This is a genomic window from Mesobacillus persicus (genome assembly GCF_900109925.1).
In the GTDB taxonomy this organism is placed as follows: Bacteria; Bacillota; Bacilli; order Bacillales; family Cytobacillaceae; genus Mesobacillus_B; species Mesobacillus_B persicus.
The window spans coordinates 1-49,779 of record NZ_FOBW01000024.1 but is presented as its reverse complement, the minus strand read 5'-3'; the positions used below and the strand labels follow the sequence as shown (position 1 = coordinate 49,779).

At 40.5% G+C, this 49,779-nt stretch carries 41 protein-coding genes, 1 rRNA gene, 1 pseudogene and 1 riboswitch; of the genes and pseudogenes, 12 read left to right on the top strand and 31 right to left on the bottom strand.

Annotation, left to right across the window (positions count from 1 at the left end; all coding sequences use genetic code 11):
• Together BMX30_RS21575 and BMX30_RS21570 are read right to left on the bottom strand one after the other, a co-directional pair.
• A 16S ribosomal RNA gene (locus BMX30_RS21575) occupies positions 1-68 on the bottom strand; the annotation flags it as partial.
• Between the two features lie 291 nt (positions 69-359).
• On the bottom strand, positions 360-1,226 hold the full coding sequence (locus tag BMX30_RS21570; protein WP_090750244.1) for a nucleotidyltransferase-like protein: 867 nt from the start codon (positions 1,224-1,226) through the stop codon (positions 360-362).
• A 226-nt stretch (positions 1,227-1,452) separates the two neighbouring features.
• Between BMX30_RS21570 and BMX30_RS21565 the strand changes: the two genes are divergently transcribed.
• Positions 1,453-1,794, top strand: coding sequence for a YgzB family protein (locus BMX30_RS21565; protein ID WP_090750242.1), 342 nt, complete (start codon positions 1,453-1,455; stop codon positions 1,792-1,794).
• A gap of 93 nt (positions 1,795-1,887) precedes the next feature.
• Here BMX30_RS21565 and perR read toward each other — a convergent pair whose 3' ends face one another.
• The 3 genes from perR to BMX30_RS21550 form a co-directional block, all read right to left on the bottom strand.
• Positions 1,888-2,331, bottom strand: coding sequence for a peroxide-responsive transcriptional repressor PerR (gene perR, locus BMX30_RS21560; protein ID WP_090750240.1), 444 nt, complete (start codon positions 2,329-2,331; stop codon positions 1,888-1,890).
• A 512-nt stretch (positions 2,332-2,843) separates the two neighbouring features.
• A complete protein-coding gene (gene bcp / locus BMX30_RS21555; RefSeq protein WP_090750238.1) occupies positions 2,844-3,311 on the bottom strand; it encodes a thioredoxin-dependent thiol peroxidase in 468 nt (155 codons plus the stop codon).
• A gap of 75 nt (positions 3,312-3,386) precedes the next feature.
• Entirely contained in the window at positions 3,387-3,812 is a 426-nt protein-coding gene (locus BMX30_RS21550; RefSeq protein WP_090750236.1) for a potassium channel family protein, read from the bottom strand.
• Positions 3,813-3,989: 177 nt separating this feature from the next.
• On the opposite strand from BMX30_RS21550, the gene BMX30_RS21545 reads away from it, so the two are divergent.
• From BMX30_RS21545 to BMX30_RS21535, 3 genes are all read left to right on the top strand, one after another.
• Positions 3,990-5,285: a glutamate-1-semialdehyde 2,1-aminomutase gene (locus BMX30_RS21545; RefSeq protein ID WP_090750234.1), complete on the top strand. Its 1,296-nt coding sequence runs from the start codon at positions 3,990-3,992 to the stop codon at positions 5,283-5,285.
• Positions 5,286-5,643: 358 nt separating this feature from the next.
• Complete coding sequence (locus BMX30_RS21540) at positions 5,644-10,107, top strand: glutamate synthase-related protein (RefSeq protein ID WP_090750230.1); 4,464 nt, start codon at positions 5,644-5,646, stop codon at positions 10,105-10,107.
• A gap of 233 nt (positions 10,108-10,340) precedes the next feature.
• A complete protein-coding gene (locus BMX30_RS21535; protein WP_090750229.1) occupies positions 10,341-11,420 on the top strand; it encodes an aromatic acid exporter family protein in 1,080 nt (359 codons plus the stop codon).
• A gap of 498 nt (positions 11,421-11,918) precedes the next feature.
• Here the strand turns inward: BMX30_RS21535 and BMX30_RS21530 are convergent, their stop codons facing one another.
• The 5 genes from BMX30_RS21530 to fabL form a co-directional block, all read right to left on the bottom strand.
• A complete protein-coding gene (locus tag BMX30_RS21530) occupies positions 11,919-13,667 on the bottom strand; it encodes an ABC transporter ATP-binding protein (protein ID WP_090750227.1) in 1,749 nt (582 codons plus the stop codon).
• A 91-nt stretch (positions 13,668-13,758) separates the two neighbouring features.
• On the bottom strand, positions 13,759-14,289 hold the full coding sequence (gene ntdP / locus BMX30_RS21525) for a nucleoside tri-diphosphate phosphatase (protein WP_090750226.1): 531 nt from the start codon (positions 14,287-14,289) through the stop codon (positions 13,759-13,761).
• A gap of 192 nt (positions 14,290-14,481) precedes the next feature.
• Positions 14,482-14,736: a YgaB family protein gene (locus BMX30_RS21520; RefSeq protein WP_090750224.1), complete on the bottom strand. Its 255-nt coding sequence runs from the start codon at positions 14,734-14,736 to the stop codon at positions 14,482-14,484.
• Between the two features lie 245 nt (positions 14,737-14,981).
• A complete protein-coding gene (locus BMX30_RS21515) occupies positions 14,982-15,302 on the bottom strand; it encodes a gamma-type small acid-soluble spore protein (protein WP_090750222.1) in 321 nt (106 codons plus the stop codon).
• A gap of 99 nt (positions 15,303-15,401) precedes the next feature.
• Positions 15,402-16,151 carry an enoyl-[acyl-carrier-protein] reductase FabL gene (gene fabL, locus BMX30_RS21510; protein ID WP_090750220.1) on the bottom strand — a complete coding sequence of 250 codons (750 nt, stop codon included), beginning with the start codon at positions 16,149-16,151 and terminating at the stop codon, positions 15,402-15,404.
• 136 nt (positions 16,152-16,287) lie between these two features.
• Between fabL and BMX30_RS21505 the strand changes: the two genes are divergently transcribed.
• Positions 16,288-16,512, top strand: a complete 225-nt coding sequence (locus BMX30_RS21505; RefSeq protein ID WP_090750218.1) for a hypothetical protein — start codon at positions 16,288-16,290, stop codon at positions 16,510-16,512.
• A gap of 358 nt (positions 16,513-16,870) precedes the next feature.
• Here BMX30_RS21505 and mutY read toward each other — a convergent pair whose 3' ends face one another.
• Positions 16,871-17,935, bottom strand: coding sequence for an A/G-specific adenine glycosylase (gene mutY / locus BMX30_RS21500; RefSeq protein ID WP_244532692.1), 1,065 nt, complete (start codon positions 17,933-17,935; stop codon positions 16,871-16,873).
• Positions 17,936-18,126: 191 nt separating this feature from the next.
• Between mutY and BMX30_RS21495 the strand changes: the two genes are divergently transcribed.
• The gene (locus BMX30_RS21495; protein ID WP_090750213.1) at positions 18,127-19,107 is read left to right on the top strand and encodes a metal-dependent hydrolase; all 981 of its coding nucleotides are present in this window, start codon (positions 18,127-18,129) and stop codon (positions 19,105-19,107) included.
• Positions 19,108-19,162: 55 nt separating this feature from the next.
• On the opposite strand, the gene BMX30_RS21490 is transcribed toward BMX30_RS21495, so the two are convergent.
• Positions 19,163-19,432, bottom strand: coding sequence for a YfhJ family protein (locus tag BMX30_RS21490; protein WP_090750211.1), 270 nt, complete (start codon positions 19,430-19,432; stop codon positions 19,163-19,165).
• A gap of 108 nt (positions 19,433-19,540) precedes the next feature.
• Here BMX30_RS21490 and BMX30_RS21485 point away from each other — a divergent pair, with 108 nt between their 5' ends.
• Positions 19,541-19,717, top strand: a complete 177-nt coding sequence (locus tag BMX30_RS21485; protein WP_090750209.1) for a small, acid-soluble spore protein K — start codon at positions 19,541-19,543, stop codon at positions 19,715-19,717.
• A gap of 23 nt (positions 19,718-19,740) precedes the next feature.
• Here the strand turns inward: BMX30_RS21485 and BMX30_RS21480 are convergent, their stop codons facing one another.
• Positions 19,741-20,073 (bottom strand): YfhH family protein, encoded by a 333-nt coding sequence (locus tag BMX30_RS21480; RefSeq protein ID WP_090750207.1) that lies wholly within the window; start codon positions 20,071-20,073, stop codon positions 19,741-19,743.
• 89 nt (positions 20,074-20,162) lie between these two features.
• The gene (gene recX / locus BMX30_RS21475; RefSeq protein ID WP_090750205.1) at positions 20,163-20,987 is read right to left on the bottom strand and encodes a recombination regulator RecX; all 825 of its coding nucleotides are present in this window, start codon (positions 20,985-20,987) and stop codon (positions 20,163-20,165) included.
• 98 nt (positions 20,988-21,085) lie between these two features.
• On the opposite strand from recX, the gene BMX30_RS21470 reads away from it, so the two are divergent.
• The 3 genes from BMX30_RS21470 (at position 21,086) to BMX30_RS21460 (ending at position 22,548) form a co-directional block, all read left to right on the top strand.
• Positions 21,086-21,991 (top strand): TIGR01777 family oxidoreductase, encoded by a 906-nt coding sequence (locus BMX30_RS21470; RefSeq protein ID WP_090750203.1) that lies wholly within the window; start codon positions 21,086-21,088, stop codon positions 21,989-21,991.
• A gap of 65 nt (positions 21,992-22,056) precedes the next feature.
• Positions 22,057-22,185: a YfhE family protein gene (locus BMX30_RS21465; protein ID WP_090750201.1), complete on the top strand. Its 129-nt coding sequence runs from the start codon at positions 22,057-22,059 to the stop codon at positions 22,183-22,185.
• A 171-nt stretch (positions 22,186-22,356) separates the two neighbouring features.
• Positions 22,357-22,548 carry a YfhD family protein gene (locus BMX30_RS21460; protein ID WP_090750199.1) on the top strand — a complete coding sequence of 64 codons (192 nt, stop codon included), beginning with the start codon at positions 22,357-22,359 and terminating at the stop codon, positions 22,546-22,548.
• Between the two features lie 813 nt (positions 22,549-23,361).
• On the opposite strand, the gene BMX30_RS21455 is transcribed toward BMX30_RS21460, so the two are convergent.
• From BMX30_RS21455 to nirB, 16 genes are all read right to left on the bottom strand, one after another.
• Positions 23,362-24,576 carry an MFS transporter gene (locus BMX30_RS21455; RefSeq protein WP_090750197.1) on the bottom strand — a complete coding sequence of 405 codons (1,215 nt, stop codon included), beginning with the start codon at positions 24,574-24,576 and terminating at the stop codon, positions 23,362-23,364.
• Positions 24,569-25,030 (bottom strand): MarR family winged helix-turn-helix transcriptional regulator, encoded by a 462-nt coding sequence (locus BMX30_RS21450; RefSeq protein ID WP_090750195.1) that lies wholly within the window; start codon positions 25,028-25,030, stop codon positions 24,569-24,571. Before BMX30_RS21450 ends, BMX30_RS21455 begins: the two co-directional genes overlap by 8 nt.
• Positions 25,031-25,361: 331 nt before the next feature.
• Positions 25,362-26,585 carry a homoserine dehydrogenase gene (locus BMX30_RS21445; RefSeq protein ID WP_090750193.1) on the bottom strand — a complete coding sequence of 408 codons (1,224 nt, stop codon included), beginning with the start codon at positions 26,583-26,585 and terminating at the stop codon, positions 25,362-25,364.
• An 85-nt stretch (positions 26,586-26,670) separates the two neighbouring features.
• A riboswitch (SAM riboswitch) is annotated at positions 26,671-26,785 on the bottom strand.
• 391 nt (positions 26,786-27,176) lie between these two features.
• On the bottom strand, positions 27,177-28,919 hold the full coding sequence (locus BMX30_RS21440; RefSeq protein WP_090750246.1) for an ABC transporter ATP-binding protein: 1,743 nt from the start codon (positions 28,917-28,919) through the stop codon (positions 27,177-27,179).
• 85 nt (positions 28,920-29,004) lie between these two features.
• A complete protein-coding gene (locus BMX30_RS21435) occupies positions 29,005-30,726 on the bottom strand; it encodes an ABC transporter ATP-binding protein (RefSeq protein WP_090750192.1) in 1,722 nt (573 codons plus the stop codon).
• Positions 30,727-30,930: 204 nt separating this feature from the next.
• Positions 30,931-31,419, bottom strand: coding sequence for a DinB family protein (locus BMX30_RS21430; protein WP_090750190.1), 489 nt, complete (start codon positions 31,417-31,419; stop codon positions 30,931-30,933).
• A 51-nt stretch (positions 31,420-31,470) separates the two neighbouring features.
• Positions 31,471-33,090: a long-chain fatty acid--CoA ligase gene (locus tag BMX30_RS21425; RefSeq protein ID WP_090750188.1), complete on the bottom strand. Its 1,620-nt coding sequence runs from the start codon at positions 33,088-33,090 to the stop codon at positions 31,471-31,473.
• Positions 33,091-33,200: 110 nt separating this feature from the next.
• Positions 33,201-34,298 carry a CaiB/BaiF CoA transferase family protein gene (locus tag BMX30_RS21420; protein ID WP_090750186.1) on the bottom strand — a complete coding sequence of 366 codons (1,098 nt, stop codon included), beginning with the start codon at positions 34,296-34,298 and terminating at the stop codon, positions 33,201-33,203.
• A gap of 82 nt (positions 34,299-34,380) precedes the next feature.
• A complete protein-coding gene (locus BMX30_RS21415) occupies positions 34,381-35,952 on the bottom strand; it encodes a fatty acid--CoA ligase (protein WP_090750184.1) in 1,572 nt (523 codons plus the stop codon).
• A gap of 144 nt (positions 35,953-36,096) precedes the next feature.
• The gene (locus BMX30_RS21410) at positions 36,097-37,251 is read right to left on the bottom strand and encodes a thiolase family protein (protein ID WP_090750183.1); all 1,155 of its coding nucleotides are present in this window, start codon (positions 37,249-37,251) and stop codon (positions 36,097-36,099) included.
• Between the two features lie 49 nt (positions 37,252-37,300).
• On the bottom strand, positions 37,301-38,446 hold the full coding sequence (locus BMX30_RS21405; protein WP_090750181.1) for an acyl-CoA dehydrogenase family protein: 1,146 nt from the start codon (positions 38,444-38,446) through the stop codon (positions 37,301-37,303).
• A 275-nt stretch (positions 38,447-38,721) separates the two neighbouring features.
• Complete coding sequence (locus BMX30_RS21400) at positions 38,722-39,489, bottom strand: 3-hydroxyacyl-CoA dehydrogenase (RefSeq protein WP_090750179.1); 768 nt, start codon at positions 39,487-39,489, stop codon at positions 38,722-38,724.
• A gap of 85 nt (positions 39,490-39,574) precedes the next feature.
• Positions 39,575-40,492: a DMT family transporter gene (locus BMX30_RS21395; RefSeq protein WP_280140001.1), complete on the bottom strand. Its 918-nt coding sequence runs from the start codon at positions 40,490-40,492 to the stop codon at positions 39,575-39,577.
• A gap of 165 nt (positions 40,493-40,657) precedes the next feature.
• Positions 40,658-42,103, bottom strand: coding sequence for a uroporphyrinogen-III C-methyltransferase (gene cobA, locus BMX30_RS21390; RefSeq protein WP_090750175.1), 1,446 nt, complete (start codon positions 42,101-42,103; stop codon positions 40,658-40,660).
• Between the two features lie 260 nt (positions 42,104-42,363).
• Complete coding sequence (nirD, locus tag BMX30_RS21385; RefSeq protein ID WP_090750173.1) at positions 42,364-42,678, bottom strand: nitrite reductase small subunit NirD; 315 nt, start codon at positions 42,676-42,678, stop codon at positions 42,364-42,366.
• Between the two features lie 13 nt (positions 42,679-42,691).
• The gene (gene nirB / locus BMX30_RS21380) at positions 42,692-45,121 is read right to left on the bottom strand and encodes a nitrite reductase large subunit NirB (RefSeq protein WP_090750171.1); all 2,430 of its coding nucleotides are present in this window, start codon (positions 45,119-45,121) and stop codon (positions 42,692-42,694) included.
• Positions 45,122-45,510: 389 nt separating this feature from the next.
• On the opposite strand from nirB, the gene BMX30_RS21375 reads away from it, so the two are divergent.
• Positions 45,511-47,883, top strand: coding sequence for a M14 family zinc carboxypeptidase (locus tag BMX30_RS21375; RefSeq protein WP_090750169.1), 2,373 nt, complete (start codon positions 45,511-45,513; stop codon positions 47,881-47,883).
• Positions 47,884-47,946: 63 nt separating this feature from the next.
• On the opposite strand, the gene BMX30_RS21370 is transcribed toward BMX30_RS21375, so the two are convergent.
• The gene (locus BMX30_RS21370) at positions 47,947-49,137 is read right to left on the bottom strand and encodes a M14 family metallopeptidase (RefSeq protein WP_090750167.1); all 1,191 of its coding nucleotides are present in this window, start codon (positions 49,135-49,137) and stop codon (positions 47,947-47,949) included.
• A 415-nt stretch (positions 49,138-49,552) separates the two neighbouring features.
• Between BMX30_RS21370 and BMX30_RS21365 the strand changes: the two are divergent.
• Positions 49,553-49,779, top strand: a pseudogene (locus BMX30_RS21365) (IS110 family transposase); the annotation flags it as partial.

The window sequence follows — 49,779 nt, the reverse complement described above, 5'->3', positions numbered from 1 at the left end:
CGCTCGACTTGCATGTATTAGGCACGCCGCCAGCGTTCGTCCTGAGCCAGGATCAAACTCTCCAATAAAGAGTGATTAGCTCATAAAATAAAACGTTGGCTCATGTTCTCTATACAATAGAAGAAACATGATAATATTGTTTGTTGACGCTTGTTTGTTTAGTTTTCAAGGAGCACTTTAAGCGCCGCTCAGAAGCGACTTTATTAATATAACACGAGGCGTATTTGTAAGTCAACACCTTTTTCAAAAAAGTTAAACCGTCAGCTACACAAGTTTTTTTCACTTAACTTGCAGCGACGGTTATTAATATACCAAGTATTTTTAAAAAGGTCAATAGGTATTTTGTTTTTTTACAATAGTTATTCTTGAGTTACTTTATAATACCTATGAAAGATACCGTGACCTTTCATTTTAGGAACCACCTCAATTAACTTTTTTTCTATTAAGTACTCCAATAATATACCCAAATCAACAGAATAAGCCTTAAGTTCCTCATGAGCGATTATCTCATTAAAAGACCACAACTCTTTTTCCTCCATTACCGAAAGGAAATGCGTTGTTCCCACTCGAGTTCTTGAATGAATTAAAAATTCACTTGCTAAAAATAGCAACTCAAGTCTCTTTTCCATCGTCTCCTCACTACACACAAGTTCCTCGTACAGTTTATATATTTCAGGATCAATATGTTTAACTTGATGCCAAACTGTTATTTCTGGGTGAAATCCATTTTCAATAATGGCCAGTCTCGCTAAATGGTGCAGAGAATGGATAATATGATTGTATGCATCTAAATAATGAAGATTTTCAAACAAAGACCTTCCATCACGATATCTCCGAATCAACCGAGCAAATTCGATCCCCATCTTTATCTTCCTACCATAGAACGGGAAATCCCTCAGCTCTTTTTTTAAGTCTACGATGTATTCATTTCTATCAAATATTATCTTTCCCTCATAAAGCCATTCGAAAATTTTACGATTACTCCCTAAAAGCATCCATTCCTTTAATTGGCTCTCTGTCACAACATGCATCGCTGCCTTTTTATCATTATAGGTATAGTGTTTAACTGAGACTGGTTGTTCCCCATCTTTCACAATAATCAGTAAGACTACATCAAATGTATCGGTTGCCGGAGAAGCTTTCTGCCTCTTTTCAATAATCATCACACCTATGGTGTTCGGTTGACTAGCCTTTTCCTGATATAGCGGACGAAGAAGATCCTCCATGGCAATTCCTCCATTTCCATATTAGCAATACATTTTCGACACCCCTTATAAAAATCCTGCAACTGGTAATCTACGTTTTCCTGTGAAAAACTTTTTTAAAGTGATATTATAAAGTGAACTTTTAAAAATAAAATTAATTCCGTTCATATCTAACACTAACGGTAATTACCTAAGGTAAGGGTTCGGGGATACAATCAAAACCGCATTCTCTAAGGAGGGAAAAAGCATGGGGAAATATTCAAGCAAGATCAATAAAATTCGCACGTTTGCTCTAAGCCTTATTTTCATCGGCTTCTTTGTTATGTATGGTGGGATCTTCTTTCGAAATAGTCCGATTGTCATGACCGTCTTCATGCTACTTGGATTACTTTTCATCATAGCAAGTACCATTGTTTACTTTTGGATTGGCATGTTATCCACGAAGACCGTTCAGGTCGTTTGCCCTGGGTGTGGGAAAACAACAAAAGTACTCGGACGAGTTGACATTTGTATGTATTGCAACGAACCCTTAACACTTGACGCTTCACTAGAAGGCAAAGAGTTCAGCGAAAGTTATAATAGAAAATAAATAAGACCTAATCATTAAACCATCCATAAACAAAATAAAACTCGACAAGTTTGTCGAGTTTTTTTATTTATTAGAACACAAAAATCTAATTACTTAATGCGTCTCTTTACTCGAGCAATCTGGGCATACGCCATAAATCTCAAGTCTATGATTCCCTACAGTAAAGCCCGTCACGTGTGATGCAAGTTGTTCGACCTCATCTAAACCTGGATAGTGAAAGTCAACAATCTTACCACAACTTTTACAAATAACATGATAATGATGCGTTGTCACAAAATCAAATCGACTCGAAGCATCACCATAGGTTAACTCTTTAACGAGACCTACCTCACGGAATACTCTTAGGTTGTTATATACAGTAGCCACACTCATATTCGGGAATTTCCCTTCAAGCGCTTTATAAATATCATCCGCAGTAGGGTGGGACATCGACTCAATTAGATATTCGAGTATCGCATGACGCTGAGGCGTAATACGAACCCCCGTATCCTTCAAGGCATCTAACGCTTCTTTTAATTGATTCTCAACCACAGCCATGCACCTCTCTTCTCTTTACAAATTATTACTTTATAATATTTATAATTAGTGTACTAGGTCTCAGGCCCTCTTGTCAATATAAGTCACTTCGATATATTCCAATCCTTGGTGTAAAGCTAACAATTTCAATCATCAATTATGAAAGCTATCAAAGAAAAGATAAATTGAGTATGTCTACCTCCTTTTTTGGTTTATTAACCTTACCAGGGGACCTATTTTTTTACATATGTATGCAGCTTTATAAAATTTATCATGGCTTTTGATCGATCCTCTTCACCTAGTTTATAGGGAGAGAAAAATAAAAATTTTCTAGAAACCTCTTCTATATAAATAGTTCCCTACAAAAAGAGCAAGATTCACTCTTTTCTATTAATAATTTCAAGGGGAAAATAAAAAAGTACCGAGCCAATTGGCTCGGTAAAGATTATTGAGGAGGTATGCCCTAATATAAACTATTCAAATCCCTCTGAAATGAATGGACAAATGCCTTTAATCTGTAAAATAGGCTATTACTAAAGGTTTTCCTTTATATACCCTAGCGCTTCTTCTACATGTCCTTTCACTTTTACCTTTCGGAATTCCTTGACCAATTTCCCTTCTTTATCAATGATAAAGGTTGAACGCTCAATTCCCATGTATTCCTTGCCGAAGTTTTTCTTTAACTTCCATACCCCAAATTCATTGGCCGCTTTATTATCTTCATCAGATAACAATAGAAACGGAAGTCCGTGTTTTTCGATAAATTTTCCATGTCGGGTAATTGGATCAGGACTCACACCAAGAATAACTGTATCCAACCCTTCGAAGCTTTCATGATGGTCACGAAAATCACAAGCCTCTGTTGTGCAACCAGGTGTCATGTCTTTGGGATAAAAATACAAAACAACATTCTTTCCCCGATAATCTGACAGTTTGACCTTTTCTCCGTTGCTAGCTTCTAATTCCATGTCAGGTGCAATTTCATTTAATTTTAACACCATTACTATTCCTCCTTGTAAGCTCTTTACGACAAGCCTACCTAAACAAGGAAGCAAATACAACGGATAGTATAGTGATTATTCCATTTTCCGGTCAAAAACAGTCCTAGCTACAAATGCTGTAGGAATGGTATATCCAACTAACGCCTCCAGAACCACAATAAACCTTCCTACCCCTACAGGCGCTAAATCCCCATACCCAACCGAAAAAAGGGTAACAGCACTAAAATAAATGCAGGTTTCAAGTTTCGCAATGGTACTAATAGCCGCATTCGTACTAGTACTTTTTGTATATTCCCCTTCTATTAAAACCGGATGCCCCTCCGATCCCAGTAAAAAGTAGATGAGTCCAAATCCAATCATTACCGTCGCATATATGATTGCCAGAATAAAAAAGTTTTCAACCGACATCTTTTTCCCTTTTATTTTATCAGGTATAAATAATTCCCTGAGACTAAGCACAATACACAGGATAATGATGATGATTGAAAAATAAAAACCCATATCCCTGCCCCATTTCCCCTGCTTCTCTCTTCATCTATACGCGCCCTCTCACCGTTCTATGCAGGCAAGTCCCAGCTTTCTACAAAAAGACTTTCACCTTGAAGATTAGCAATAAATTCTTGATTGGAGAAAGTATGCTAAAATGAAATCGGCATTTTAAGTTTAGGAGGTTTACAAATGGAGAGACCTAATTCAGAAAGACTGCATAAAGAAGCTCTAGAGCATATCGTAGGCGGCGTAAACAGCCCGTCCCGTTCTTATAAAGCTGTTGGTGGCGGATCACCTGTTGCCATGGAGCGAGCTCAAGGAGCTTATTTCTGGGATGTTGACGGAGCTCAGTACATAGATTACTTAGCCGCCTACGGACCAATTATTACTGGTCACGCTCATCCACATATCACAGCGGCAATAAAAAAAGCCGCGGAATCAGGAGTATTATTCGGAACCCCTACTGCTCATGAGGTTAAATTCGCAAAGATGCTAAAAGAAGCAATGCCAGCACTCGACAAAGTGAGATTCGTTAACTCGGGGACAGAAGCTGTCATGACTACGATTCGGGTAGCGCGCGCCTATACTGGAAGGGATAAAATCATCAAATTTGCCGGGTGTTATCACGGCCACTCTGACTTAGTCCTTGTCGCTGCCGGTAGTGGCCCATCTACACTCGGAACGCCTGACTCTGCTGGCGTACCTAAGAGTATCGCCCAAGAAGTAATCACAGTCCCCTTTAATGATATCGAGCCATTTAAGGAAGCTTTAGCTAAGTGGGGGGATGAGATTGCAGCCGTACTTGTTGAACCGATTGTCGGCAATTTCGGCATCGTTGAGCCGAAATCTGGTTTCCTCGAACAGATTAACGATTTAGCCCACCAAGCCGGGGCACTTGTTATCTACGATGAGGTGATCACAGCTTTCCGTTTTATGTATGGGGGGGCACAGGATTTACTAGATGTTAAGCCTGACCTCACGGCACTAGGAAAAATCATAGGTGGTGGCCTCCCAATAGGAGCATACGGAGGAAAAGCGGAAATTATGGAAAAAGTAGCTCCACTCGGTCCTGCCTATCAAGCAGGTACTATGGCAGGAAACCCAGCTTCAATTCTAGCTGGTATCGCTTGTCTCGAGGTGTTACAACAAGAGGGCGTCTATGAATATTTAGATCATTTGGGTGCAATGCTCGAGAAAGGTATTTCCGATGCCGCTCAAAAACATGGGGTATCCATTACCATCAACCGGTTAAAAGGCGCTTTAACTGTTTACTTCTCAAATGAGCAAGTTGAGAATTATGAACAAGCAGAGAATACGGATGGAGAGATGTTCGCTCGCTTCTTCAAACTTATGCTCAATCAGGGAATTAACCTTGCTCCTTCTAAATATGAGGCCTGGTTTTTAACCATTGCTCATACAGAAGAGGATATCGAGGCAACTCTGCACGCCGTTGACCATGCATTTTATTCACTAGCCAACGAATAAATATACAGTTTTTTATGCAAAACAGGAGCTCAAAAGGGCTCCTGTTTTTAATACCAATACGTTGGAAACGCTTACATATACAGGCTGTAAATATATTCCTCATTCTCAATCCCCCACATTTATTATCCAAATAATTGTATAATTAATTGATTTCTGAAAATTCGTATGATAAAATAAGATAAATTTTTCCGTAGGTTTAATTTGGGTTATTTCCGCTAGTACAAAGATAGGAACTCGTCATTTACTCATCTTATTTTAAACCTTATTCCCCGTTCACGTTCTTCATTTGGCAGGTAATCTTACAAGTAATTTTTCAGGAGGTGAAACGGCTACAGAATTATTTCTAAAGCCGACTTATATGACAGAAAATTGGAGTCCATCCTTATTCAAAGAGTTTAATCGACAGGAACACGATGCTTGCGGAGTTATCGCTAGTGTTGAAAAGAAAAAAAACCCTACACGGGAAAATATCTTTCACTGTATTGACGGGCTAGTTATGATGAACCATCGCGCTGGATTTATCAATGGTGAAGGGGACGGAGTAGGTATTCACATTGACATCCCTCGTGCCCTTTGGAAGGAAAAGTTAGCTGCTGTTAATGTTGATTCTTCTATAGTGGATAGAGAAAATTTCATCGTAGGACATGTATTTTTTAATCGCAGCAGTGATGCTGAGGCAATTAAAGCTGAACTTAAAGCAAAATTAGTTCAATACGATTTAGAGCTTATCTTTGATACAGACAATGTAACAGATCCCTCAGCCCTTGGTCCAATCGCGATACAGGAAAACCCTGTTTTCTGGCAGTTTGCCTCTCTTTCAAAGGAAACTGGCAACGAACTTTCAAAAAAATTATTTAATATAATTGTAGATTTCGAGAAAAATGACCAGGTTCACGTGGCTTCATTAAGCCAACACCATGCGGTTTATAAAGTAATGGGCGCTGGTGATATCCTACCGAAATACTACCATGATTTAGCGAACCCACTTGTCGCTTCGACGATGACTCTGGGACATAATCGTTATTCTACTAATACTCTTTCAAGCTTTTTCCGTGTGCAACCATTCAGCGTACTTGGACATAATGGAGAAATTAATACGATTGCTAAACTACGCGACGAAGCGAACATGGTTGATGTCCCCCTTGTTAAGGGTGGAAGTGATTCTCAAGATTTAAGCAGAACATTAGAAACGTTTATCTGCCGGGATGGCTATTCGCTTTTTGAGGCAATGGATTTACTGTTTCCACCAATCATCAATGAAATCAAAGCCTATCCAGAGAATCTTCAAGACCTATACACATATCTACGTGAAGGCTGGGGGCACTACGCGCAAGGACCAGCTGCGATTATTTCAAGATTTGGCGACGAAGCTGTTTTCAGTGTAGACGCACTGGGATTACGTCCATTATGGATGGTGGAAATTGAGGAATCGTATCTGTTTTCTTCAGAACCTGGAATTGTACCATCAAGCGATTATGTAGGGGAACCTAAACCACTCTCACCTGGAGAAAAAGTGGGTCTTAAGTGGAACGGTGATACTATTGAAGTTTATGAGCATCGCAGTTTCCAAGAAGAGGTCTTTTCACGCTTTTCAAAGCGTATTGATTTTACAAATGCACGTTCACGTCTTGAAGTACCTAGCATGGAAAAGAAAGTGACCATTAGCTATCCTGAAAAGATTCACAACGGGCAATACAAAGCGTTTGGCTGGGAACGCGATCATGTTCAGCTAGTTGAACAAATGGCCGAAAAGGGTGTTGAACCGATTCGTTCCTTAGGTCACGATTCTCCACTTGCAGCTCTAAATCCTGACAGAAGAAACATACCAGATTTTATAAAGGAAAGCGTTGCAGTCGTAACAAACCCAGCAATTGACCGCGATCGTGAAACAGAGCATTTCTCAACTAGAACGGTTGTTGGTAAAAGACCTGCATTATTTGCCAAAGAAGAGACGGGAAGTATCATCGAGCTATCAACTCCCCTCGTAATTGAAGGGAAGGCCGGGTTTGACTGCTCAGAATTAACAGGGCAACCTAGCGCAGACCAGGTTATTCATTACTTTCAGGAACAACAATTGGTTAGTTATATCGAAACAATTTTCCCGGAAACAGAGACGATTCCAGAAGCACTTGAAAGAATCAATGCTGAAGCGATTGCTGCAGTAAAGAACGGGAAAGCACTTATTATTTTAGATGATGCGAAAGCACACCAAGATGGTCTATGGCTTGATCCACACCTAGTCGTATCCGCAGTTGATCAAGCACTAGTAGAGGCTGGACTTAGAAGAGATTGCTCCCTATTCCTTCGCTCTGCAGCTATACGTTCCTTACACGATATCATTACAGCGCTTGGATTAGGCGCAGACGTTATTAGTCCTTATTATATGTTTATGACTGTTATGGGGGATTCTACTAAACCTCTTGTCAATTTATATAGCGCCTTAACAAAAGGGCTTGAAAAAGTCATTTCAACCATCGGTATTCACGAACTCCGAGGCTATGGGCGCCTATTCTCTGCAATCGGCTTAAATGAGGAACTTGCAAACTACCTTAACATTGTAAACTTCTTCGGTAGCAAAGAACTCAAATACGATTTCACGCTCATGAAAGAGGATTCTCTGGCTAGAGTAGTGGATTACCAGAACGAGAAGGAAAGGATCGGTAAAACTTTTAGTCTCTTCCCTCGTATTTGGAAAGCAATTGGTGAGGTTGCTGCTACGGGTGATTATAGTGCTTATCGAGAAAAGATTTCCGAGCAGGAAGAGAAAAATCCAACGACCATTCGTCACTTAACAGGTTTAAAACAAACAAACTCAGACCTTTCTGCAAATGATGTAAATATCAGTGTTGGTGAACATAGCTTGCCATTCGTCATTTCATCGATGTCGTTTGGATCCCAAAATGAGATTGCTTTCCGTGCCTATGCTGAAGGTGCAGACCGCCTGAATATGGTGTCACTGAACGGTGAGGGTGGCGAGATCAAAGATATGCTTGGTAAATATCCTCGGACACGTGGCCAACAGGTTGCCTCAGGACGTTTCGGTGTTAATGCAGAACTCTTGAACTCTTCTAATCTATTGGAGATTAAAATTGGGCAAGGAGCCAAGCCTGGAGAAGGTGGCCACTTACCAGGTTCAAAGGTTACAGCTAAAATTGCTGAAGCACGTAACGCAACAATTGGATCTGATTTGATTTCACCATCAAATAACCATGATATTTATTCAATTGAAGATTTAGCTCAAATGATTCATGAATTGAAAACTGGAAATGATAAAGCAAAGGTTGCGGTTAAAGTCCCTGTCGTTCCAAATATCGGGACAATTGCTGTAGGTATTGCAAAAGCTGGTGCCGACATTATTACTCTTAGTGGTTTTGATGGAGGAACAGGTGCAGCTAGGATCCATGCACTTCAGCATGTAGGTCTCCCTGTTGAAGTTGGGGTAAAAGCTGCTCATAACGCACTACTTGAAGCAGGACTACGTGATTCGGTAGAAATTTGGGCAGATGGTGGTATTAAGAGTGCTCTGGATGCACTAAAGGTTATGTTACTTGGAGCAAACCGTATTGGTTTCGGTACCCTTTCTATGTTAGCAATTGGCTGTACAACTTGCCGTGGCTGTCACCTAGATACATGTCATGTCGGTATTGCCACGCAAATTGAATCCGAAGCCCAAGCAAAAGAACATGGCTTACGTCGTTTTGTACCAAGACAACTTGATTTAGCGGTTCAAGGAATTATGAATTTATTCGGTGCTTTTGGAAGTGAATTGCAAGCTCTTGCTGCCTCTATTGGAATTAAAAATTTACAAGATGCAGTCGGTCGCTCCGATCTTCTTGAACAAGTAAAAGGTAATGACTTACTTGACTTAACGTATCTATTAAAACAACTTGAGATTAGTCAACTTTACTACCAGGAAGCAGCTGCTACCCTTGAAGAAAAACAACTACAGGTTGCTGCTGGTGCTGAATATCTGGATGCAATTGACGAAGAGCTTCATCGTTCACGTGAATTCGAAAGTGTCAATTCTAGCCAGAGAGTTCTTGCTAGTCGCGTAAGCTGTCATCGTGTTCGTGGCCGCCTAGATGGTTCTTACAAACAACTATCACCTGTTTCATTACGTTACAAGGGTTCTATCCTTGGTAATGGACTCGGAGCGTACAACACTGAGGGCATCAATATTGAAGTAAATGGCGGTGGCCAGGATGGCGTCGGTAAAACATCCTTTGGCGGTAATATTCTCATCTTAAAATCTAAGGGTAAAGACGGCCGGTTCTATAATGGCTCTGTCGGTAAAGGCTTCGGCTATGGCGCCCAAAAAGGCCTATTAGTAGCTCAAGGAAATGCCGATGCACGTGCGGGGATCCGACTTTCCGGAGCAGACATGATTATTGGGGGATTAGTTAGAAAACCAATTACTGAAAAAGAATACGGAAATATCGGTTCAAGTGCTAATATTAAAGGCTTTGCCTTTGAATATATGACGAATGGCCGAGGGTTGGTCCTCGGCGATCCAGGACCATGGATTTGTGCAGGTATGACGGGCGGAGTTGTTTACCTACGCCACCAACCAGAAATGGGATTAACCAAGGACGCAATTCAAAGAAGAATTGCCAAGGGCGCTAAGGTAAATGTTGAATCACTAAACGCTACAGGCCAAAAGGATATTAAGGAATTGCTAGGTAAGTATATTGACGCACTCGAAAGCAATGGCCAAGTAGAAGAGGCGAAAGAATTATCACTTCTTTTAGAAAATCCTGAAAAGAACTTTGTCCAAGTCGTTCCAGTTAAAGAACAAGCAGATCCATCTGTATCAACTGAATGATTATTTAAAAAAGAAAAGCAGTCTCTGACTGCTTTTCTTTTTTTCCTCCTTGAGTTATTTAATCTTTCCCTCCCATAAATTTCATAATATTTTTACTTGAACTTCCCAATAAACACATGTATAGTACAATGTTGTTTAGCTTTGCACAAATCCGTATAAAGAGTACATAAAGGGGATAGTATTCATAGGTGTCCTTGTCTTTTATCCGGAACTCAGAAAGGAATTATCTATTCATGAAACTCGGAGCCCGCATTTTAAAAACGGGAATAGCCATTATTTTATCATTATTTCTCGCCCATCTCTTGGAACTCCCCTCTCCTGTATTCGCAGGAATTGCTGCTATTTTTGCAGTACAGCCGACGATTTATCGATCCTACATCTCAGTCATGGAACAAGTTCAAGGAAATGTCATTGGAGCTGCAATAGCCGTAGTATTTGTATTGATGCTTGGTAACAATTTTATTATTATTGGTCTGGCTGCAATACTACTAATTACCCTAAACCTGAAGCTCAACCTTGAGAGTACCATTTCACTATCTCTAGTTACTTTGATATCTATTATGGTGACACCTGGGGATGACTTCATTGAGTTTGCACTCCTGCGGTTTTCTGCCATTATCATTGGTGTAATATCTGCATTTATAGTTAACCTTGTTTTCTTACCACCAAAGTATGAAAATAAGCTTTACCAAAAAAACGCAGGGCTTACAGAGGAAATCTCTAAGTGGATAAGAATTAGCACACGACACGCCTCTGAGCATCAGCTGCTAAAGGCGGATATTGAAAAGCTACGAGAAGGAATTATGAAGCTAGAACATCTTTATATGATGTATAAGGAAGAACGTGATTATTTTAAAAAAAATAGTTTAGCAAAATCAAGAAAACTCGTTGTTTATCGGCAAATGATTACCACGACAAAAAAAGCACTTGATACATTGAAACGACTTCACCGCTATGAGAATGAAATTCATCATATGCCAGAAACTTTCCAGGAAGCAATTCAGCACCAGTTAGACTGTGCAATTAACCATCATGAACAAGTGATGCTTAAGTACATTGGCAAAATTAAGACAGAAACGACTATTTACGAGGTTCATGAATGCCTAAATAAAAAAGAACTTTTCGAGCTATTCCTTTCACAACAAAAAGAGTTCACCGAATCCGATAACCAAGTGCTCTACCATATGATGCAACTTGTCTCAGTAATTATGGAATATGGCGAGCAAATCGAACACCTAGATACACTAATCACAAGCTTTCATTCGTACCACAAAAGTGATGAACTAGTAATCGTAGAACCCAACCAAGACTAAAAAACAGCAGCTAGTGGTAGTAACGGGTTCCATTAATATCGCAAACATTAAAAATGTAATACAAAAAGACCTTCAAATTGTATGGTAATTTGGAGGTCTATTTTTGTTGATATATAAGGGGTTTGTTCATAATCTTTTTGGGGATTTGTAGTGCGATTTGTAGCGAAATAGCAAGGGAATAACCCCTTGCTATTTATCATGTTTTTTAATTTTGGCTGTTTTCGTAAAGATTGTTGCTTTTGAATATTTATAGTGAATGGAGCGGAAGACACTTGACTCCTGCGGGATGTAGAGGAAAGGCTGAGACCCCACAGGCGAATCCGAGGAGGCTCAGCTTCCTCCCCGCGGAAAGCAAGTGTTTGGAGCGCAATGGAACGAACTAATTTTCACCTATTAATCAATTCAAGAACAACAAAAAATGTTAAAAAAGCCTTAATTTTAAACTAATACTGTGGTGATGATTCTCGCTCTAACTAACAGTAGACGCCGTAGTCAAAACTAGTTTTCAAGTTGCTGGACCTGGAACAACTTATGGTAGCCCCCTTCTAGCTTCATCAATTCCTCATGGGAACCGACCTCAACAATTCGACCGTGCTCAATTAAAACAATTCGGTCGGCATGGGTTATCGTTGAGAGACGATGAGCAACAAGAAAGGTTGTCCGATCCTTAGCTAGTTTTTCTAAGGCCTCTTGTATCAAATGCTCACTTTCTAAATCAAGAGCAGATGTGGCTTCATCAAGAATTAAGATTGGAGGATTCTTTAAAAAGACCCGGGCAATGGCTACACGCTGTCTCTGACCACCTGAAAGCTTGACGCCTCTCTCTCCCACCTTCGTATCATACCCTTCAGGTAGAGCCGTAATAAATTCATGGGCGTTCGCAGCCTTCGCAGCAGCTAAAACTTCCTCATCGCTAGCCTCTGGATTTCCAAGAAGAATATTTGTCTTAACCGATTCGCTAAATAAAATATTATCTTGAAGAACCATTCCGATTTTATCCCGTAAGGAATGAGTTTTAAATCTGCGTATATCCTGCCCATCCAACAGTATTCTTCCTTCTGTAGTATCGTAAAATCGTGGAATCAAACTGACAAACGAAGATTTCCCACCCCCACTCATTCCAACAAGAGCAATGGTTTCCCCTCTCTTTACCTCGAGGTTGATTTTTTTAAGGACCGTATCTCCGTTATCTTCATACGCAAAGCTAACGTTATCAAACTTAATATCTCCATTAACCTTTTTCAGCTCGACAGCATCTGGTGCGTCTTCAATATCATATTTTTCATCCATAAATTCAAATACCCGATCCATAGAGGCAATAGATTGCGTTAACGTTGTAGATGAGTTAACTAATCTTCGAAGTGGATTGTATAATTTATCGATATAAGCAATAAAGGCCATCATCGTACCAATCGTAATCGCACCGTTTACTGCCTGATAGCCCGCAAAGCCAATAACAATTAGTGGTGCCACATCCGTAATTGTATTTACGACGGCAAATGCCTTCGCATTCCAACTAGTATGGTTTAATGCTTTTTCTAAAAAGTTACTATTCTGCTTATCAAATTGTTTTTGCTCAAAGTCCTCTAAAGCAAAGCTCTTAACAAGCGAAATACCTGCAACACGCTCATGGAGATAACTCTGCACTTCCGCAAGTGCCTGTGAACGAACCTTTGTTAACTTTCGAAGATTACCGAAAAAGTAACGAATGGAAAAGGCATAGAGCGGAAATAAAACCAAGGAAACAAAGGTCAAAGCAACATCCATTGTAAACATAATACTTACCGCAATAATAATCGTTGCAACATCAAGCCACAGGTTCATCAGCCCCGTAATAACAAAGGTCTTAGTCTGTTCGACATCATTAATGACCCTTGAAATGACTTCCCCAGCCCTAGTATTCGAATAATACTTAAAGCTTAGCTTTTGAAGGTGGGTAAATAATTTATCGCGAATATCGTATAGAATTTTACTAGCTGTCCATTGAGCAAAGTACTGTCTGTAATATTCAATCGGTGGCCGTAAAATAACAAAAACGATGATCATGATGCCCATTACAGTTAAAAGTCGCTCTGATTTATCGGCATTTGTTAGCGCATCATTTTGGACAACATCATCTACTACGTATTTAATTAAGAGCGGAATTAGGAGGGGAATAGTAAACTTAAAAATTCCTATGATGACGGTTCCAACGATTTGCCAGCGGTAAGGTTTTACAAATTGCAAATATCTGTTCACACTGCCCAAGAAGATATTCCCCCTAAAAGTACGATAAAGTTCGTGTTTGTAACGATAACATTTAAAAACCTGTTGAAAGCTAATCAACAGGTTTTATCCATCAACGTCTGTAAGTCAAATACCGTTCATACCATATATCAATAAAATCAGGTGCAAACGGCCCTTTTCTCTGCCTAATCCAACGAATGAGCTTTTCAACATTAAACTTTAATATCTTGTCAATCACTTCGGGATACTGCATTTCTTGACGGTGACGTTCGTATTCATCTTCATCCAGTAAGTTAAACGTCATATCAGGGAACACCTTAATGTCAAGGTCATAATCAATGTATTTTAGTGCTTCCTCATCGTAAATAAAAGGTGAACTCAGATTGCAGTAATAGTACACACCATCCTCTCGAATCATCCCGATCACGTTAAACCAATGCTGAGAATGGAAATAACAAATAGCAGGTTCTCTCGTAATCCACGTTCTTCCATCGGATTCTGTTACAATGGTGCGATCATTGCCGCCAATAACAAGATTTTGTGTTCCCTTTAAGACAGTTGTTTCATCCCAGACTCTATGGATGTGCCCGCTGTGTTTATAGCTGTGTATTTGGACAGATTCACCTTCGGTGGGTACGCCCATATTTTCTCCCCTACTTTCCTTTCCTGGAGCTTTTGCAACCTAATCATTATATGTATTGATAAATAACCGACAAAAGGCAACAAAACAATTCCTTTTTGTTACTATTATAACGGTTCAGCGAAAAATTTAAAACAAAAGAGCCACCGTTTTTCAATTAGGAGGCCCATTAATTACATATAATCTACCTATTTATCACGGTATCATGATATTCATTTCTTGATAGGAACGAATAACCTCTTCTGTTTGCTCCTCAAAGATACGATGAATATCCCTCAATTCATCTTTCATCCGATCTATTTCTTCCCGAATTTCTACAAGCTCAGTATTCTGCCTTAAGGTGAAGAGCTGTTGTTCGATTTGCTGGCAGCGTTCAAGTTCGGACTGTAAGTATAAAAGCTTATCCATTGTTTTCATTTGCATAGACACCAATTCATTAAACTGCTCCACATCTGCCACCGCCTGTAATTATTTTTCTATCATATGATATTCGATATATGATTGAAACTTCCTTTGACAAGTTCTGTTGACCAGTAGGATTCTTTGTCGAAAACAGAAAAGCGCAAGCGCCTGGAGCTAGGCGCTTAAGCTCGATGCAGAGAACGCACAATTATCCACACCCCTAACTTTTATCATTTCTTCAACCAAAAAGGACACGCTCCCAAAAGAGAGCGTGTCCTAGTGTAAATGGGTGATTATTGATTTTGTCCGAATTGTCCAGCATTCTGTGATTTGTTAGCTTCAGCTTGCTGGTTTTGGCGTCTTACTTCTTGTGCATTTGTTTGGCTTTCAAGTCCAAATTCTGTAGAAAATTGTCCTTGACCAGCAGAAGTAGTAGCTTGTCTTCCACGTGAAGCCTGAGCGTTTTGCTCACGAACTTGTTGCGCATTCGTTTCGCTAGCGAACTCAGTGCCAAATTGACCTGCACCAGCTCCTTGAGAAGCTTGAGCATTTTGTTGTCTCACTTGCTGAATGTTTGTACCAGATTGAGTTTGATTTGGTCTGTTGTTTGCCATCATTATCACCTCCACGAATAATAATTTAACCAGGGAGGTGAGTTACTATCCTAAAAAAATAAAAAAAATAAATTGGATTATATTCCTTTGAAAGGGAACCTATACCAGCAACGAAATTCCACCATCCACAATAATTGTCTGGCCACGAATCATGTCGGAACCATCACCTAAAAGGAACATAACCGCATTAACGATATCGTCTATTTCTACCATTTTCCCTGCAGGGGTCTTCTCTCTTGCCTCCGCAAGCATCTCTTCCCTATTTGGAAAATGTGCTAGCGCTTCAGTATCAACAGCACCGCCGGAAACGGCATTAACCACAATATTTTTAGCAGAGAACTCCACCGCTAGATATCGGGTAAGGGCTTCTAAGGCTGCTTTAGAGACACCAACTGCTGTGTAATTTTCTAAATAACGAATAGAACCTAATGAACTGATACTAACAATTTTGCCTTTACCGGACTTCTCCATTAACTTCGCTGCTTGTTGGGCACAGAATAGCAATGCTTTACTATTGATGTTCATGGTCCAATCCCAATGCTTTTCTTCTAATTCCATTGCCGGCCGCTGTACCCCTGATGCCGCATTATTGACAAAAATGTCAAGTCTTCCGAACTCCTGCTCGATTTGTTCAAACATATGATTAATTTTATCTACATCCCCAACATTTGCCTTAACAACTAAAGCCCTTCTTCCTAAAGCTTCAATTTCTGCTGCAGTTTCAAGGGCGGCATTCTTGCTTCGAGCATAATTAATTACTAAATCGTACCCTTCTTTTGCAAGCCTCAAAGCAATCTCTTTTCCAATACCACGACTACTTCCAGTTACAAGCGCAACTTTATTGGTCATATTAATAAAATCCCCTTTTACTTTATATTGGTTTTTAACCTGGTGAAGTTTTACCTTATTTTATCGGTTACAGGTATATAAGACAATATTAGAACTCAAACTACCTTTAGTTCAGTAAAAAGAAAGGAAGAGGTATATGTACGTTGGCAGGGATATGACAGAATTGACCATGATGTCTAAAACGGACTGGAAAGATAGTGAGCTCGCCTTCTTCCATCATTCAATGCAACAAGTCGTACCGTATTTAAACGCCGAAGGACAATCCCTTCATCGACAGATCATTCAAGAAATCGAAAGGCGAGGTGGTCTGCATCGAAATGAGGCAGATTACACCCATGGAACAAGAGTAAGCTACGATTAAAACCTTAATTGAGTATCAGCTAAAGAAAAATAAGGGGAAATTTTGCCGTTAAATGAAAATTAGAGCTCGTTTCGAGGTAAATAGGGGGAGTTTTTCCCCCTATACAATGCAAAATTACCTATTTTCACGTTTTTCGACTTAAATAAGGGGAATCTCTCCCTCTATTTAGGTTATTTTCAGTGCCATCTGCTAATTAAGGGGAATTTTTCCCTTTATGTTATCAGACTAAAGTGGCAAACCTTATAACCTAACGATAAGCACGGTCCGAGATATCCTCTCTCATGACTGTTTTCTGAATACTAACACTTGAGAAAAAAATCCTAAAAAAAGAGGGGAATCTCCCCTCTTTAAATGGCTTCTATATTTTTCCTACTACTTCTTTAAGTATCTTTTGATGAGAAACTGGAAATGCGTATTGCTCTATTTCTTCAAGGGTGACCAATTTTAGTTTTGAACTTTCTTGAATGGGCCCTTTCAACTGTCCGGTAAATACATGGATATTCCAGATTAGATGAGAAAAGACATGCTCTATCCGACCGACCATGTCATCAAGGGTTGCTTCTACTTGATATTTCTCCTTGAAATAATCCTCAAATTGTTCCTTCTCACTCCTAAATTCAAGACCCACTTCAGTATTAGGAAACTCCCACAGATTAGCAAGTAACCCTGTTTCAGGACGCTTCCGAATAAGTAATTGATTTTTATCATTACGTAAAACAACCGCTACCATTTCAACTGACCGTTGCTTTTTCTTTTTAGACTTAACTGGTAACTCATTCTGCATTCCTGTATTAAATGCCTGACAATGTTCCCTGACAGGACACAACAAACAAGAAGGCGACGTTGGAGTACAAATCAAGGCACCTAACTCCATTAAGGCTTGATTAAAATAAGAAGGATTTTCATGAGAAATCAAGCTTCTTACTGCGGATTCAAAGGTTTTACGAGAGGATGTCTTAGCTATGTCCTCCCAAATTAGCAGAATTCTTGAAAGAACTCGCATAACATTCCCGTCAACGGCTGGCTCCGGCTTCCCATAGGCAATGCTTAAGATTGCTCCAGCTGTATATGGACCTACTCCCTTAAGGGAAGAGATGGCTTCTGGTTGGTCAGGAACTTTCCCATTATATTTTTCATGTACTTCCTTGACAGCAGATTGCAGATTACGGACACGAGAATAATAGCCAAGACCTTCCCATGCCTTTAGTACCTTGTCCTCATCAGCAGTCGCAAGCGCTTCAATTGTTGGAAATTTATCCAGAAATCTAGTAAAATAAGGTATAACCGTATCCACTCGTGTTTGTTGCAACATGATTTCAGAAACCCACACTTTATATGGATCTTGGTCTTTACGCCAAGGTAAATCTCGCATTTCATTTTCAAACCAGCCAATTAAATCTTCTCTAAAGGTTTGTCTATCCATTTCCTCTATTGTTTTTAAAATTTCATTCGTCAATTTGGGCCTCCACATGTTAAACATTCAATCTTTAAGGGAATATATTATAAATGGACGTGCTAGATAAATTTTTTTAACCTTATTAACGTAAACTATAAGTTGCAGCGTTACAAGCGATATATAAGAATAAATACTTTCCTTTGAAGGGGGTTTTTTCCTTGGACACAGGAACACATATTGTAATGGGGGTGGCACTAGGTGGAATTGCAACTCTTGATCCTGTCGTAACTGAAAGCTCTGTTACAGCAACCAGTGTTTTGATCGCCACCATTGTTGGTTCGCAAATTCCAGATATCGACACTGTATTAAAGCTTAAGAATAATGCCGTTTATATTCGAAATCACAGAGGAATTACCCATTCCATACCAGCAGTTATTCTCTGGCCAATGCTTATTGTCGGGACAATTTATCTATTTCAACCCGAAGTAAATTTAACTCACCTATGGATGTGGACTCAACTGGCTGTTTTCCTACATGTTTTCGTGGACATATTTAACGCCTATGGTACACAAGCCTTAAGGCCCTTTTCAAACAAGTGGATTGCTTTAGGGATTATTAATACATTTGACCCATTTATCTTTATCTTACATGTAATTGGAATCATCGTTTGGGTATTCGGTGCCGCACCTGGTTATACTTTTCTCGGAATGTACGCAGTGATAGTCGCCTACTATATCCATCGATTTATTTATAAACGCAAGCTTTTAAGCATCGTAAAAAATATGATTCCTGATGCTACAGATATTATCATTGCTCCAACAATGAGAAACAGCGAATGGCGAATCGCTGTCATGAATGAACACCAATTTTTCGTTGGAAGGTCAAAGAGGCTAGAGGTTAATATCCTTGATCAGTTTAATCGTATTCCTGTCCCTCAAACAGCAGTTTTAACTGCCGCTAAGAAGGATAGTAATCTTTCCGCATTTTTATCATTCTCCCCGGTTTATCGCTGGGAGATGGATGACTACGATGACCATTATGAAGTCCGGTTCATCGACCTTCGTTATCGAAGCAACGGCCATTATCCATTCGTAGCCGTTGTCAAATTGGATAATAAATTAAACATTCTTAGTTCATACACAGGTTGGATTTATAGCGAGGAAAAACTACGTAAAAAGCTCGAGATTATAACAAGCTAGGTCTAAATAAACTCTTGGACAGGCATAAAAAGCGATGCAAGGCTTGCATCGCTTTTTAGTGTAGCCTTTTATCTTCATCATTTAAAAAATCTTTATATTTAGGGTTCTTCGCAACAAAGGCGTGAAGCCTGTCGCCATAATTCTCTATCCATTGTCGAACGACCTTTTCGGTCACTTCGTTGCCTAAGTATTTTCTTCCTGCTTTTGCAGAGGTAGTTTCAAAATCTTCCCATAACAACTCAACCCATGTCAGGGCCTTCTGATGAGAGAGATGATGGTTTTTTTCTAATAATATTCGTGCAAGTCTGTCATGATAATCATTCATATGAAATCCCTCCTTATGTAAAATTAACCGCGGGTAAAGCCAGTTAAACAGTTGAATACTATAAGAGCGTGTTTAACACAACACGTAATTCCCTTCAAGGAGGCCATTATGCGAAACAAAGCGAAAAACTTCCCTAACATGAACCACAATCGTTTTGAAGGCGAACCACGTGCAAAAGCAGAATATGCTTCTAGAAGGGCTGACGGCACGATCAACACACATCCACAAGAAAGAATGCGTGCTTCAACCAATCGGGAAAGTGATTCCCCAGATTTTGATTTTTAATTTGGTTATCAGGCAATCAGGGTTTACCCCTGATTTTGCCTGATTTTCCCTAACATGCTAATCGGAAGAGCTTCTTCTTTATCTTCATGATTAATTCTGTGTCCCCATGCAAAGACACCATTCATGTAATTTATTTTAAAATAAGTCCCAGGATCCCCTTCAATTTCATATATATCTCCTGATTTATAATCACCCGGATTTAGTAAATAGGCTTTGGCCATCGTAACTTTACGCTCTAGTACCGCATATTCATTGACCATTCCTAATTGCTCCGCTTTTCTAGCTTTCTCCGAAAGAGTTGCGATTTCCTGATGAAGTTCATGTTCTGTTAGTTGGCTATATCTTTTTTCTTGCATCCATTTCACTCTCCTAATTGAGAATTACGCTGTTTCATCATAGCGAATTAAAGATAATAAATAAAGAAGAAGGATTGTTTATGACTCCTTTACCTATTGTCGGAATCCTCCTCTTTAAGTTCACTTAAGTACTGATCAATCAAATCAATGGAAAAGCCCTTAGTATATAAACCCTTTTTTATTTTCTGTTTCTGTTCATAGCCTTCCAGCTTAGAGAATTTACGCTGAAGTTTTGCTCCTTGATACTGTAGTGCTTCCATTTCTTCGTCGGTTTCCTTTTTAACACTGACTTCCTTCATAACAAGTTGGATGACACTAAACGGATAGCCTTTACGTAACAGAAATTGTTCTAGTTTTTGTTTTAAAATTACAGAAGAATCTTTGCTATTTTTCATTATAAATTTACTACCAAGCTGAACCGCTTTCTCCACTTGTCGTTCGTAAGGATACTCACCCATTACTTCATCAATGACAACCGCTTTAATGCCTTTTTCTCTTAAATCAATCTTAACAGCCCCTGGACCTTTATCCGTAGTATTCATTTGGGTCCGTACAAATGCTTTTCCAAATTCAACGTCATCTAAAAATTTATGGTGATAAAGACGATGGACTACTTCTTGTATGATTGACTCGGATACTTCCTTTTTACTTAGATGCTCCCTTACTTCCCCTTCAGAACGCATACGGTGCGATAAATATTGGAGTGCTGTATTATAGGCTTTCCGAATATCGTCCTGAAACAACACTTCTGATATCGATGTATCATCCAATTCCATTCCTTTTTTTAACTCGTACTTTATGAGCACATCTTCATCTACACTGAAGGCATATTCTTCCCCTTTGCCATCATCTGTGAAGATGCTATATCGATGTTTATTCTTTTTTTGAACCTTTATCTTTGTTATAACCGGCATTTTATCACCTCCATATTAATTTACCACATGATGATAGGATTTGCTGATGAATGCGAGTAAACTAAGAGGAAGAACTATTTTAAAGAGAGGTGACGAAATTGAAGATTGCGATTGCAGGTGGAACCGGTCTAGTCGGAAAAGCTCTTTCCAATTCCCTTTCTAAAAAAGGGCATACCGTGTTGGTCCTTACTAGATCAGATTCCAGAGGTTCAATTAGTGATAACACACGGTACGTTCCATGGCTGAATAAGGGAAATCAGCCTGAAAAAGAATTAGAAGACCTTGATGCCCTTGTAAATCTTGCTGGTTCAACCATTAATAGCCGCTGGACAGACAAAGGGAAAGAATTGATTGTTAATAGTCGCCTTAACACCGTTGATGAATTAGCGAAAATCATTCAAAACCTAAATATAAAACCAAAAGTATTCATCAACGCAAGTGCTATAGGTTTTTATGGTACATCTGAGAACCAGATCTACACGGAAGAATCAACAAAGCCCGGAACAGACTTTTTAGCTGATACAGTTGTGAAATGGGAGTCAGCTGTTAAACAAATAGAGGATCTGGGTTTAAGAACCGTCCTTTGCCGTTTTGGGGTGATACTTGATGCAAAAGAAGGTGCCTTGCCTCGAGTGGCCTTGCCTTATCGCTTTTTTATCGGTGGAACGATTGGAAATGGGCAGCAGTGGCTTTCATGGATCCATATCAATGACGTTGTTAGAGGGATTTTATTCGCAATAGAAAATAGCGAACTGACAGGTCCAGTCAACTTCACAGCACCGGAACCAATAAAAATGAAGGATTTCGGCAAGACTCTTTCTCACGTGATCCACCGTCCCCATTGGCTCCCTGTTCCTAGCTTTGCTCTCCGTCTCCTACTTGGGGAAATGAGTTTACTTGTCTTAGAAGGTCAAAAAGTCTTACCAAGCAAACTGCTTAATCATGGGTTTTCTTTTCAATATCCGCACCTAGATGCTGCACTTGAAGAAATATTTAATAAATGAAAATTGTTTAATCCTTCCTGTAATGGAAATACTGTTAAACGAAAACGACAGGAAGGGTGATAAGGATGGCTGACAAGAAGAGGAAAGAAAAACGCAGACATACACTGTCTAGTATGCAAGAGGTTACTTATAGTCATGAATTCAGAGCTGCTGACAGAGCAGGAGGATTTGCAAACAAGAAAAGAGACCAATAACATTTTTCTTGTCTGTGATCAGGGTTTTACACACCCAGAGAATCCAGCAAGCAAAACTTTAATTTCCACTTATAGCTCGAAGATAAAAGCAAATCATAAAAGTACGGTAAACTTCTGTTTTCCGTACTTTTTGTTTTTACAAATGCTTTTAAATCGAAAGGGGTTATGATAATGGGACGTTCACGTGGGCAAAGAAGTAGAGATAAGAATACAGCTAAGCTACCACAGGTACCAAAAAACATGAAATCAGATGGACTTGATGTTGAGTTTAACCGCGAATTAGCTGATCATGAAGACCTAGAAGCGATGGCTCGCTCTAAAGCCGCAGACGCACGTGCAAAAGGAAAAAAACAAAAGCATTAGTTTGGAAGGTACTAGATACAGGATAAATTTTATGCCTGCTAATATGGCTTAAGCATTTAAGGCATATTCCCCCCCCATAAAGGTTAGGTCTAATGGGGACCTTCCATCTAATGAGTAGATCTATACAACCAATACAAACCTAAAAGCAGGATCATCATTTGATCCTGCTTTTGGTAAGGGGTAGGGTTTGTTTATTTTTTTAAGGAGAGAAGAAAATTTGTGAAATACTTCACTAACTTTCTTAACCTAAATATACGTTAAAACCACTATAATGGCAATGTTTTTCACAAAGTGTTCATAAAAAGTTTTTTAGAAACCATTATCCACAACGGTTATCCACATTTTTATGGATATTGTGCATAAGTCAGACCGAGTCCTTATATAGTAACTCAAGGTGTTGTGGATATATTCTGTGGATAAAATATTGTCTACTTTGTGGATAATGTGGATAAACCTGTGGAACACTTATTTATTAACTACTTTCGGATGTGGATAATTATATTATCCACAGAAGAAAAAAACTCAATTAAAAAAGCGAACCAGGTAGCTAGTTCGCTTTCTTCGTATAGTAACTTGCAACTTCACAAGATGTATATGTTTCGTTTATAAACTGCCGCGGTACATTTTATTCCACTTGATGATTTTTAACCTAAACGACGTAAGCCCTACCTCTCTTACATCCTTACGGCTCCGAAGCCGATCCAGTGTGAATAAGTTTTCAAAATATATTTAAAAGCAGAACGCCATAAGTTTATTGACATATCTTGAATGTCCCTTTCGTGAAGCTGAAATTTCATTATAGTAAAGATAAGTTTAAATGTCAAGATATTGTTCTTTATGATTTTTATCTTTTTTTAAATAACGGCCCTGTAATAAATGATAGATCACCAATCCAATAAGAATATACACAGAGCTAAATAAATATAAAGTGCCTATACTAAGGTTTGCTGCCGCAAGACCAACAAGAAAAGAGCCTAGACCGATTCCAATATCGTAGATAGACAAGAAAGTTGCCGTCGCCACAGGCCGCCTCTTCGGATGAGCTACTGTAATCGCAATGGTTTGGAAGCTAGGAAAAAGTGTACCCCAACCAAGACCTGCAAACGCTGCAGCAACCAAGAATAACGTAGGAGAGTCAGCTATTCCCAATATAACCATACCAATCGCGAATAGAATGATTGCTGGATAAGCAATTGAATTCGCACCATATAAGTCAAACCACTTCCCTGTGAATGGTCTTGAAATTAACAAAACCACAGCGTAGACGACAAAGAAATAACTAGCAACATTGCCCGCACCTATTTCAACCGCATATACTGACACGAATGAAAGTATGGAGGAATAAACGATTGCAAAGAAGGCACCCGTAACGGCAATTGGGATGGCACTTATTTCAAAAAGCTCCTTGAAACGGAAGGACCCCTTGATACGATTATTTTTAACAGTAGCCATATCTCTTTTCGGAAGAGTAATAAATAAGCCCGCTACTAAACCAATCGTTGCAGAAATGACCCCTATGAACAACATCGTAGAGACTCCCAATTGTTGCATGATGGTCAATCCTAAAAATGGCCCGACTACCATCGCAAGATTTGAAGAAAGAACAAAATAGCCCATCCCTTCTCCCCTGCGTGAATCAGGGATAATCGCTGCAACAATTGAACCAGTTGCTGTAGTAGCCATTCCAAATCCAATACCGTGGATAAAACGAATCACCATTAATACTAGAATCGAATCAGCGTATAAGTACAATAAGGTTACTAATGAAAATAAAACCAGTGCGCTAAGAAGGATGCTCCGTGCCCCGAATTTCTCAATCCATCGACCAGCGATTGGCCGAATAATAATCGCAGATAATAAAAAGACAGTCGTAGCCAGACCAGCTTCCGATTCTTTTCCTTTAAGCTCATTAAGTACATACACAGGCATGGTCACTAATAAAAAGTAAAACGTCATAAACAGAAAGAAATTACTAACAGAAACACTTATAAAATTTTTAGTCCATAACCTAGGTTGATTCTCAATCATTAAAGATCGCTTCTTCCTCTACTGTTTTTACCTGTTGTTTGATTCCTATGAGCCACTCAGACAATATTGAATAAATTGCATCTTGAGAGCCCTTTGGTAGTGAAGTGATTAGAACCTGATTCGCCTCCAAAACAGCTTTTTCCCATTTTGGAAATTCAGACTCTGCTTTGCTTGTTAGATGGATAAACTTTTTCCGTTTGTCGAGACCCGTGCGCTGATCGATATAACCTTGTTTCATAAGCCGTTGAATCGTTCGTGTCATTGGTGGAGCCTCGACAGCTAGGTATTCACAAAGCTCCTTTTGAGTTAAGGCCCCATTTGCTTTCAGCACATACAGAACTGCCCACTGCGCATTATATAAGCCAAATGGTTCTAGAGCCTCATTCAATTGCTTTGTTAATTGTCTAGAAAGCTGGTGTACAGCATGAAATAAAGAATGACTGTTATTTAACATAGAACCGCCTTTATACTGTGTATTAGTAGGTAATGCAATAAAGTTAACTATACCATAAATTAGTTACCTAGGTAATTAGTTGTTACTTCTGTCTATCAAAAGCTTTGTTGAATAAGCATGATGATTTTATTTTAAGCGAACAGCGGAGATTCCAGGGTTCCTCCTCAGTGCTTGATGAAGATGAATCCGTGGAGGAAACCAGCCTTTAATCATCTTCATTAAATCTCTGTGGAAAGCACCCTGTAACCATCTTCATTAGCTGCTCCTGAAGGTCTACCCTACCGCAGTCCATAAAAAAAGCTGCTAAGGGGTTTATGTCCCCTTAGCAGCTTTATGAAGTAAGCCGTACTGAATCTTTATAATTCAACTCACCTAGCACCTCAAAGAAACTAGCCCAATGGTTTTCTTTACGTAGAGTCGAAATTGTTAGTTCATCTGCCTCCAGAAGAACATGATGATCTCTCTCACTGCCCATAAAAGTGCTTACACCCTTCAACTCAGCTTCCCCAGGTTGAATCATGAGCCAGCATTGTTTTATCTTTTTATCCTCTTCAGTACCCACAAATGATTTTTGATAAAGGTCATTTGTTTTCTTTCCCCCAACAAGCACGTGGATTAAATCTTCCACCATGGCACTTGCCGTTGGTAACATCCCAGCTCCCGGTCCCTGCAATGTAATTCGACCAACAATATCCCCTTCAATTGAGACAGAGTTCTCCACTCCTTCAATATTATATAGAGGGTGTTGCTCTGAAACGAGAGTTGGCCGAACCGAGCCAATGATTTCTCCCTCTACTAATTGAATAGAGGCGATCAGTTTAAACCTTAAACCAATCTTTTCGACCTCTTGAATTTGTTCAGCTGTAATAGCTGTAATTCCTTCTCGGGGTACATTCTCCCATTTAGGTTTCCCTCCAAAGGCGATCTCACTTAAGATCATCAATTTATAAAAAGCATCATAGCCTTCGATATCATTGGTCGGATTTGCTTCCGCGTATCCCTTTTCCTGGGCCGATTTCAATGCCTCATTAAAAGAAAGGTTTCTAGCTCTCATCTCGCTTAAAATATAATTGGAGGTACCATTTAGGATGCCCTCGATTTTTACAATGTGATTAATGTTAAGCAATTGTTGTAGGGTTTGAATGATTGGTACTCCACCTGCGACAGTAGCTTCAAAGCCAATCGAAACATTGTTTTCAGCAGCAAGCTTCTGAAGAAAGCGTCCGTGAATCGCGTACATTTCTTTGTTAGCCGTGATAATATGACAGCCTTTTTGGATGGCTCTTTGTATGTATGTAAAAGCTGGCTCTTGACCAACGATTGCCTCGACAACTACATCAATCTTCTTTAATTTGAGGATTTCATTGAAGTCATCTGTTACAAGCGTCTCTTTATCTATACCGCGATTTTTATACTTGTTTTTGATTAAAATGGCTGCGACTTCTACTTTTCTTCCTAACACAGCTTCTAGTTTTGCCTTATGGGTGTTGATCGTTTTATATACTCCTTCACCAACGGTTCCGAATCCTAATATAGCAACTTTTATTGAAGACATTCCTTCCACATCCTTCGTTATTTGTGAGGAAGAGGGCGACCAAATGAAACGGGGCCCTCTTCATAAGAAGAGGACCCCGCTCCTCCCCTCATCTTTCAGGCAGAAATCTGCCTGCAGGAATTAGCACCTTTTCAAGGATTTATTCCTTGAAGGTTGCCGGGCTTCATCGGGCCATGTCCCTCCGCCGCTCTCGATAAGAGTGTTTTATATAAATATTTTCGTATTTTTTGATAATTCAATTAGCACTGATTTTATAATATATCCATATTTGTGTCAATTATTTTTTACTATCTTATTAGCTGTAATAAACGCGGGTGTTGATTTCCGCTCCAGGCACTCGCGCACCTTAGGGCGTGCCGGGGAGCCTCCTCGGCGCCTCCAGCGCCTGTGGGGTTAAATGGCCCCTTACTTGGACCATTTCAACCTAGGTCTCCCCTGCCCCGTACTCCCGCAGGACACTGAAAAACTTCCTTGAATAGGCCCACGCACGAGAAAATGTGTAGTTCATTTTCGAGGAGTCGAGTGCCTTCCGCTCCAATCAACCTGTAGCAAAATCAACAATTCCTTTAACAGAGCCATTTTTATTATAAATCAAGGGATGGCTTTTGCCCGTACTTTCTTGATTTGGTTTTGAAAAAGATCATGATAGAAGCCGCGCTTTTTTAGCAAATTATCGTGTGAGCCGTTCTCAATAATTTGACCACTTTCAATCACAAGGATTTGGTCCGCCTGCTGAATCGTGTTCAGTCGGTGCGCAATGATAAATGAGGTCCTCCCCTTCATCAACCGCTTGAGCGCTTCTTGAATTTTTATTTCCGTAATCGTATCAATACTACTTGTCGCTTCGTCTAGGATCAAAATGGAAGGATCGGCAAGAATGGCGCGTGCAATTGATAACAGTTGCTTTTGTCCCTGTGAAATTCCTGCTCCGTCCTGACTCAACTCTGTATCGAAGCCATTGGGCATTCTTTTTATAAAAGAATAGGCATTTGCATCAATTGCAGCTTGCTCAACCTCTTCGTCGCTAGCATTTAGACGACCATATCGGATATTCTCCCTAATCGTTCCTTGAAACAAGAACGAGTCTTGGAGTACGAAAGCCATGTGGTTTCTTAAGCTATCTCTAGTGATCAGCTTACTATTCTGATCATCAAACATAATCGATCCATTAACTGGTTCGTAAAATCTGGTAATCAGATTAATTATCGTGGACTTGCCGGCTCCTGTTGGTCCAACAAGGGCAATACTTTCACCCGGAGAGGCACGAAAGTTTAGATGACTTACCGTATCTCCACCCTGTTCATAAGCAAAAGATACATCTTTGAACTCCACCTTTCCCCTTAGCTGAGTGATGGCCGTTGCCTGTTTTTCATTAGCGGCTTCCTCGTGTTCATCCAGAATATCAAATACACGTTCAGCCCCTGCAACAGCAGATAGCAAAGTATTGAATTGGTTTGATAAATCATTAAGAGGTCTCGTGAACTGACGTGCATATTCCGTGAAAATGACAATCGTTCCAATTGAAACCATGCCGTTTAAGGCGAAAATCCCACCAGTAGCGGCGACAAGCGTAAAGCTGAGATTATTCAAGACGTTCATTAACTTCGGTATAAATCCCGCATACACCTGAGCCCAATAACCTGCCTGTTTCAAATTCTGACTCTTTACTAGAAACTCCGAAATAACTTTCTGCTCTTGGGAAAAGGATTTAATGATTTTTTGACCAGAGATACTTTCTTCAATAAAACCATTCAAATCGCCAAGATGTTTTTGCTGCTCTTTATATAATTTTCCAGTTCGGTTTGTAATCCACTTCATGCCAAGAAACATAATCGGTACAATCGTCATTGTCACAAGCGTTAAAAGTGGACTAAGCCACAGCATGACGGAAAGTGTCCCAATCAGAGTAAGGATACTAGAGAAGATCTGAATTACTGAACTGTTTAAGGTTGAACTAACATTTTCAATATCATTCGTAACCCTGCTCATCAACTCACCGGATTGACGCTTATCAAAAAAACGAATAGGAAGTTTATGTAGCTTCGAGAAAAGCTGGGTCCTCATTCTAAACACACTTTCTTGAGCAATTCCAACCATCCAATAGCTTTGCAGCCATAGTGAGAGCGAATGAAACAGATATACAAGTGCCAAGCCGGCTAAAACGACCCCTAACCCGCTTGCATTTTGGACTGAAAGATGAGTATCAATTGTCCTCCCAATGATAAAAGGACCAAGTAGACCTAAGAAAGAGCTAGCCACAACCATTAGCAGAACACCGGACAAAAGTCCCTTATGCGCAGAGATGTACATCCATATTCTTTTTACCGTCTTCATAAAGCCGCCGCGAGTATTCTTAGTTGAATCCTCTGGATTTTTTTTCACCCGTTTCACCTCTCAACTTCTCCTGTTCATAGCCCAGCTAGCTTGATTCTGCCAATCCTAACTGTGATTGGTGAATCTTTTGATAAAGCCTTGACTGTTCCATCAATTGGTCGTGACTTCCTGTAGCAATGATTTCCCCGTCCTCAAGGAGAAGGATCTTATCTGCTTCTTTAGCAGTACTAATCTTTTGGGTAATAATTAAAGTCGTACATTTATACTGTTTTAGAGCCGCCAATAACGTTGCTTCTGTTTTTAAATCAAGGGCACTGGTACTATCATCGAGTAATAAAATTCTTGGCTTCTTAATCAGTGCTCTCGCAATGGATAACCGTTGCTTCTGACCTCCTGATAAATTCACTCCCTTTTGGCCAAGCATCGCCTCATAATTATTAGGGAGAGCTTCGATTGTTTCGTGAATTTGTGCATCGGTAGTCGCGTTGATCATTTCTTGAATAGTAGCATCTTCTTTTCCCCATGCAAGATTCTCTTTGACAGTCCCTGTAAAAAGCACTGCTTCTTGAGGGACATACCCGATTTGTTTTCGTAAATGGTCGAACTCTAGTGTACGAATGTCCACTCCATCTAACTCAACTTTACCCCGCGTAGGGTCATAGAGCCGAGGAATTAACTGAAAAAGTGATGATTTCCCAGAGCCTGTCGCCCCAAGTAAAGCGACCGTCTCGCCAGGATTCGCATGAAAACTAAGATCTCTTAACACATCCGTTTGGGTATCAGGATAGCGAAAGGAAACATCTTTAAACTCAATTCTTCCACCAGCGCTATCCTCACCTTTGAGTTTCGTATTCCCATCTTTTAAGTCGGCCTCGGTAATAAGGATTTCCTCGACTCTGCTCGTTGAAGCCATTGCTCTGGAATAAACCATAATGATCCACGAAAACATGGAAAAAGCGGTCGTAATCCTTGCTGAATAATTAACAACTGCCACCACTTGCCCTACAGTGACAGTTCCATTTTGAATCTCGATGTTTCCAAACCAAAGAACAGCAAGTACAGTCATATTCATGAAGAGGAGCAAAACTGGGATAACAACCTCCGTCACCCTAAGGGCATAGGCAGTACGGTTCATTAGTTCTTGATTTGAACCAAAAAAACGCTTTGCTTCATGAGCTCCTCTTGAAAAAGCGCGAATAAGTCTTATCCCCACAAGATTCTCTCGCATGACTCCATTGACTTGGTCTAGTCGCTCCTGAACGATTTTAAATAGTCTTGTTGATTTCTTCATAATCCAAACAAGAAAAACAAACAAGGGTGGAATAATTAAGATAAAGGCGAGCGCAAGTTTTACATTTACAGTCATCGCCAAAATGATACCACCAATGACGAGGAGTGGAGCCCTTAAAGCAATCCTTAAACTCATAAACAAAGTCATTTGCAATTGATTTACATCGTTCGTCATTCTTGTAATCAATGATGAGGTTGGATACTTATTAAAATTAGCAAATGAGAAGGACTGGACTTTTTCATATAGATTTTTCCGAATATCGAAACCAAAGTTCTGACTAGCATAAGCAGCAAAAAAGGAGTTAACAACGCCCGCTATTAGGGCAACGAGCGAAATACCTAACATAATCACACCATATTTTTTTACGGTATGTAGATCGTTCTTTACGATTCCTTCATCGATAATTTGTGCCATTAACAAAGGTTGCCAGAGCTCAACGGCAAGCTCAACCAGCATTAATGAAATCGCAATCGCCATTGGGATGCGATAGGGTTTTAATAAAGATAACACCTTCATTTTGGGAGCCTCCAGCATTGAACATGTATTTAGCCTAATTATTTCGTTAAGCGAAAGAAAGCTTTGGATTTTATTATACTATCATTCTTTAGAAAATTTTATCATTTTATGAACGATAAATAATAAAACTAAAAACAATCCACCTAGTTAACAGGCGGATTGTTTTTAATTTTATATACATCCACAACATTGCTTCTTCTTCATTTACCCGACAACTAACGTTTGTTTTATCTCTTGAATTTGTTTAACATGGCGTATTTCATGTGAAGCGATGAATTCGAGTGTTTGCTGCACACTTAGCTTACCAAACACTGGGTGGGAAAGTGCTTTCTCAGGAAGAAGGTCAAGGTTCGTTTTATTTAAAAGTGCAATTAGCTTTTCACGTGAGTGGTTAAGCCTCGAAAGCAACTCCTCTCCTGTTTTAAACTCAGAAGATGGCTCCACTGGAGCTTTTACTTTTTTTGATCGGTCTGTTATATACGATAAATTCTTTTCCTTTACTTGTTCGCTTGGACCCTGAAGGGCTGCGTCCATAAGGGATAGAAAATAAGATTCAATTTGCTGTAAATGAAGTAATACTTGAGCTATACTCCAGCTATCAGGAGCAGAAACTTTATTTAACTCCTCATCCGAAAGACCGTTAATACTGTTTAACACTGTAGACCTAGCTTCTTGTAATTGTTCTAAAATCATTATTTTCACCCCAGATTAATTTTAAATTAGAAAGCAAAACTAGTCTTCTACCTATATGTTTTTAACAAGATGGTCCTTCAACTGGTCGCGAAGAGCCCGTTTTAAAAACTTTCCGACGGATGTTTTTGGAATTTCATCCATAAATATAATGTCATCCGGCAACCACCACTTGGCGAATTGCGGTGCAATAAAGTCGAGTATCTCTTGTTTTTCCACCTTATCCTTATAAGGCGCTTTCAATACGACACAAGCAAGTGGTCTCTCCTGCCATTGTGGGTGAGGTACAGAAATGACACTCGCCTCAAAAACGGCTTCATGGGCCATCAGTGCGTTTTCAAGATCGACAGATGAGATCCATTCGCCACCACTCTTAATTAAATCTTTTGTTCTGTCTACAAGTTTGATGACTCCTTCCTCATCAACGGTTGCGACATCACCTGTATAGAGCCAGCCGTCTCGGAAAGCATCCTTTGTTCGCTCATCCCGGTAGTACTCATCAGCTATCCATGGCCCTCGAATTAGGAGTTCCCCCATGTCTTGACCATTCCATTCAACCTCACCAGTAGCACTAACAATCTTCATTTCCAAACCAGGGACAAGTAACCCTTGTTTGGAGCGAATATCAAGTTTCTCCTCAATATCAAGATTTTCCTGATAGCTCTTTAATCTTGAAACCGTTACAAGCGGTGCAGTCTCTGTCATTCCATAAGCATGAAGGAATGGAATCCCATATTTCGTTTCAAAGGTTTTAATCATCCCACGTGGCGCTGCTGACCCACCACAAACGACTGCTCTTAGTGAAGATGTATCGTAATTTCCAGTTTCAAGTTCATTTAATACTCCAAGCCAAATCGTCGGTACACCCGCCGTAAGGGTAACTTTTTCCTGATCAATCAGTTCCGCTAGTAATTTTGGAGTAAATTGCGGTCCTGGTAAAACCTGAGTAGATCCAAACCAAGCTGCCGCAAACGGCAGTCCCCATGCATTTACATGGAACATCGGTACGACAGCCATACAAATATCACTCTCAGAAAGAGCGGTTGTGTCTGCTAATCCCATTGCATAGCAGTGAAGAACAATTCCCCGATGAGAATAGACAACACCTTTTGGGTTCCCAGTTGTTGCAGAGGTATAGCACAATCCCGCTGGTGCATTTTCATCAATGTCCTTAACAAACTCAAACTTAGGATCTCCTTCTCTTACTAACTCCTCATAAGAGTACACTGGCGAAAGAGTCGTCTCCGGAAGTTCATCCTTATCCGTCATAATAATATAAGCTTTAACCGATTTGAATTTTTCATTTACCCTTTCCACTAACGGGAGTAAGTCCTCATCAATGAACAGCACTTTATCCTCAGCATTATTGATAATATAGGAGATATGTTCTGGCGATAAGCGAATGTTGATTGTGTGCAATACAGCTCCCATCCCTGGAGCGGCAAAATAGGCTTCAAGATGACGGTGATGGTTCCAAGCAAATGTACCAACTTTATCCCCTTGCTCCACACCTAATTTCTCTAATGCACTCGCTAATCTACGTGTCCGTTCACCTATTTCCTTATAAGTGAAGCGATGAACACCAGAAAGTGTCCTTGAAACGACCATTTTTTTGGGGAAAAATTTCTCAGCTCTCTCTAACAATGATCCTACCGTTAATGGAACATTCATCATTGGTATCAATACCCCTCTCAATTCTAAATTAGCTCTCTTAAACTAGTATGTTGATTTACATACGATCAACTTTTATTAAAATAAACAATTGCCTTTAACAGAGCTTTTTGTTAAAAACTATCCATTTTGTTTAAAACGCATTGGTTATGCTCTCCTTTTACTGGCGGTACGGCAGTTTGATTTCCTGCCAAATCACTATGCATTTTCACCTGTCGATCGCCTACGGGAGAATCGTAAACAACTCCTCGGTCTCGGAAATATGGGTGATTAGCCATTTCTCCTGTTTCTAATACAGGTGCCAGACAACAATCTACCTCCTGACCAAACTTGGTCCATTCGGCTAATGTTTTACTTTTGAAAAACTCTTGAATCTCTCGGTACACTGGATTTTCCGCTTGTGCTCTTGAGAAATGGGCTGGAATCCAATCCTCACGACCAGCTGCCTGACAAAAGTGATTCCAAAACTTTGGTTCAAGGGCCCCTATGCTTACGTACCGCTCATCCTTTGTTTCATAAAGCCCATAAGAAACAATTGTGCCATTAAGGACCTCCACTCCTTGAGAGTACCCTGTCTTGTTTTCAATCAAAACATGATTGGTCATCAGCGAAGCCATCGTATCTGTAAGCGAGAGACAATGGTAACTACCCTTTCCCGTTTTCATTCGAGAAACGAGACCGGCTAGGATCCGTTCAGCCGCTGCCATTCCACCTATAAAATCAGCAAATGTTGTCGACGGATGCACAGGTCTTCCTTCCTCGTCCTTAAGCTGAGCAAGGACGCCACTAAGAGCCATGTAATTGAGGTCATGACTACCTAACTCCGCCATCGTTCCGTCCTTGCCAAACCCTGTTATCGACACATAGACAATTCCTGGATTCACTTCACTCACCTCATCAAACCCAAGACCAAACCTCTCCATTACATGGGGACGAAAGCTTTCAATGACGGCATCAGCTTCTTCAATCAGCTTTAAAGCAGCATCTCGGCCCCCTTTTGATTTTAAATTAAGGATGACGCTCTTTTTCCCCCGGTTATGGGCGCGGAACACAGGACCCTCTTCTTCCTTAGAGGTCCCTGTACTTCGCGCAGGATCACCCTCGGGTGGTTCAATCTTAATGATTTCCGCTCCCAAATCCCCGAGTCTTAAGGTCGCATACGGACCTGGTAGATAGTTTGTAAAATCGATGATTCTGATTCCTTCTAACATCGCTTTCCCTCACAATCATATGCTAGACAATTGAAAAACTATCTCTTTATTTTTTCATGTTTTACTATCATCTTAGATTTATTTAACGAGGTTGCCCTTCAGAGAACACATCCTCTAGCTGTTTACGCAGAACGAATTTTTGAATTTTACCACTAGCGTTTCTTGGAAGTGAATCTACAAATATATATTTTCGTGGTCGTTTATAGTTTGCTAATTTATCGCTGTTTTTACAGATTGCTTCGAGTTCAGCTTCGGTAACTGCAGGATCCTTTTTGACGACAAACGCAGTGACCATTTCTCCCCAGCGTTCATCAGGCTGACCAATAATTGCGACATCGAGAACCCCTTTATGTTCATAAAGAACATCTTCTACCTCACGAGGATAGATATTCTCTCCACCAGAGATAATCATATCGTCGACGCGGTCCTTTACCCAAAGGTAGCCATCTTCGTCAAGATAACCAATATCACCTGAGTGATACCAACCTTTATACAAGGCAGTCTCCGTTGCTTCTTCACGGTTATAATATCCTGTCATCATACAAGGACCTTGGACAATAATTTCACCATTTTCTCCTGCTGGCATGATTTCGTCAGGATCTGAAGGGCCATCTTCACGCGGCCTCACCACGCGAATTTCATGATTTAAGCAAGCCTGACCAGCTGCCCCTGCTTTAACCAACTGATCCTCTTCTGATAAAAATGCAATCGCCGGACCCATTTCAGTCATTCCGTATGCTTGGACGAGCCCGATACCTAGTTTTTCCTGGCAGGCACGAACAAGAGCTGGTGCCATAGGAGCTGCCCCGTATAGACCAAGCTGGAGACTATCAATCTTATAGTTTTCTAACTCTTCTTGAAGAAGCATATTCCACATCGTTGGAGCAGCAAATAATTTCGTAATTTTCTCTGATTCAACTAACTCTAGTACTCTCTGCGGTTGAAATTGGTGAAGGATGACATTTTTTGCCCCTACATGTACACGAGGTAAGTAGGCGCAGTGTAGTTCAGCACAATGAAACATCGGGGCGGTTACAAGACCAACATCGTGAGGATTTAACTTAGTAGCGTTGATCACAATCAAACTTTGTTCTGCCATATCGCGATGGAGATGCATCACGCCTTTCGGTCTACCAGTCGTTCCACTCGTATACATAATGGCGTAAACATCTGTTTCCTTTACATCTGCACGAATGGATGTGTTTGGGGCTGCTTGAGTTTTTTCATGATAGTTCGCAGCATAATCAGGTGTACCTTCATCTATGAACCAAAAAGCGGTTTCCGGAAAGCGCGCTTCTATTGTGGTGATGGCCGACTCAAGTGCTTTTTCAAAAATAACGACCTTAGGCTTAGCATCCGTAAGTATATAGGCCACTTCTTCTGCCATTAGACGGAAATTAATTGGGTTAAAAACAGCGCCAATTTTTGCACAGGCAAAGAAAGTAGTTGCTAATTCTTCCGTATTAAAAAGGTAAGTAGAAACAAGATCACCTTTTTTCACTCCTTCATTTAGGAGCGCGTTGGCTAGCTTGTTCACTTCCTCGTTCCATTCACTGTAGGTCATACGAAGGTTTTTTCGTGCATCATAGATAGCTTCTTTTTGCGGATACTTTTGTACAGTTAAATCAAAAATTTTACCAATTGTTGTCGTCATCTATCTTCCTCCTGATTTAATAGATTGGGTGTTTTATCGGGATGAGAGGTGGAGACGGTCATCAAGGTTATGGTTAAAATCCCCTCTCATCCAATTAACAGCGTCCATATATATTCTTTAAAGAAGAATTATAGACTGGTGTCCTTACCTAATCCGTTCAATAATCGTAGCGTTCGCCATTCCATGACCTTCACACATGGTCTGTAAACCGTAGCGTCCGCCCGCTCTTTCAAGCTCGTGCACCAATGACACCATTAACCGAGCTCCACTTGCCCCAAGAGGATGGCCGAGCGCAATTGCGCCACCGTTTGGATTCAGCTTTTCTGGGTCAGCGCCTAATTCCTTTAACCAAGCCATTGGCACAGAAGCAAACGCTTCATTTACTTCAAATACATCAATGTCATCGATTGTGAGACCCGCTTTTTGGAGGACCTTTTTCGTAGCTGGAATTGGACCTGTAAGCATCATCGTTGGGTCAGAGCCTACGACGATTCTAGTAAGCACACGGAATCGAGGCTTTAAGCCAAGCTCCTCTGCTTTTTCCCTTGACATTAAAAGAAGGGCAGCGGCTCCATCACTAATTTGACTAGAATTTCCCGCATGGATGACCCCATCTTCTTTGAATACGGTCTTTAGCCCAGCAAGCACTTCTACGGATGTTCCTTCCCTTGGACCTGAATCATCCCTCACAACTACTTTTTCACCAGTCTCTAGTGTTACTTCTAAAGGCATGATTTCTCTTTGAAAATAGCCTTCAGCCTGAGCATTTAGTGCCCGGCGATGACTTTCCGTTGAAAATTCATCCAATTCCTCCCGGGTAAATCCATATGCTTCAGCAATTCGTTCCGCTGATAACCCTTGGTGAATCATTTCATATTTCTCGCGAAGCTCCGGGCTAAATGGTTTAGCATCTCCGTAGTTGGATCCCATCGGCACTCTTGACATACTTTCCACCCCACCAGCAATGACAATATCCATGTCCCCTGCTAGGATTGCTTGTGCCGCAAAGTGAACTGCCTGCTGACTCGAGCCGCATTGACGGTCAACGGTTGTTCCCGGAACTTCAATGGGAAAGCCCGCGGTTAAAGCGGCCACTCTAGCGATATCTCCCGCTTGCTCCCCTGCTTGAGAAACGCAGCCTAAAATTACATCCTCTACAAGTGCAGCCTCAATCCCAGTACGCTGGACAAGTTCCCTTAGCACTTCTGCTGCGAGTACATCGGGGCGGATATCCTTTAGCACTCCATTTCTTCTTCCAACGGGTGTTCTAACGGCTTCGACAATCACAACTTCTCTCATCTTTCATCCCCCTCATTTTAAGGCAGAACTCCGTCTGCATACTATTTGTCTATAACCCTATATTCTTAGCGATGATTGTTTTCATAATTTCATTCGTGCCTGCATAAATGCTAGCGACTTGAATGTCCCTGAACCTTCTTGCAATCTCGTATTCTTCCATATAGCCGTAGCCACCATGAAGCTGCATACAATCGGTAGCCATGTTTCTCGCGTTTTCAGTTAGTTTCCATTTCGCCATCGATACCTTCGTGACAACATCCTTGCCTTCAATATGTTCAGCAATCAGTTGATCAAGAAACGCACGGCCCATTTCTATATCTGTTGCCATTTCCGCTAGCTTGAACTGGGTATTTTGGAACTTTCCAATTGGTTTGCCAAAGGCTTCACGACTTTTTACATAATCCAAGGTTTGGTTATACATCACTTCTGCAGCGACCTGGGCAGCAATGGCGACAACTAACCGTTCCTGCTGAAGCTTTTCCATTAAATATAAAAATCCCTTTCCTTCTTCACCAAGGAGATTTTCCTTTGGTACGCGGCAATCTTCAAAGATTAATTCAGCTGTATCCTGACAGTGAAGACCCACCTTGTTTAACTTTCTCCCACGCGAAAATCCTGGTGAGTCTCTTTCAATTACAAGCAAGCTGACCCCTTTATGTTTCGGCTCTGCATTCGGGTTCGTTTTACAAGCAACAATAACAAGGTCTGATTGAATTCCATTTGTAATAAAGGTCTTTTGTCCATTTACAATATAATGATCACCATCAAGAATCGCAGTTGTTTTGATGTTAGCAAGGTCTGAACCCGTACCTGGTTCTGTCATCGCAATGGCCGTAATGAGTTCACCAGTCGTAAAACGAGGCAACCACCGTTGCTTTTGCTCTTTTGTCCCGTAGGAATTAATATAAGGAACAACGATGTCATTATGTAAACCTAATCCAACGAGCCCAGAACCGACACGTTCTAGTTCTTCATTGATGACAACAGCATAGCCCCAGTCGACATTGCTTCCTCCGTACTCCTCGTCAAGATCTGGACATAGAAAGCCCTGTTCGCCCATCTTCGTCCAGAATGACCTTGGAATCATCCTTTCCTCTTCCCACTTCTCATAGTATGGATAGGCTTCTTTCTCAAGAAATTTCCTCAAGGACTTACGAAAAATCTCATGGTCATCCGCTAAATAAAGATGTTTCATTTTCTCTCCCCCTACTGAAATCGCTTACAAGATAAGCTTATTTAAAAATAATCAATCTTAATACTAGTTTTAGAACTACTTACAATACTACTCTATTTTAACGGAAATTCTGAATTGTTTTTAGTAATTTCTGAATATTTTACTGCTAACTGTTTCTTTTAGGCAGTCCTGTCCTCTTTAAGTGAAACTCGGTAACATTTAGTACCCTCTGTAAAACGACAGTATGCTCTCCACAACAAGGCAGTTTTACCTCTAAACTCATAATCCCATCTAGTCTACTTAGGCTGCATTCGAATCCCGCCATCTAAGCGGATCGTTTCTCCATTTAGCATAGGGTTTTCAACAATGCCTGTTACAAGCTGAGCATACTCTTCAGGGAATCCTAAGCGCGGAGGAAATGGAATCATTTTACCTAATGCGTCTCTTGCTTCTTCTGGTAAGGTATCAAACATAGGTGTGTGAAATAGCCCCGGGGCAATCGTCATTACACGAATCCCATGAACAGCTAATTCCCGAGCTATCGGTAGAGTCATACTAACAATTCCACCTTTTGAGGCACTATATGCCGCTTGACCAATTTGTCCTTCATAGGCTGCAACAGAAGCGGTATTAATAATTACTCCTCTTTCACCATGGGCATTCGCCTCATTTTTGACCATTTGTTCAGCTGCTAATCGGATTACATTAAAGGTGCCGATGAGATTAATGGATATCACTTTAGAGAAGAGACCAAGATCATGGGCACCTTTCTTTCCGATCACTTTGCTTGCTGCGCCAACTCCTGCACAATTGACTACAGTATTTACTTCACCAAATGTTTCTACTGTCCTCTCAACTGCCTTCACTACATCCGTTTCATTGGTTACATCCGTTTTAAGATATAAAATCCCCTCAGCTAGTTCATCAGATAAAGCGCGTCCACGTTCATCTGATAAGTCAAAAATAGCGGCTTTTCCTCCATTTTTAACGATACTCCTTACCGTTGCCTCACCTAGACCAGAAGCACCACCTGTTACAATAGCCTTCACATCACTCATTTTCATTAGTATCCCCCCTATTGCACAATTTCGGTCACTATCTTAATCCTAACGAAAAAGCTGAAATCTATCAATCATATTGTTAGAAAATTCAAGCGACTTTTCTAGTTGCTTTTCTTTTCAATAACAATTCCTCTATTGCTCCTGATCCGAATAAAACTCCAATCACGATGAACACTAACCCTAATAGATGGAAACTGGTAATCTCTTCACCTAGAAAAATAGAAGCTCCTATTAAAGAAAAGAAGGTGTTAAGATTAAGGAAAATAGATGTTTCAGCAGGTCCAACTACACCGACGGCATGATTATAAAGCATATGCCCAAATGCGGTTGCAATGACTGCTGACCCTAAAAATACAAGCCACAATGAGAGAGAATCATTCGCTAAGCTACCAAGTCCTTCCGGTTCAATTATTAGTCCAATAAAAAATAAGACAACCGAACCAAAGATAAGCATATAGCCCGTTAGCAACCGTGGGTCCATCGTCTTTGCTGCTTTTGAAATGATAATAAAGCTGGCTGCTTGGGCCGTAATGGAAAGAAAAATAGCAAGGTCACCAAGGGAAATTCCACTCAGGCCATTCCCTCCACCCAATACAGTTAAAGTAATCCCGATTCCTCCAGAAATAAAACCAATGGTCCTAGCCAAAGTCAGCCTCGTTCCTAGAAACAAAATCGCCATGAGGGCTGTTAGTAATGGACCCATACCAAGAATAAGCCCTCCGTTGACACCTGAAGTTTTTGAAAGTCCAACTCCAAGAAATAGATGATGAGTTGTTACATTCAATAGTCCGCCAAGGATGATATACACATACTCCTTTTTTGTCGGTTTTCTAATTTTCTTCATCATTGCTAAGATCGCAAAAACCACAAGTCCAGCCGTAAACACCCGTGCAGATTGTATCGTAATCGTTGGAAAATACTGCACAAGCGTTTTAATCGCCGTCACATTCATGCCCCATATAAACATAATCCCAATAAGAATTGCATAGATTGATAGATTCTTCACTATAGTCCCTTCTTTCACCAAATAACTGGATGGTGCCAGGCACCACCCAGTTATTTTCCATTCGAACAGTGTATAGCATATTCTCAGAAATAGCAAAAGAGAAGCAAGGCTTTGCTTCTCTTTCGACATGCTTATTTACCAGTCCTTTAATCTCAACAGAATGGATCATTTCTTTAAGCATTTGAGTACCGATTCAATCGTTGGGCTATCTGGTAAGAGGTCCGCTTGATAGCCATATTTTCGTAAGGCAGCTTCTGTTTTCTCGCCAAGACAAACCACTTCAGCCTTTTCTAGCAGCTCATTTGAGATGAGCTCATCGTTGATTCCTTCAGTCATCAATACGTGAACGGCGCTTGATGATGGTAGCAAAATGGTATTAATGTCCGACTCCTCAAGCATTCTCGCTAGAATCGGGAGAAAGCTCTTGTCAATTTCCTTGGAACTGGTCCGGTAAAAATCAGTCTTCCCAAACGTACTTTCCTGATGTTCGTCTCCAACAACAAGGAATTTAACCACTTCTTCCTTTACATCCATTTCATCCATAAGCTCGGCAAGCAATCCTTTTGCTTGTATAGCACGTATCGATTTGCTCGATAATCCATAAAGGTTTGCCTTCATGCTCCGAACATCGATTCCTTGATTGAGAAGAACTTCAAAAAAGTCATTCACACTTTCTGGTGAAGTGAACAAAATTTTCTCATAAGAGGAGATTTTATCTAATAGTTCATGATTTATAGGTGCGACTGTTCTTATCCATCTTGGAAATTCAATCACATCAGCCCCATGGTCGGATAACTCTTTAGCCATGCGGCTTTCATCCGTTCCTGTTCTCGGGAGAAGAATTTGTCGCCCAAATAAGGGCTTCTTTTCAAACCAATTTAATTTTTCCCGGACCGAGACAATATCGCCAACTAAAGTGATTGCAGGATTAGCAAACTTCTCCGCTTTCGCTTTTTCAGCAATTGTCGAGAGCGTGCCTTCAAGTGTTTGTTGACGCCCAAAGGTCCCCCAGCGAATAAGGATGACAGGGGTGTTTGACGGTTTTCCATGCTTAATCAGATTTTCAGCAATATAAGGTAGGTTAGAAATCCCCATATAAAAAGCAATTGTGTCAATACTCGTTGCTAAGCCCGCCCAGTTTAAATTAGGTTGGCCTTCCCTGGACTTGTCATGAGCCGTAACAATCGCAAAGCTCTCACCAAATTCTCGATGAGTAACAGGAATACCTGCATAAAGTGGTGCGGCAATTCCAGAAGTAATGCCTGGTACCATTTCATAAGGAATGTTATGTTCTGCAAGAGCAGCAGCTTCTTCCCCTACCCTTCCAAAAACACCAGGGTCACCACCTTTTAGGCGAACAACTATTTTCCCTTGCAGTCCTTTTTCAACTAACAAAGAATTTATTGCCTCCTGGCGTAAAACATGGCGATCGGGAAGCTTACCACAATAAATTAGTTCACAGTTGGCCGGAGCAAACTTAAGAAGCTTTGGATTCGCAAGCCGATCGTATAAAATGACATCTGCTTGCTGAATGGCTTCCATCCCTTTTACTGTAATAAGTCCAACATCACCTGGCCCTGCTCCAACTAAAAATACTTTTCCCGTCTTCATGGTGCCGACATCCTTCCAATTTGCTTTTATTAAAACTGAAGTCGTTCCCTCAGCTAAGTTTTAATGCTGTTTTAGAGAAGTTTATTGTTAAAATCTTTAAGCCGACTTTAACGTAAGATAAGCTAATATTGTACGTTAATATGTTTACAAACTCTTTTCTCCTAGTTATATCGCCATTTTGCACGATAGCATTGCTGAAACGAAAAGAGCCGTTCTAAAAAAGAGAGAACAGTTTGTTCTCTCTGACTAACTATTATCCATTACTTTACGATAAAAACATGGTCCTTGTCTCGTTCTATCTGATAAATTTTCACTTTTCCTTCATCTGGAGCTTGAACCTTGCCATCTTGCAAGGAAATTTTCCAGTCATAAACTGGACAAAACAGATACTCACCACTGACTAACCCCTCACTAAGTGTTCCACCCTTTGGATGAGGGCTTCGATTTTCAATCGCTCGAACTTCTCCACTGGACAGCCGGAAAAGGACAATCTCCTCACCATCCATCTTAAACACTTGTCCTGTTCTTTCTGGTAGCGATTGATAATCTGCAATAAACATTTTCATCACTCTCATTCCCTCCTCTACCTTAGACCAATACTGGTACTTCGCGTTTCTGATAATACTTCTCCTGAATTTCTTTATTTTCAATCGCTTCGCTCCATGGCTCATTGTACTTTAGAAGCGTTTTATCAAGACGTGCATTCAGTGCCTGTCTAGTATTTTCATTTGCTAAAATTTCTTTCACATGGTCAAGGCCCACGCGCTCAACCCACTTCGAAGTACGTTCAAGGTAATCAGCTGTTTCACGGTAATATTGCATAAAGGCACCAATTAACTCAATCACTTCTTCTTTTGTTTTAACAGTTTCTAAAAGATCTCCAGCCCGTAGGTCCGTTCCGCCGTTACCAGCTACATAAACTTCCCAGCCTCCATCAATCCCCACGACTCCAAAGTCCTTTATTCCTGCTTCAGCACAGTTTCTCGGGCAAGCTGACACACCCACTTTCACCTTATGAGGAGTATCTAGTCTTTCAAATTTTTTCTCAAGCTCAATCCCAAGTCCCATAGAATCTTGAGTGCCGAACCGACAGAACTTCGCTCCAACGCAAGTTTTTACTGTGCGTAGTGTTTTTCCATAGGCATAGCCCGATGGCATTCCAAGTTCTTCCCACATCACAGGTAGATCTTCTTTTTTCACGCCATATAAACCAATTCGTTGTCCACCAGTCAGCTTAACAAGTGGAACGTTGTATTTTTCAGCAACTTCAGCGATTTTTTTCAAGTCCGCAGCAGATGTTACTCCACCATACATTCTTGGAATCACAGAATAAGTTCCATCTTTCTGGATGTTCGCATGCATTTTTTCATTCACAAGACGGGAATCACGATCGTCGACATATTGATCTTGTAAAATCATCCCCAAGTAATAGTTCAATGCAGGACGACATTTAGAACAGCCTTCCTCCTGCTTCCACTCAAGGACATTCATCACTTCTCGGATACTTGTTAATCCTTTTTCCTTCATCTCTGCGACCACTTCATCACGGCTTAGCGTTGTACATCCACATAAGGCTGTTTTCTCCGCAGCTACATCAAACTTATCCCCAAGGGTATACGCAAGAATATCCGCAATTTGTGACTTACAACGACCACAAGAACGCCCCGCATTGGTGCAGCCTCCAACTTCATCAACAGTTGTTAGCTCCTTCGACTGAATCGCTTCAACAATCGTCCCTTTTGTGACTCCATTGCAACCACACACAATATCATCGTCAGCCATTGCCGCTACATCATTGGAATCGACTCCCCCGCCGCAGCAACCTGACTCTAAGATAGAAACACTTGTCATCCCGCTCACATCTTCTTTTTTGATGAGCATTTTAAATAACCTAGAGCTATCCTTCGTATCACCGTAAAGGACAATACCTGAAACTCTGTTGTCACGAATAATGATTTTTTTATATACTCCGTCAAATTCATTATGAACTTTGATTGATTTGGTATTTTCATCGTCTTCAATTTCTCCAGCAGAAAAGAGATCCACACCTGATACCTTCAATCCAGTTCCGACAATGGATCCTTCATATGGTTTTGTTTCAGCTCCACAAAGGATGGAAGCTAGAACTTTTCCTTGCTCATAAAGTGGAGCGACAAGCCCGTAAACCATTTCCCTATGTTCAGCACATTCCCCAACTGCATACACATTTGTCGCACTTGTATGCATAAAATCATCAACTACGATTCCACGGTTTACGTAAATTCCACTGTCCTTGGCGATATCGACATTCGGCTTAATTCCAACTGCCATCACTACTAGGTCTACCGCTATTTCCGAACCATCTGTAAACCGCAGGCCAGTCACTCTTTCCTCCCCTAAAATTTCAGCCGTCTGCTTTTCCATTATGAAGTTCATGCCTTGTTTTTCTAGCTCATCTTTTAACATTTTCGATGATGTTGGATCAAGCTGCCGTTCCATTAAATGCGGCATTAAGTGAATGACTTCTACTTCCATACCGAGATTTAACAAACCACGTGCCGCCTCTAGACCGAGAAGGCCCCCGCCAATAACAGCTGCTCTTTTAAATTGCTTCGAAGTATTGATCATCGTTTCACAATCTTGAATATCACGAAATCCCGTTACTCCTTGTTTATCCGCACCAGGGACTGGAAGGATGAAAGAACTAGAGCCTGTAGCAATAATAAGCTCGTCATACTCAACTTCTCGGCCTTTATCGGAAAGGACTATTTTCTTGTCTGTATCTATTTTGACAATCGTTTCACCTGTAAATAGCTCGATGTGGTTTTCTTGATACCACTCCCAGCTGTTCATAATGATATCTTCAACTGTTGTATCACCTTGAAGGACTGTTGAAAGCTTAATCCTGTTATAGTTTGGATGTGGTTCTAGACCAAAAATCGTAATATCAAAAGCTTCAGGGGCAAGCTTAATAATTTCTTCAATCGTTCTTACACCCGCCATACCATTCCCAATCATCACAAGTTTTTTCTTACCCATTTTCGATTCCCCCTACTAATCTATTTTTTACCTTGTTAAGGGTATATATTGTCTTCTTTATGATTAGATTGTAAATCTTTTCATAAAATAACTTTGTGAAGTTTATCACATAATCCCATCCTTGTTCATCATTTCACAAATACGTCAAAGTTAGAAAAAGTTTTTTTAACCAATGTTTGCGACTCCTTAAATTATCTAAATACATCACCACTGCAGTGGAAGCTAAATAAAAATAGGTCTTAAGTTCGATGGTTGCATATTAATTCAGTTAAAAAGCTAAAACAATAGTAATATATCACTATTGTTTTGATAAACTGACTAAATTAAAATAACACTAGTGAATATTTATACATGTATTTATATTAAAATACCGAATGGAGGATATGACTTTGAAAAAGAAAAAAGTGATTACTGGACTACTGGCAGCTAGTTTACTAGTCTCCGTACCAATGACACCTGCATTAGCTGGACCAGTTAAATGGATAAACGCAAATGTAAATGAAGAGCAAGAAGGAAGTTTATTTAATAGTGAAAACTATGATTTTATGAAATTCTCAGAGATTGGTGCAAAGCTAGAGGAAATTAATAAGCAATCGAATCGTGTGAAAATAGAAGTTACTGGAACTTCTTCGCAAGGTTATCCTCTTTATGTCGTAACCATTGCCGATCCGGAGTCACAAGGTAAATTCGGAAAGATTCAGGCATTAAGAAAGCAAATGTTCAAAAATCCGGAAAAGGCACAGGATTGGATTGCGAATAACCCCGATTTTAAAGTGCCGATTATGATTAATGGTTCCATTCATGGAACAGAGTTCGTTGGTACCGATGCAGTAATACAGCTAATTGAGCGCTTCGCCACACAGAGTGATGCAGAAACAAAGGAAATCTTAGAAAATAATATTCTTATTTTTAATGTCGTTCAGAATCCAGATGGACGTGTGGATGCGACCCGCTTTAATGGTGAGGGGATTGACTTGAATCGGGACTTTATCACCCAGTCACAGCCAGAAACCCAACAAATGGTAGAACTACTAACAGAGTGGAATCCGATGGTGTTTCTTGATACACACGGTTATGTTAAAAATTACGGTACTAATCTACAAGGGTTGATCGAGCCTTGTACCCCGCCACACAACCCGAATTATGAGTATGACTTGTACAAGGATTGGGCGCTGGGTCAAGCCAAAGCAATGGAAGCTGAAATTATGGCGGATAAAGCTTCATTTGATGGCAGCATTTATCAATCAATGGAAGGTACCTATATCCCTCAGCGTGACGATGCAGCTGGCTGGGATGATTATCCACCAATCTTTACCCCAATGTACGCAATGTATCATGGAGCCTATGGACATACATTAGAGGCCCCAACAAACGATGAGGATGGCGTACGTTGGATGTACAATGCCATCATGGGTTCTTTAAAATATGCAACCGAAAACAAACAAGAAATGATTGCTGACCAAATTGAAATTTTTAAGCGCGGCATTAATTTTGACCATCCAAATCATGAAGAAGGATTTTTCCCAAATGCTTATATTTTGCCTGTTGATGAGCAAGATCCAACCGTAACAGAAAAAGCTGTTAATCACCTTCTTAAGAATGACGTTGAGGTAGTACAAGCTTCTAAGGCGTTTACAGCTGGTGGAAAATCCTATGCCAAAGGTACCTATATTGTTCAGATGGACCAGGCGAAAGCTGGACTAGCTAATACCATGCTTTGGGACGGAGAAGATATCTCAAACGATACACCATCTATGTACGATATATCTGCTTGGAGTCTACCTGAGCTTTGGGGGTTTGAGGCGAACCCTGTGCACGAAGATGTGAACGTTGTCGCCACTAAGGTCAATAAAGTTGATGGACAAGGAGCTGTTTCTGGTAAAGGGCCTTTCTTAATTCCGAATAGTTCTGTAAAAGCGGTAGAACTTGTTAATACGTTGTTGAGCCAAGGTGTGACAGTTAAACGTGATACAGAAGGAAACTTCTATGCTGAAGCAGCGGCTAATCAGGTGTCTGCAGCTGTGAAAGCTTCTGGATTAGAGATTAGCACTGCCAACATTCCTACAGATGCTGAACCTGTTGAAAGCTTGAAAATAGCTATTCTAAAAGATGGTGGAATTAGCAAGGTACAATCCCATGCGGGTACGAAGCTTGCACTGAAACGTCTTGGGTTTGATGTCACAGAAGTAACTCCTGTTGATGTTGCAACCACTGGACTTGGGGGGATTGATGTATTTGTATACAGTGGTTCAGAGTACCTAACCTATACTCTAAGTGGAGCAAATAAAGACTTTGGTTTACAAGATAATTCCCAAGTAGCAGCTTTCAAAACCAATGTGCAAAGTTATGTTGAACAAGGTGGTAAATATATTGCTATTGGAGCAGGAGCCTCACTTGCTTCAAAAGAATTAGGACTAACTGATAACACAATCTCAGTTGGAGGTCGAAACAGCAATGGAATCGTTAAAGTTGATTATGTTGGTAACGGACTAACAGCAGGATATAGCGAGAAAGACCTTGGCTTTGTCTATAAACCAACTTGGTATACCGTTGTCGGTAATGATGAGATCGCAGCAACAATCGCAGATTCAGAAGATTTCTTCGTTGCTGGTCACTGGAAAAATAACTCCGATGCTCAAGGTCAACCCGTCATCGTAAAAGAACAAGACAAAGACGTAACCCTTATCGGGCTAGAAGCAGGCTTCCGTGACCATACGGACTACCTGTTCCGTCTATTATCGAACGCTATTTTTACAAAATAACAAAGGTGAAGCCCGGCATGATGCATATGCCGGGCTTTTATTGTGATTTTAATTTAAGTGAACTTACATATATAAACCTGCTAAAAAGATCCCAAGCGACTCTTGATAAATCTCATCAAATTGAGACAATGGCAGTGGGTTTACCCCAAAGCCTAGTTCCACTGTAAAACCTGGTCGTCTCCAGTCTTGAATAAACCAGTCTTTATAGCCTGCATAACTCTCAATGGTTTTAACAGGCTGGTACCCACTCACGCGACCAAACTCCTGTACCATCGGTTCGGCTTCAGGTGGCTCGAGATTTTCAAACCCCCAATAAATAACTTCTCCTTGTGTATGAAAGGCGAGCACTCGGGAAAAATCACGCCGTCTTGTTAACTCAGCCATAGCAATTGCTTCTGGTTCGCTTAGAGGCCTCTCCCCAACATAATCCCTTGGACCTGGACCAACCTGATTACGTTCCTTCTCTAGCTCCCACCTTGCTGGAAACTGATCATTCAAATCCACTCCCCTTATATTCGCCTTCCAGCCGGTAAAGTCAGTGCTGCCATTATTTAATTCGACCACACTACTTTCATAAGGTTCTGTTGGCGGGGGACCGTTCAAAACAAGGTTCACACCATCTGGATTAACCATCGGGACAATTGAAAGCTGAGTTCCCCCATAAAACCTCCCCATGGATAAACCGCGGATTGGATTTTGATTGGTGAGAGATAACAAATAATCATTTAAGAACGTCATAATCACAGGGGTGGTAATCCATTCATTCGCATGGAAGGATCCATTATAATGAACTCGCTTCGAACCATTCCCAATTAAAACCTCAGGTATATCTTTTCCTAAAACAGAGTTGCCCGCCGACGGAAGACGAATAAAAGGGTAAACTCGCTCAAGTCTGGCTAAATCCGTCATCATCGTACTATAATCATATTCCTGTTTACCCTGAACAAGCCTCCATGTAATTCTCTGAGGAATTTTAATAGTCTGGCCCACCTGCAGACGATTCGGGTTAATATTTGGATTAACTAAGAATAAAGCATCCTGGGACAAATTACGGCTTGCTGCGATGCCCCATAAAGTATCTCCAGATCTAATTCGATAATCTACTGCAACAAAACCTGGGACACGGACACGTTGGCCTACTGAAAGGCTAGCAGCGGGATTCTCCCGATTAGAATCTAAGATAAGTTGAAGATTCATGTTAAATATCTGGCTGTAATACCAGAGCGTATCTCCTCGTCTTACAAATACATCCATTTCTGCTCCTCCTGTTGTTCAGAATCGCATCTATATAAACATATGATGGAAGTACAAAATTTATATCTCAGCTATTCCTAAGCTTGGAGTTTTTTAATCTCCTACTATCGTGGAGCTGTGTAAGTAACATCTTAACCAGAGAAAAAGCGTTTGTCAGGATTATGTCCACTGCCTCCTTTATTCCTAGAAAGGACAAAAGCGCAAGCGCCTTGAACAGCCCCGTGAGTCTAGCCGCGGGCTAAGCGCTGGAGCTGGATGCAAAGAACGAACACAATTATCCACATCTTTAACTGTTCTAATTTCCTGGTGTATGAAATAATAATTTCAAACGCAAAAAAGTCCCATGACTATGCTACGATTGAAGTACTTAACCAAGTTTACTCAATCACCCACCCTGACAAGGAGGTCATAGTCAATGAGACTACTTAATGGTAAACAAGGCTTAAGAAGAAGTCAATTCGCAAAAGAACTCAAAGGTGCTGATTTAGAAAAAGTATTGATTATTCCCATCGATGCTTCAAAGGTTGTACAGAAAGCAATGATCCTGAATTATTTTGGCGATGTAGTCCATACCCCTTTTGCCTTTATGGTCAATCAGACTGGAATGAAGTCCCTAATCCAAAAGATGGAGGAGTCGAAACA

Excerpts from the sequence above, each read along its gene's own strand:
- BMX30_RS21570 (WP_090750244.1), bottom strand. The coding sequence starts at position 1,226 with ATGGAGGATCTTCTTCGTCCGCTATATCAGGAAAAGGCTAGTCAACCG.
- BMX30_RS21565 (WP_090750242.1), top strand. The coding sequence starts at position 1,453 with ATGGGGAAATATTCAAGCAAGATCAATAAAATTCGCACGTTTGCTCTA.
- perR (WP_090750240.1), bottom strand. The coding sequence starts at position 2,331 with ATGGCTGTGGTTGAGAATCAATTAAAAGAAGCGTTAGATGCCTTGAAG.
- bcp (WP_090750238.1), bottom strand. The coding sequence starts at position 3,311 with ATGGTGTTAAAATTAAATGAAATTGCACCTGACATGGAATTAGAAGCT.
- BMX30_RS21550 (WP_090750236.1), bottom strand. The coding sequence starts at position 3,812 with ATGGGTTTTTATTTTTCAATCATCATCATTATCCTGTGTATTGTGCTT.
- BMX30_RS21545 (WP_090750234.1), top strand. The coding sequence starts at position 3,990 with ATGGAGAGACCTAATTCAGAAAGACTGCATAAAGAAGCTCTAGAGCAT.
- BMX30_RS21540 (WP_090750230.1), top strand. The coding sequence starts at position 5,644 with ATGACAGAAAATTGGAGTCCATCCTTATTCAAAGAGTTTAATCGACAG.
- BMX30_RS21535 (WP_090750229.1), top strand. The coding sequence starts at position 10,341 with ATGAAACTCGGAGCCCGCATTTTAAAAACGGGAATAGCCATTATTTTA.
- ntdP (WP_090750226.1), bottom strand. The coding sequence starts at position 14,289 with ATGGGCGTACCCACCGAAGGTGAATCTGTCCAAATACACAGCTATAAA.
- BMX30_RS21515 (WP_090750222.1), bottom strand. The coding sequence starts at position 15,302 with ATGGCAAACAACAGACCAAATCAAACTCAATCTGGTACAAACATTCAG.
- fabL (WP_090750220.1), bottom strand. The coding sequence starts at position 16,151 with ATGACCAATAAAGTTGCGCTTGTAACTGGAAGTAGTCGTGGTATTGGA.
- BMX30_RS21505 (WP_090750218.1), top strand. The coding sequence starts at position 16,288 with ATGTACGTTGGCAGGGATATGACAGAATTGACCATGATGTCTAAAACG.
- mutY (WP_244532692.1), bottom strand. The coding sequence starts at position 17,935 with ATGGATAGACAAACCTTTAGAGAAGATTTAATTGGCTGGTTTGAAAAT.
- BMX30_RS21490 (WP_090750211.1), bottom strand. The coding sequence starts at position 19,432 with ATGAATGATTATCATGACAGACTTGCACGAATATTATTAGAAAAAAAC.
- BMX30_RS21485 (WP_090750209.1), top strand. The coding sequence starts at position 19,541 with ATGCGAAACAAAGCGAAAAACTTCCCTAACATGAACCACAATCGTTTT.
- BMX30_RS21480 (WP_090750207.1), bottom strand. The coding sequence starts at position 20,073 with ATGCAAGAAAAAAGATATAGCCAACTAACAGAACATGAACTTCATCAG.
- recX (WP_090750205.1), bottom strand. The coding sequence starts at position 20,987 with ATGCCGGTTATAACAAAGATAAAGGTTCAAAAAAAGAATAAACATCGA.
- BMX30_RS21465 (WP_090750201.1), top strand. The coding sequence starts at position 22,057 with ATGGCTGACAAGAAGAGGAAAGAAAAACGCAGACATACACTGTCTAGT.
- BMX30_RS21460 (WP_090750199.1), top strand. The coding sequence starts at position 22,357 with ATGGGACGTTCACGTGGGCAAAGAAGTAGAGATAAGAATACAGCTAAG.
- BMX30_RS21455 (WP_090750197.1), bottom strand. The coding sequence starts at position 24,576 with ATGATTGAGAATCAACCTAGGTTATGGACTAAAAATTTTATAAGTGTT.
- BMX30_RS21450 (WP_090750195.1), bottom strand. The coding sequence starts at position 25,030 with ATGTTAAATAACAGTCATTCTTTATTTCATGCTGTACACCAGCTTTCT.
- BMX30_RS21445 (WP_090750193.1), bottom strand. The coding sequence starts at position 26,585 with ATGTCTTCAATAAAAGTTGCTATATTAGGATTCGGAACCGTTGGTGAA.
- BMX30_RS21440 (WP_090750246.1), bottom strand. The coding sequence starts at position 28,919 with ATGAAGACGGTAAAAAGAATATGGATGTACATCTCTGCGCATAAGGGA.
- BMX30_RS21435 (WP_090750192.1), bottom strand. The coding sequence starts at position 30,726 with ATGAAGGTGTTATCTTTATTAAAACCCTATCGCATCCCAATGGCGATT.
- BMX30_RS21430 (WP_090750190.1), bottom strand. The coding sequence starts at position 31,419 with ATGATTTTAGAACAATTACAAGAAGCTAGGTCTACAGTGTTAAACAGT.
- BMX30_RS21425 (WP_090750188.1), bottom strand. The coding sequence starts at position 33,090 with ATGATGAATGTTCCATTAACGGTAGGATCATTGTTAGAGAGAGCTGAG.
- BMX30_RS21420 (WP_090750186.1), bottom strand. The coding sequence starts at position 34,298 with ATGTTAGAAGGAATCAGAATCATCGATTTTACAAACTATCTACCAGGT.
- BMX30_RS21415 (WP_090750184.1), bottom strand. The coding sequence starts at position 35,952 with ATGACGACAACAATTGGTAAAATTTTTGATTTAACTGTACAAAAGTAT.
- BMX30_RS21410 (WP_090750183.1), bottom strand. The coding sequence starts at position 37,251 with ATGAGAGAAGTTGTGATTGTCGAAGCCGTTAGAACACCCGTTGGAAGA.
- BMX30_RS21405 (WP_090750181.1), bottom strand. The coding sequence starts at position 38,446 with ATGAAACATCTTTATTTAGCGGATGACCATGAGATTTTTCGTAAGTCC.
- BMX30_RS21400 (WP_090750179.1), bottom strand. The coding sequence starts at position 39,489 with ATGAAAATGAGTGATGTGAAGGCTATTGTAACAGGTGGTGCTTCTGGT.
- cobA (WP_090750175.1), bottom strand. The coding sequence starts at position 42,103 with ATGAAGACGGGAAAAGTATTTTTAGTTGGAGCAGGGCCAGGTGATGTT.
- nirD (WP_090750173.1), bottom strand. The coding sequence starts at position 42,678 with ATGAGAGTGATGAAAATGTTTATTGCAGATTATCAATCGCTACCAGAA.
- nirB (WP_090750171.1), bottom strand. The coding sequence starts at position 45,121 with ATGGGTAAGAAAAAACTTGTGATGATTGGGAATGGTATGGCGGGTGTA.
- BMX30_RS21370 (WP_090750167.1), bottom strand. The coding sequence starts at position 49,137 with ATGGATGTATTTGTAAGACGAGGAGATACGCTCTGGTATTACAGCCAG.